Here is a 57671-nt window from a genome sequence, read left to right as displayed (position 1 = left end):
GCCGAGCGCGGTGTCGAAGAACCCGACGACGCGCTCGGCCCTGCCGCGCCTGCCCGACCGGTCGCGGGCGGCCGCGCCGAACTGGCCCTGGGCCGCGGCACCGGCCACCATCTCGGCCAGCGCCCCGGCGTCGTCGGCGCGGACCCCGCGCCGCCGCAGCGCGGCGGGGAGCGCCTCGACCTGATCACCGACCTCGGCGGCCGCGTCGTCGAGGTCCCGGCTGGGCACCGACACCGAACGTCCCGGCCCGGCGGGCAGTTCCGGCAGCGGCGAGATCGCCGCGCGCGGCAGCCCGGCCGCCGAAGCCGGGGAGAAGCTCAGGAAGTCGCCGTCCTTGATCGCCAGCACGGCCTCGTCGCCGTCGCGGTCCGCGGCGGCCAGCACCCGCACGCTGCGGCCCAGCCAGCTGCGGCCGTCGACCTCGCGGCCCGGATCGGCGATCACCCGCAGCATCCGTTCCAGCTCCGCGTCCACCCCGCCGCCGACCAGCCCGCGCCGCGACAGCGCGCGCCACGAGGAGTCGACGAGTTCGGCCCGCTCGGTGCGGGTGCGGCCGGGCGAGGGGACCTTGAGCACCAGCGGTACCTCGTCGATCCCGAGGTGCTCGGTGAGCACGTCGAATTCCAGCGCCGACAGGCTGATCCGCCGGTCGCCGGGCGCAGCGGTGATCATCGCCCGGGTTCGCCGCCGATCACCGGGCGCGACCCGGTCTGCGGCTCGCCGAAGAACCCGCCGTCGCCGAGCCGCTCGGTGACCTCGTGCTCGACCGGTTCCTCCCGGCGGGACCTGCCGCGCTTGCCCGTAGCCTTCGCCGCGTTCCCGGAAGGACGCGTCGCGGAGCGCGTGCCCCCGGCGGTGTTGCCCGGCGCAGGCCCGGAGGTCGAGGAGGTGGGCACGGCGGTCGGACCCCAGCTGATCGTCACCTTCGACGACCCGCCCGAGCCGCCGGAAGCATCCGCGGGCGCGTCCACCACGACCTGCGGCGGCGGGGCGAACGACGCCAGCGACGTCGTGTTGGCCTGCGTGGAGGCCTCGTAGGTGCGCATCACGTCGAAAGCCCGCTGCTCGGCGGCGTGCTGCGCGGCCTCCTGGATCTCGTAGTCGGTCTGCCCGCCGAACAGGTGCGTCAGCGCCGACACCGCCGCACCCGGTTCCTCGCTGGTCACCGCCACCGGCGGTGGCATGTCGCGGCGGGCCTTGGCGATGAACTCCGCCTGCTGCTCGGCGCGCTCCCGCATCACCGCGCTGGCCTGCTGCGCCAGCTGCGCCCACTCGCCCAGCGGGCGCAGCCCCGAGTCGGCGCTGTCGGCGGCGTGACCCCGCCACCCGCTGCGGGCCGCGGCCGTCGCGGCCGCCAGACCGCCGTCGATCTCACCGAGCGCGCGGGTCAGCTCGCTCCAGCGGCGAATGCTGTCGGTCGATCCGTGCGCCCCCGGGCCCTCGTTGATCTGCGCGTACAGCTCGGCGTGCCGGTAGCCCTGCCAGCGGTGGTCGCCCATCGATCAGCAGCCCCCGCCCAGACCGGCCGCGCTGTCCTGGTCGATCCGCTCGTACTCGCGGCCCGCCTTCTGCAGCGACTCGGCCGCGGCCTGCAACTGGTCCCGGTACCCGCACAGCGCGGTCAGCGCGTCCTCACCTCCGCCCACCGAGCGCTCGTTGAACAGCTCGGCGGCGTCGGCGCTGACCGGGTCCCCGGCCCACGGGCGGATGCGGAGCTCGGTGATGGCGTGCTCGATCTGCAACCCGACCGCGTCCAGGGACTCCTGCAACGAGTTGACGAGACGCGGGATCGCGCTGGGCTCGACCTCCATCGAACCACCGGATCCCGCGCCGTACGGCTCGGTCAACGGCACCGTGTCCCCTCCCGCAGACCGGGGCCGCGACCTTCCTGCGCCCCCGGGTGAACGTCCGCCGGACACTGTATCCGCGATCCATCACCCTGTGGAGTCCGCCAAACGCGGGGAGTGTCACCCCGTCAGGGGGTGGATTCCTGCTGCACCGGGGCCCGGGAGTCCGACGTGGAGGCCGGTGGGTTCGCCAGCGTGCGCACCGCCTCCTCGGCGACCCGCTGCGCACCCGCGCAGAGCTGGTCGACCGGCGGCGGTGGCTGCCCGCCGTCGTCGCGGTAGAGCACGTCGAGGTGCTGGCCGTCGGCGACGTCGACCGCCACGTTGCAGGACAGGTCCAGGCCCGGGGTCTTGATCACCAGCGCGGGGAAGGCCGCCACCAGCACCGGGGAGGCCTCCACCTGCGCGGTGTCGTCGGTCCACACCCCCATGCCCTCGGTGGTGATCAGCGCCAGCCGGGCGCCGACCTTCGCGGTGGTGTTGCGGTAGCTGCAGGTGGCCGCGTTGCCGAAGCCGGCGTCGGAGTCCGGCAGCGGTTCGCGGTCGAAGCCGAGCTGGTTGCGCTGGTCGGCGGTGAGCAGGACGCACGGGTCGACGCCGTCGAGCGCCAGGTCGAACGGCCGCGGCGGCAGCGACGGCGGGGCGCTCGTCGTCGGAGCGGGAGGGGGTGGCGGGGGCGGCGCGGTGCCGGCCGTGGGGGCCGACTGCCACATGCCGCACCCGGTGAGCGTGAGCGCGCCGAGGCCGAGCAACGCTCCGAGTCGTCGCGCCCCGGAGAACCGCGAGCTGTGCATGGCCCTCACCGTAACGAAACGTGGTCGCCGGTGACGGCAGGTCGTCATCGACGGCGCCAGGTGAACCAGATGATCGCCACGATCGGGATCAGCAGCAGCACGCCGATCTGCCGCGCCACCAACACCAGCGCGATGCCGGCGGCGATCGCGCCGACGGTCAGCGCGACCGCGCCCGCCGACGGGCCGGGGCGTGTCGGGACGCCGTTGCGCGCGGGGGAGGTCTCGACCGGGCGGGGGCCGGGCAGGTCGTCGAAGAGGACGTCGAGCTCGGAACCGAAGCGCGCGGCCGACGCCTGCCTGCACCGCTCGTCGTACTCGGCGAGCTCCAGGCGCCCGGCGGAGAAGTGCTCGCCGAGCAGCCGCATGGCCCGCTCGCGCTCGGGGTCACCGATGCGCAGGTCTTTTCCCGACCGGCCGCTGTCCACGCGCCCATCCTACGGATCGGGCGTCCCTCGAAGGAGTGCCGCGGCCCGGTGCGGTGGCGCACCGGGCCGCGCAGCGGGTCAGACCGTCGCCGGTTCGCGGCTCTCCAGCAGCGGCGGGGCGCTGGGCGCGGCCAGCACCTCGTCGTCGAGGACGTTCTCGCTGCGGGCCACCACGACCGGCACGACGACCTGGCCCGCGACGTTGGTGGCGGTGCGCATCATGTCCATGATCGGGTCGACCGCGTAGGCGATCGCGATGCCGGTGGCCACCACCTCGGGCGGGAAGCCCAGCGCGCCGACGGTCAGGGTCAGCATGGTGAACCAGCCGGTCACGCCCGCGGTGGCGATGGAGCCGAACACCGCGACGGCGATGATCGTCAGGTACTGCACCGGGCCGAGGTGGATGCCGAAGAGGTTCGCGATGAACATCGAGCCCACGGCCGGGTAGATCGCCGCGCAACCGTCCATCTTGGTCGTGCTGGCCAGCGGCACCGCGAAGTTGGCGTAGGACGACGGCACGCCGAGGTTCTGCGCGGCCTGCCGGGTCATCGGCAGCGTCGCGCCCGAGGAGCGGGAGACGAACGCGAACTGCAGGACCGTCCACGCCTTGGCGAAGAAGCGCACCGGGCTGACCCGGGCCACCAGCGCCAGCAGCAGCGGGTACACCGCGAACAGCACCAGCAGGCAGGCCACGTAGGTCGAGCCGATCAGCTTCACCAGCGGCACGAAGAACTCGTTGCCGTAGGTGGCCACCGCGTTGCCGATGAGACCGAGGGTGCCGATCGGGGCGAGCCGGATGATCCAGCCCAGCACGCGCTGGATGACCTCGAAGGCGGCCTTGTTGAAGTCGACGAACGGCTTGGCCTTGTCGCCGAGGCTGTAGGTGGCGGCGCCGATGATCAGCGACACGAACACGACCTGCAGCGTCTCGCCGTCGGCGAAGGCGCTGATCAGGTTCTCCGGGACCAGGCCGTTGAGCAGGTCGAGCCAGGAGCCGTGCGTCTTCTCGCCGATGGCCTGCAGCTTGGCCGGATCGGGTTCGATGACCAGGCCGCGGCCGGGCTGGAACAGGCCGCCGACGACCAGGCCGATCACCACCGCGATCAGCGAGGTGATGGCGAACCACAGCGCCGTCTTGCCGCCCAGCCGGGCGGCGGTGCGGCCACCGCCGAGCCCGCGGAGGCTGTTGATGCCCACCACGATCGCGGTGAAGATCAGCGGCAGGACGGTGAAGCTGAGCAGCTTGGTGAACGTCGATCCGATCGTGTCCAGCGTCGTGACCAGCCACTCCGCGCCGGTCTGCTTGGCGATCCAGCCGAGCAGCGCACCGAGCACCAGCGAAGCGAGCACGGCGACGGCGAACAGCTTCGGGTTGAAGCGCAGGCGCGTCCGCGCAGCGGTAGAGGACACAGGGGTCTCCTGAAGACGTGAAGGGTTGATGCGGAGGGCGCGGGTAGGCGCCGGGGAGCGGCGGATGGCCGCGGGTGATCGGCGGAGCCGCCCCGGGATGAGCGGCGGGGGCGTCAGCTCCGGCCGGAGGAGGTCAGCGACAGACGCAGCTGGCCTGCCGTCGAAGATCGACGTGCAGGCGGGAGGTCAGCATCAACGGTCGCAGGGCACCCATAACGACAGTAGATAACCACTCGATCGAGCGATTAAGTCCCGATCAGGGGGTAAATGTGCCCACGTTCACCCCGATGTCGGCGCCGCGTGGGGTTGAACGTGCGAGCCGAACGCCGCCTTGCGCGTCGTCGGTGGTCACCAGTGGACAGTTTTAGTCATAATTGTCCGGGCAAAACGGACATTGATCATGGGTGATTATGGCTAAAACTGTCCCCTGGTGACGCAGCGAACTCAACGGGTCAAGCGCTCGGCGGCGTCCAGAAGGACGTGATGGAGAGGTCGAGGCGGGCGAGGAGCTTCCGGGTGAGGGGGAGGCTGATGCCCAGGACGCTGGAGGGATCGCCGTCGACGCCCTCGATGAACCAGCCCCCGAAGCCCTCCAGGGTGAACCCGCCCGCGACGTGCAGCGGCTCCCCGGTGGCGACGTACGCCTCGATCTCCGCCTCGCTCGGCGTCCCGAACCGCACCGTCGTGCTCAGGTGACCGGAGGCGCGGTCGACGACCTCGCCGTCGCGCACCCGCAGGATCGCGTGCCCGGTCAGCAGCTCGGCCTCGGTGCCGGAGTTCTGCGCCCAGCGCTTCGCGGCGACCTCGGGCGTGCCGGGCTTGCCGACGATCTCGCCGTCGGCCTTGAGCAGCATCGAGTCGCACCCGACGATCACCGCCTCGGCCACCGGCGACTCCGCGGCGACCGCCTCGGCCTTGGCCTGCGCCAGGGCGGTGACCAGCTCGGCCGGCGCGGGGTCGGTCAGCGACGCGGTCACCGCGTCCTCGTCCACCCCCGACACCTTCACCAGCGGGTCGATCCCCGCCGACCGGAGCACGGACAGGCGGGCGGGCGAGGCGGAAGCGAGCACGAAACGCACGGGCCCGATGCTAGAACCCGATCCGGCGAGCCCGGCGCCTAGGCTGAGCGGGTGAGCGATGAGGTTCTGCTGGACGGTGATCTGCTGAGGCGGCGACTGGTCGACGACGGCCCGTACGCCGCCCTGGACGTGGTGGCCGTGACCGGCTCCACCAACTCCGACCTGTCCGAGGCCGCCGCCCGCAGCGCCGCCGACCGGACGGTGCTGATCGCCGAGGAGCAGAGCGCCGGGCGCGGCAGGCTGCAGCGGCAATGGCTCTCTCCGCGCGGCTCCGGGCTGTTCGTCAGCGTGCTGCTGCGCCCCGGCGTCCCGCCGTCGGCGGTGGCGTGGATGCCGCTGATCGCCGGCGTCGCCCTCGCCGAGACCGTCGAGCGCACCAGTGGCGTCCCGGCCGGTCTGAAGTGGCCCAACGACCTGCTGCTGGGCTCCGGCGAGGAATGGCTCAAGGGCGCCGGGATCCTCTCCGAGGCGGTCGCCGGTCCCGACGGCATCGCGATCGTGCTGGGCATGGGCGTCAACCTCGCGCAGCGGCGCGACCAGCTGCCCACCGGCGCGGGCGGTCTGCCCGCCACCTCGCTGGCCGCCGAGGGCGCCGAGGTGGATCGCGCGGAGTTCGCGATCGCCCTGCTCGACGCGCTCGCCGAGGTCGAGGGCCGGTGGCGGGACGCCGGCGGCGACGTCGTGGCCACCGGGCTGCTCACCCGCTACCGGCGGCTCTGCCGGACCCTCGGGCAACGCGTCCGGGTGGAGCTCGGCGAGGAGGACCTGATCGGCGAGGCCGTCGACGTCGACGACAGCGGCAGGCTCGTGGTCCGCGCCGACACCGGCCGGACCACCGCGGTGTCGGCGGGCGACGTGGTGCACGTCCGCCGGAGCTGAAGGCTCTCCGCGTTCAGATCGGGCCGGTAACGTGAATTCCCAGACCCGAAACGAGGAAGGGGAACCGTGTCCTACCCGGACGGCCTGCTGGGCGACGACGAGAACGTCGTGGTGCACAAGCACCCGCACTGGAAGATGCTGCTCGGCCCGGTGCTGGTGCTGTTCGTCGTGGTCGGAGGCGCTTCCTACCTCGCCGCGCTGGTGGCGACGACCGACTGGCGGCTGCCGGTCTGGAGCGCGCTCGGCGTGGTCGGTCTGCTGCTGATCGTCTGGTTCACCCTGGCCCCGCTGCTGCGCTGGCGGACCACCCACTTCGTGATCACCACGCACCGGTTGATGGTCCGCGAGGGCGTGTTCACCCGTTCCGGGATCGACATCCCGATGTGGCGGATCAACTCGGTGCGCTGCCGCCGCGGTCTGGTGGATCGGCTGTTCGGCTGCGGCACGCTGGTGGTGGAGTCGGCCTCGGACGAGCCGCTGGAATTCGACGACATCCCCCAGGTCGAGCAGGTGCAGACGCTGCTCTACGGCGAGGTGGGGGACGGGGCGCAACACCGGCCGCAGGAGGGCTGAATGGGATCACGTGAACTGGGCTTGCCGATGCCGGTCGCCGCGCCGGAACCGGCGTCGCTGCCCGCCGAGGTGACGATCTGGGAGGTCGGCGCCCGCGACGGCCTGCAGAACGAGAAGGAGATCGTCCCGCTCGAGGTGAAGCTGGAGTTCCTGCGGCGGCTGGCCGACGCCGGTCTCGTCGTGCTGGAGGCGACCAGCTTCGTCCACCCGAAGTGGGTCCCGCAGCTGGCCGACGCCACCGAACTGATCGCCGAGCTCGACCCGGCCCCCGGCGCCCGCTACCCCGTGCTGGTGCCCAACGAGCGCGGGCTGGACCGCGCGCTGGAGGCGCAGGTGCGCGACATCGCGATCTTCGCCTCGGCCACCGAGACGTTCGCGCAGCGCAACCTCAACAGCGATCTGGACGGCCAGTTCGGCATGTTCGAGCCGGTGGTGTCCCGCGCGGTCGGCGAGGGCATCGCGGTGCGCGGCTACCTGTCGATGTGCTTCGGCGACCCGTGGGAGGGGCCGGTCCCGGTCGAGCAGGTCGTGGCCGCGGGCAAGCGGCTGCTGGAGATGGGCTGCTTCCAGCTCTCCCTCGGCGACACGATCGGCGTGGCCACGCCCGGCCACGTGGAGGCGCTGCTGCGCGCGTTCGTCGCGGCCGGCGTCGGCGTCGACCGGCTGGCGGTGCACTTCCACGACACCTACGGCCAGGCCCTGGCCAACACCCACACCGCGCTCCGCCACGGAGTGTCCACCGTGGACTCGTCGGCGGGCGGGCTCGGCGGCTGCCCCTACGCCAAGTCCGCGACCGGCAACCTCGCCACCGAGGACCTGGTTTGGATGCTCGAAGGTCTCGGCATCGCTCACGGCGTCAACCTGGAGTCACTGGTGGATACCAGCCGCTGGATGGCCGAGAAGCTCGGCCGCCCAAGCCCTTCCGCAGTGGTGAAAGCGCTCGGCTGAGAACTGCTGCTGTGGTCTTGACCGCCGAGCGGCCGGACCACGAACCCTTCAGCTCTCCCGCGTTCCGAACATGCCGACGAAGCTGAAGCGGAGCACCCGGTCACCGTCGCGGTCGGCGGTGCCGGTGATCTCCACCAGGCCCAGGTTCGGCTTGCTGCGGGAGCGGCGCTGGCCGGTCACCTCCATGCCGAAGTGCAGCACGTCGCCCGGGAACACCGGCGCCAGCCAGGTCAGCTCGTTGCCGCCCGGCGAGCCCTGCGACGTCGAATCGCCCAGCACGTGGTCGACGTAGGCGCGCATCCACAGCGAGGCGGTGAACCAACCGGACGCGCACAGTCCGCCCAGCACCGAGTTGCGGCCGGCCTCCTCGTCGAGGTGGAACGGCTGCGGGTCGAAGCGGGCGTTGAACGCCAGCATCTCCTCGCGGTCGATCGCGGTCTTGCCCAGATCGAACACCCGCCCCGGCGTCAGGTCCTCGTACGCGATGGTGGCCATGCCGACATCGTCGCAGGTACCGGCCGCGCCCCGCGGTGAGAGGGTCCTCACAGGGGTCGGCGGTGACCGGCGATTCCCGGGGCGGATGCGCGCCAGGTTGGTGAAAACCGGGCCCTCGCGTGGAACCATCGAACACCTCGACCACCGCCGTCAGGGAGGTGAAGCGGTGCCGACCGACCACAGGGCTCGGGCCGAGGAGCTGATCGCCGACTACCGGCGCAGCCGCGAACGCCTCGACGACACCCGGCGCGACCTCGCCGCCGTCACCGCCACCGCCGCCAGCGCCGACGGCCGGGTGCGGGTCGTGGTCGGCCCGCAGGGCGCGCTGCGCGAACTCCTCCTCGCCGACGACGTCACTCAGCGGATGCGTCCCGCCGAGCTCGCCGCCACCGTCGTCCGGCTCAGCGCCGAAGCCGCCCGCACCGCCGCCCAGCGCACCGCCGCCGTGCTCACCGAGGTGCTGCCCGCCGGAACCGACCCGGAGCTGCTGCTCGGGCCCGCGCCGGAACCGGTGCCGCGCAACGAAACGCGCCCCGGCGGCGACGAACCCGAGGACGAGGACTTCTCGGACACCAGCTGGTTGCAGGGACGGACGGGACGATGAGCGGTTTCCGCAGCGACGTCGATCGGCTCGCTCAGTCCGGCGGCGAGTTCGACGACCTCGCCGGACGGGCGCGTCGCATCGCCGATGCCCTCCGGCGGGCCGTCGACGACACCGGCGCCTGCTGGGGCGACGACGAGTTCGGGCAGCGCTTCGACGCCGCCCACCGGCCGCAGGCCGACGCCGCCCTGGCCGCCGCCGACGAACTGCCCCGCAGGCTCTCCGAGCTCGGTGGGAAGCTCACCGCCACCGCCGACACCACGCGCCGCACCGACGCCGACCAGGCCGACGCGCTGCGTCGCCTCGCCGGGGAGGGGTGAGCCGTGGGACTCGAACTGCCCGCCGAGCTCCGCGACGTCGCCGCCCGCGCCGGCGTCCGCTGGCCCGCCGCCGACGAGGACCGGATGCGCGAGGCCGCGACCGCCTGGCGCGACGCCGCCCGCTCCCTGGACGCGCTCGCCCGCGACGCCGACACCACCGCGCAGGGCGCGCTGCGCTCCTTCGACGGCGAGGCCGCGCAGGCCGCGCGCCGCGAGTGGGACGGCCTCGCCGCCGACGACGGCCTCCTGCCGTCGACCTCGCGGAAGTGCCGGGACAACGCCGACCGCCTGCAGCGGGCCGCCGAGCACGTCGGCGCCGCCAAGGCCGAGCTGGTGCGCGAACTCGTCGCGCTGGCCAAGCAGACCGACGCCGCCGAGCAGGCGGCCGCCGCGGGTCATCCGCACGCCCTGGCCGGGCTCGACACCGCGGTCAGCGGGGCCGCGGCCGGTGTCGCGAAGGTGCACGAGAACCTCGCCGCGGCGCTGGAGGCCGAGTCCTCCGGTGCTCTGGCGGACGCGAGCCCCGGCGCAGGCCATAGGCTGGACACCGGAACCGGGACCGTCGAGTCCACAGTGGACGAAGCGGTGCCCGGTGCTGTCGGTGGTCCGGTCGAGGAAGCGGAACGTGCTGTGGACGCAGTCGGGGGAGCGCAGGAGACGCTGCGCGAGCAGATCCCGGAAGGCGGGTTCGGTGGCCCCGCGGCTCCGGGGTGGGAACCCCGGCTCGCCGACGCCGGAACCGGGCCGATCCCGGTGACCGGCGGCCACGACCCGGCGCCCAGCACCGCCCCGCAGACCTCGCACACCGCGTGGGCCGGGCAGCAGCCCGGACAGCAACCCCCGCCGCCACCGGCCGCGCCGGCCCCGCCGCCGCAGCAGCCTCAGCAGCCGGGCGGGTACGCCGTCGCACCCGGACACCCCCAGCCCGCTCCCGCGCAGGGGCCCGGCCCGGCGCGACCGCCCCAGCCCGGTCGCGGCCCCGCCGTCTACGGCCACGCCGGGCCGCCGCAGGGGCAGAACCGGCCCGCGCACCGTCCGTCGGCGCCCGCGCCGAACGTCCAGCGCGGGGCGCTGCGGCCGCTTCCGCCGCAGGCCCAACCGGGACCGGCGGCACCGGAACCACCGCAGCGACCGCTGCGCCACGGGCCCCGCAACGCCGACGTGGTCGCCTTCGTGCTGCACCAGTTCCCGATCGGCTACATGCCGGTGGCCGCCGACCAGGCCACCCGCCAGTTGCCCGCCCGCGAACCCGACGACACCCGCGACGGGCTGAACTTCCCGCCGCAGGACCACCCGCGCTCCGACCTCGTCGACGACACCGACGCGCTGCGCCGCGCCCGCTCCACCGCCGTCTACGAGGACGCCCGCCGCGACCGCGCCGAACGAGCCGAGCGCGCCGGGCTCCCCGCCGACCTGCTCACCGGGCACGACCCGCTCGGCGAGCTCAGCGAACTGGAGTGGGAGCACCGCTACGGCGAGGGCGACCGCTGGCCGCAGGAGCACCCGGAGGGCGGGTTCGAGCCCGGCGAGCCCGTGGTGCTCGAACCCGACACCGTCCTCGACCTCCTCGGGACCGGCGACGGGCGGCTGTTCTGCGCCGTCGCGACGCCGTTCGCGCACCGCTCGCTGCCGCCCGGCCACGCCGAGCGCGACTACCGGCGATACCGGCTGATGCGACCGCTGCCCGTGTGGCGGTCGGTGGCCGCGCCGTGGTTCGAGCAGTCCGGCGGCGGTGTCCGCTACCGCGCCACCTACTCGGCCGCCGACCTCGTCGGCCTCGGCTACCTGGTGGAGCTGACCCGGACCCGCGAGCTGGCGGAGGCCTCGACGCTGCGCCTGGTGCTCACCGGCAGCACCGAGGAGCCCCCGGAAGAAGGACAGCCGGAAGAAGGACCGGACGAACGGCAACAGGAGAGCACGCGGTGAACAGCGAATCGGTACTCGGCTGGCTGATCGCGATGGGCGTCCCGGAAGAGCTCGTCTCCGTCGGCGCCGAGGCCGACGACTCGTGGTGCCTGATCCGGGTGGAGACCGACGCGGGCCCGGCCTGGGAGGTCTTCTGGCGCGAGCAGGGCAACCGCTACGACTGGGCGAGCTTCAGCAACGAGCAGGTCGCCTGCTTCTACCTCTTCGGCAGGCTCACCTGGACCCAAGCCCTCCGAGGCGTCGTCGGCCCCGTCGACGTCACCACCACCCCACCCCAAGGCACCCCCCTCCCCAAATAACCCGTCCCGCGGTCAAAAACCGCAGGTTTCGTCGGGTCAAAAACCGCGGTATTCGACCGGTCAAAAACTGCGGTATTCGACCCGACGAATACCGCAGGTTTTGACCGCGGGGTGGATCTGAGTAGTGCTACCGATGCCTTTCGGGTGAGGGGCGTGGAGCATGTCCGCATGTCGCATCCGCAGCAGGGGGACGCTCTTCAGTTGGTCGCCGGTGAGTTGGCGGCGATCGGGCAGCGGCTGTCGTACCTGGGCAGCGTGTTGCAGAGCGAGGCCGTGAACCGGCCTCAGCAGGTGGCGGCTCCGTCGGGGGAGCCCGGCACGGCTGAACGGACCGGCTCGGCGGGGCACGCCGCCTCGGCCGGGTCGAGCGGCTCGGCCGAGCAGGCCGGTTCGGTTGGGCAGGGCGGTTCGGTTCTGGGAGCCTCCGGTGCTCAGCAGGCTGCGTCCTCGCAGCAGGCCGCCGTGCCGTCGTACCCGTCTCGGGTCGTGGCCGAGCCTCGGCGGTGGTTGCGGGCCGATCTCGAGCCGAGCCGGGTGCTGGCCTGGGTCGGTGGCGGGGTGACGCTGCTCGGCGTGGTGTTCCTGCTGGTCCTGGCCGTCCAGCAGGACTGGGTCGGGCCGGGCGCGCGGGTCGCCGGAGGAGCCGTGCTGGCAGGGCTGCTGATCGCGGCGGGCTGGTGGGTGCACCGGACGGCCGCCGAGCAGCGGGTGGCCTCGATCGCGCTGGCCACCACGGGTTTCGCCGCGCTGTTCCTCGACGTCGTCGCCGCGACCGCGCTCTACGACTTCCTGCCCGTCCCGGCCGGTCTCGGCGCCGGGCTGCTCGTCGCCGTCGGCGGCCTGGTGCTCGCCGACCGCTGGCAGGCGCAGCCGCTGGCCGTCGGCGTCGTGCTCGCCTCGGCGATCTGCGCGCCGATGATCACCGGTCGCTCCGACGCGCTGCTGATCGGCTTCGTGGTGCTGCTGCAGGTCGCCGCGGCCCCGGTGCAGGTGCGGCGCGGCTGGGGCGGGCTCGCGCTCGCCGCCGGTGTCCCGACCGTGCTGGCCGCGTTCACCGGAGCCGTCTGGGGCCTGTTCGCCCCGAACCCGGTGCTGGTGCCCGCGATCCTCGCCGCGGCCGTGATCGGCGTGGTCGTCGCCGCCATCACCGCCGGGTTCCGGCCCGCCGCCGAGCGCACCGCGATCGGCCTGCTCGTCGCCGCACCCACCCCGGCCTTCCTGGCCGGGCCGATGCTGCTGGAGCGCGCCGAGGCGACCGCGACCGGTGCCGGGATGGCGCTGCTGCTGGCCGCGATCTGGGCCGTCGGCCGCTACCTGCCCGCGTTCGCCGACTGGCTGCCGAGCCGCTTCCTCGCGGCCGCCGGCGCGATGGCCGCGATCGCCACCGGCCAGGCCACCATCACCGCGCTGGACGTGTCCAGCTGGGCGACCGGCCTGCTCTGCGAGGCGCTGCTGCTGACCGCCGCCGGACACCTGCTGCGGCGCCGCGGGATCCTGCTCGGCGCCGCCTGCTACGCGGTGTTCGGGTTCTTCATGACCCTGGGCAACGAGCTGCCGATCTCCGCGCTGCTCACCTTCGACGAGCCCGCCGGGGTGGCGGGGCTGGTCGCGGGCCTGCTCATCACCGCCGTCGCGGTCGCGCTGCCCACCGCCGGGGTGCGGCTCGGCGCGATCGGCAGCCTCCCGAAGTCGTTGCCGCTGTGGGCGTCGGCCGCGATCGCGCTGCTCTACGGCACCGCCGGCGCCACCATGGCCGCCTGCCTGCTGGTCAGCGACTCGCGCGGCGCGTTCCTGACCGGGCACATCCTGATCACCCTGTGCTGGGTGGTGTTCGCGATCGCCCTGCTGCTGCGCGGGGTGCGCGTCCGGCACCTGCGCATCGGCGGCCTGGTGCTCACGGCCGTGTCGCTGGCGAAGCTGCTGCTGTTCGACCTCGGCACCCTCGACGGCTTCGCCCGCGTCATCGCCTTCCTCTGCGCGGGCCTCATCCTGCTCACCGCGGGTGTCGGCTACACCAAACTCCTGACCAGGCAGGCCGAATAGCCGAACGGCGGGGGCTCAGCGCTGCAGCAGGCGCAGCGCCTCGTCGTGCAGGTGCCCGTTGGTCGACAGGGCGTTGCCGCCGTCGTAGCGGGCCTCGCCGGAGAGGTCGGTGAACCTGCCGCCGGCCTCCTCGACCAGGACCTGCGCGGCGGCCACGTCCCACGGGTTCACGATCGGCTCGGCGGCGATGTCGATCGCGCCCTCGGCGACCAGGCAGTGCTGCCAGAAGTCGCCGAACGCCCGGTTCTCCCAGCACGCGTCGACCAACCGCAGGTAGGACTCCCGCGAGTGGTGCTCCACCCACGTGCCCAGGTGCGTGGTCGAGACGTAGGCGTCGGCGGTGTCGCGCACCCCCGACACCGAGATCCGCTCCGGCTCGCCCCGCCCGGTCCGGGACCACGCGCCCGCACCGGAGGCCGCCCACCAGCGCTTGCCGAGCGCCGGAGCGCTGATCACCCCGACCACCGGGCGCTGCTCGTCGACCAGCGCGATCAACGTCGCCCACGCCGGGACACCGCGCAGGAAGTTCTTCGTGCCGTCGATCGGGTCGAGCACCCACGCGCGACCGTCCCCGGCCGTGCCACCGCGCTCCTCACCGGCGACGACGTCGCCGGGCCGCTGCTCGGCCAGCACCTCGCGCACCGCGTCCTCCACCGCCAGGTCGGCGTCGGTCACCGGCGTGCGGTCGGGTTTGCGGTCGACGCCGAGATCGCGGGCGCGGAACCGGGCCGTGGTGATCGCATCGGCCACGTCGGCCAGCTGCAGGGCGAGGTCGAGATCGCTGGTCACGACCCGGAACCCTAACGCCTCGCGCCCGGCGACCCCGCCCAGGGCGGTAGCAGCACCGGTCGTGAGCGCGCCCAACGGCCCACGCGGCGGACGAGATCGCGCGGGCCAACTAGTCTGGGGCACGTGAGCGTGGTGTTGCTGGCAGAAGACGATCCGGCCATCGCTGTGCCGCTGTCCCGGGCGCTGCAGCGCGAGGGCTACACGGTGAAGGTCATCGAGGACGGTCCCTCGACGCTGCGCACCGCCGCCGAAGGTGGCGTTGACCTGCTGGTTCTCGATCTCGGCCTGCCGGAGATGGACGGGCTGGAGGTGTGCCGCAGGCTGCGCGCGCAAGGCCGCGGGCTGCCGGTGCTGATGCTCACCGCGCGCACCGACGAGGTCGACTTCGTGGTGGGACTCGACGCCGGCGCCGACGACTACGTCGCCAAGCCGTTCCGGCTCGCCGAGCTCATGGCCCGCATCCGGGCGCTGCTGCGCCGCGGCGCGCCGGAAACCCTCGAGCACTCCGGCGTGCGCCTGGACCTCACCGCGCGGCGCGTCCTCGTCGACGAGCACGAGGTGCAGCTGGCGAACAAGGAGTACGAGCTGCTGCGGGTGCTCATGCAGCACGCCGGGCAGGTCGTGACCCGCGAGGAGATCCTCGAGGAGGTCTGGCCGGAGTCCGACCGCAAGGGCAGCAAGACCCTCGACATGCACATCTCGTGGCTGCGCAGGAAGCTCAGCGACACCAACGGCCGTCTCGACGAGACCCGCATCGCCACCGTGCGCGGCGTCGGGTTCCGCTTCAACTCGGACTAGTCGCGGATGCGCCGCCGGATTCTGCAGGCCACGCTGCTCGCGGTGGCCGTCACCACCGTCGTGCTGGGGCTCCCGCTGGGCTTCACCGCCCTCAAGCTCGTCCAGGACCTCACCGGCGCGGACCTGTCGACCCGCGCCCAGCAGATCGCCACGCTGCTCGACGAGCAGGTCGCCAACCAGCACCCGATCGACCTCAACGCGGTGCGGCTGGCCGTCCCGCGCGGCGCCCGGCTCGTCGTGCGCACCCAGGCCCACGACTACGTCTACGGCCCCGACCCGGGCGAGGACCCGCTGGTCCAGATGGTGCCGATGGTGCAGAGCGGCACGGTCACCATCGCCGCCCCCAGCACCCCGGTGCGCGCCCAGCAGCTCCAGGTCGCGGGCCTGGTGCTGATGCTGGTGGTCCTGTCGGCGGGCACCGGCATGATCGTCGCCTCGGTGACGGCGCGGCGGCTCGCCGACCCGCTGCGCCACGTCGCCTCCCGCGCCGCCCGGCTCGGCGCAGGCGACTTCCGCCCGGACCCGCAGCGGCACGAGGTGCCCGAGCTGGACCGGGTCGCCGACGCGCTGGACGCCTCCGGCGCGGCGCTGTCGCAGCTCGTCCAGCGGGAACGCGAACTCGTCGGCGACGTCTCGCACCAGCTCCGCAGCCGCCTGACCGCCCTGCACCTGCGGCTGGAGGCGCTGGCCGCCGTCGAGGACGCCGACGTCGCCGAGGAGGCGCGGGCCGCGCTGGAGCAGGCCGAACGGCTCTCCGCGGTCCTCGACGACCTGCTGGCCGCCGCGACCGCCGCGCGCGCCCGCGACGCCGAACCCCTCGACGTCACCAGCCTGCTCACCCAGGTCGCCGACGAGTGGCGGGAACCGCTGCGCGCCCAGGGCCGGGCCCTGCGGTTCAAGGTCGCCGACGAGCTGCTGGCCCGCGCCACCCCCGCCCGGCTGCGGGAAGCGATCGGGGTGCTGCTGGACAACGCCCTGCGGCACGGCGAAGGACCGGTCACGCTCACCGCCCGGCACGGCGGCGGCACCGTGGTCATCGAGGTCTCCGACGCCGGATCGGGCGTGCCGGACGCGCTGGTGCCGCACGTCTTCGAGCGCGGCTTCTCCGGCCACGGCTCCACGGGCGTTGGACTGGCGCTGGCCAGGGCGCTGGTGGAGGCCGACGGCGGGCGGCTGGAGCTCAGCCAGGCGCGACCGGCGATGTTCGAGGTGTTCCTGCGCGTGGCCCGCGCCGACGACGTGCTGGGCCTGCCGTGGAAGCCGGAACCGACACCGCGCTGATCTCAGCGCGCCAGGGCGTTCTCGCGCTGGTCGTCGTCCTCGTGATCGGTGGGGAACACCCACTTGCGGAACGCCCACCAGCGGAACGCCATGCCCAGCAGCAGCCCGACGACCTGACCGGCGGTGAAGTCGGCGATCTCCTCGACGAGCCTGCTGGTGAACGGCGTCTGCAGGTGCAGCATGTAGCGCGACACCCACAGCGGCGCCGAGTACAGGCCCACCCCGATGCCGCTGATGATGAAGTACAGCGTCGCCTCGTGGTGCCTGCGGCGACCGCCGCGCGTGCGGAACGACCAGTCCCGGTTGAGCACGTAGGACACCAGCGTCGCCACCAGCACCGCGATGACCTTCGAGGTCACCGGCTTCGGCGAGAGGATCGTCAGCTTGAGCGCGTAGAAGATGCCCGTGTCGATGAAGAACGTGATCGCCCCGACGACACCGAACTTGAGCAGCTCCCGGTGCCGCACAGCGAGCGCTCGGTACGCCTGCGGGACCCGCGTGAGCACCGAATCTGCAACGGACACGTCCCCGAGTCTACGGAGTGGTCTCGACCCATCACCCCACGACCGCAGTAGCCCACGTCACTCCTGCCGTCGCGCTCGCCGAAAACCCCGGCATTCATCGCGACGAAAACCCCGGTTTTCGTCGCGTGAAAACCGGGGTTTTCGACAGAACCGGACGGACCGGTCAGGATCCGGAGCTCGTGGTGGTCGACGACGTCGTCGGCTCGGTCGTGGTGGTCGGCGGGGGCGTCGACGACGACGTGGACGACGGGGGAGGCGTCGAGCTCGGGGTCGAGCTGGGCGTCGGGCTCGTCGTGGACGTCGGCGGCGGCTCGGTCGTCGTCGTGGGTGCCGGTGGGGGCGTCGTCGGTGAGGGCTGCGGCGGGGGCAGCGGGCGCTCGTGCGACGGCGGTCCGCAGTGGTCCCACGGCCGGTCGTGCCCGTTGCCGTGCCCGTTGCCGTGACCGTGACCGCTGCCGGGTTCCGGCCACGGCGGCTCGCCGGAGTGCCCCGGCGGCCACCACGGCGGGCAGTCGGGCCGGGTCGTCGTGGTCGTCGTCGTGCTCGTGGTCGGCGGTGTCGTGGGCGGGGTCGTCGGCGGAGCCGGGGGCTTCGGCGGCCACCACGGGAACCACAGGCGCAGCGGGACGGCCTGCCGATCGCTCGCCTCGCCGAGCCGCGCGGTGATCGGCACCCACACGTCGTGCTGGCGGCGGCCGTCGACGGTCACCGCGTCCGGGTCCTGCGTCGGCCACCACGGCCAGCCCGGGTGGTCGTGCTCGCGGGAGACCCACAGCTCCCGGTAGAAGCCCTCCTGCGGGCGCAGATCGTCATCGACGCAGGTCACGGTGTTGCCGGAGGTGCTGCAGCCGTTCGGCACGAAGTCGGCCTCGACGCCCTCGGGCAGCGTGGCCACGGCCTCCGCGCGACCGGTGCTGGTGCCGGTGTTGCGCACGCCGATCGCGATCCGGCTGACGTCCAGCCACGGCTGGTCCCACGCCCAGGCGTGGAGATCGACGTCGTCGACCGGCTTCGGCGGCTTCGGCGGTTCGGGCGCGGGCGGCGGCTGCACGATCACCGGCACGGCCGGGAGCCGCAGGTCGATCTGGCCACCGGCGCTGATGTTCACGGTGATCTCGCCGCCGGTCGCGGACTCGTCGGCCTGCACCAGGTAGTCGAACACCATCGACTCGCCGGGGTTCAGGCCCCGGTCGGTGGTGCAGGTGACGGTCCCGGAACTCCCGCTGCAGGAGATCGCCGGACTCCCGGCGGCCTGCGTGCGCAGCGACCTCGGCGAGGCCGACGCCGGCGAGGTGCTCGCCGGGACCGAAGCGGACTGCGGGGTGGTCGCGGCCGGTGCGGACGCGGTGCCCGGCGGCTGCGCGGTGACGCCCGGCGGCAGCGCCATCGTCGAGGTGACCGGCACCGACGGCCCGGAGCCGCTGTTGGTCACCCGGATCGGCACCGACACCGGAGCACCCCCGGCGACCAGCTGCAGCGGCTGCGACGGCCCGGCGGCGTTCAACGACGGAGCCAGCGCGGTCGGCGGCGCGGCGGGCGCCGGGGCCGGAGCCGGGGCGGGCGCGGGAGCCGGCGGTGGCGCGGGCGCGGGCGCGGCCGGAGGCGCGGGAGCCGGTGCCGCAGGAGGAGCGGGCGGCGGAGCCGGTGCGGCGGGCGGCGGTGGCGCGGCGGGGGCTTGGGCGACCGGGATGGACTGGTCGGTCCCCGAGGTCATGGCCACCGCGATCGCCGCGGCCAGCACGGCCGTGGCCACACCCGCGGTCACCGCCTGGCGGGGACCCGAGCTCGCCGCGTCCCCGGCGGCACCGGCCGCCCCGGCACCTCCGGCGGCGCCACCCGCGACCACGGCACCGGCGGCCGTGCCCGACGAGGCCGCCGCCAGGTAGCCGGTGGCGGTGACGCCCAGGACCAGCGGCGCGATGATGACGCGCAGCGCACCGTTGACGTCGGCGAGTTCGGCGGCCAGCGCCCGGCACCGGTCGCAGGTGTCCAGGTGCGTCTCGACCTGCGCGGTCTCCCGCTTGGACAGTCCGCCGCGGGTCCACGCGCCCAGCCGGTCCACCGCGGCCCGGCACTGCTCCACACCGGACCCGGCCGCCTCCAGCTGTCCCAGGTGGACCTGGAGGTAGGCCTGGCGGAGTCCTTCGCGCGCCCGGTAGGCCAGCGCGGACACGCCGTTGGGCGTCAGCCCCAGCAGCGGCGCGACGTCGGCGGGCGTCTGCCCCTCGATCTCGATGTGCCAGAGCACCGTCTGCCAGCGCTCCGGGAGCCGGGAGAAGGCCTGCGCGGCGAGCGTGCGCTCTAACCCCGCGACGGCGGTGTCGGTGAACGGCACGCTGACGTCGGCACCCGAGACCTCGGCGACGTCGTCGGCCAGCTGCACCTTCTTCTCGCGGCGCGTCCGGTCGTAGGCGGTGTGCCGCAGGGCCGTGAGCAGGTAGGCGCGGAACGCGGTGGTCGGGCCGCGGCCCTCGCGCAGCGTGTCGAGGACCTTCGCGAACGCCTCCGACACGAGGTCGTCGGCCTCGGCCGCGGACTTGGCGACCTGGCGGGCCATGTTGTAGGCCGCGGCCACGTGGCGCTCGTAGAGCTCGGCGTACGCCTGGGACGAACCGCCGCGCACTTCCTCCAGCAGTTCGCCGTCGCTGGGTCCTTGCACTTCTGCCGGGACAGTAGCCACGCCGCACCTTCCTCCCCAGAGGGGGCATGTCCTCGTCGGTCCTACCTGGGAGCTCCGGTCGGCGAAAACCACCGGATGTGGAATTCGCCGAACATTGTGATCCGAATCGTATGGGCAAAGCCAGCGACTCCACCGTCATGGGCGACCGCTTGCTTCGTCTCGCTCACGAGAAGGCTCATCGGGGAGGGACGGAGAGCATGCGGGACTGGCCACTGAGGTGCGACACGTCGACAGCGCGCGGTCTGCAGCGAGCGATGCGTTTGCGCTGGCGAACGGCGAGCCTAGCAGCGGGGTGGCCGTTTCCCAGCGATTGGGAGGTGCCCGCCGTGGACGCGGTGTGCGCGGCCGTCGTCGCGGGAGACGATCTCAGCGACCCGCTCGCCGAGCTCGGCGCTTCCCGCGCCGAGGCCGGTGTCGGCCTGTCCGGCACCCTGCAGGACCTCGCCGCGCTGCACGCGGTCTCCGGCGACGACACCGACGGGCTGGTCTCGGCCGACCCGGACGCGGTGCCGTCCTCGCTGCTGCGCACCACGGCGCTCGGCTGGGCCGACGCGGTCAGCGGCATGGCCGTCGGCCGCGAGGTCGAGGACCCGCTGACCGGCCTGAACACCACCGGCTACCTGCGCACCCGGCTGCACGAGGTCTACCGGGAGGCGCACGCGCGCGGCTCCACCGCCGACGAGGACTTCGCGCTGATCACCGTGATGCTGGGGGTGTCCACCGACGGCTACCCGCGGATGGTGGCGATGGTGCTCATCGCCGACGCGCTGCGCACCGTCTTCGACGCGGGCGAGACGACCGCGCTGATCCGCCCGGCCACCGCCGCGGTCCTCGCGCCCCGCACACCCCAGCTGCGGCATCGGTGCGTCCAGGCGCGCTGGATGATCGAGAACCGGCTGGCCGCCGATCCGGCGCTGCGCGACTGCGGCCAGATCCGGCTCCAGGAGGAGACGCTGCCCGGCGATCACGCCGCGGTGTGCCGGTTGCTGGCGTCGCTGTGACCGCTTGTGAAGCAGGTCGCGTTGGCCCGTCCCGGTGCCGGTGCGAGGGGCGCGTCACCTTAGGCTGAACGCGTGGACCAGCGCACCGGAACCCCAGTCGTCGGCATGATCGGCGGTGGCCAGCTCGCCCGGATGACCCACCAGGCGGCCATCCCGCTCGGCCAGTCGCTGAAGGTGCTGGCGAACTCCGCCGACGAGTCCGCTGCCCTGGTGGCCTCGAACGTCGAGTTCGGGCACCACACCGACCTCGACGCGCTGAAGAAGTTCGCCGAGGGCTGCGACGTGGTCACCTTCGACCACGAGCACGTGCCCGGCGAGCACCTGCGCGCTCTGCAGGCCGCCGGCGTGTCGGTCCAGCCCAACCCGGACGCCCTGCTGCACGCCCAGGACAAGCTGGTGATGCGCCGCGAGCTCGCCGAGCTGGGCCTGCCGGTGCCGCCGTTCGCCGAGATCACCTCGGTCGACGACGTGCTGGCCTTCGGCGCCGAGCACGGATTCCCGTGCGTGCTCAAGACCGCGCGCGGCGGCTACGACGGCCGCGGCGTGTGGATGCTCGACGACGCCGCCGAAGCCGAGCGCACCGTCACCGAGCTGCTCGACGGCGGCGCTCCGCTGCTGGCCGAGCAGCGGGTCCCGCTGCGCCGCGAGCTGGCCGCGCTGGTCGCGCGCTCGCCGTTCGGGCAGGGCGCGGTGTGGCCGCTGGTGGAGACGGTGCAGGAGGACGGCATCTGCGTGCAGGTGCTGGCCCCGGCCCCCGACGCCTCCCCGGAGCTCATCGAGCGCGCCCAGGACATCGCGCTGACCGTCGCCGAATCGCTGGGCGTGACGGGCGTTCTGGCGGTCGAGCTGTTCGAGACCGCCGACGGCCTGGTCATCAACGAGCTGGCGATGCGCCCGCACAACTCCGGGCACTGGACCATCGAGGGTTCCCGCACCTCCCAGTTCGAGCAGCACCTGCGCTCGGTGCTGGACTACCCGCTGGGCAGCACCGAGCAGACCGCGCCCGCGGTGGTGATGGCGAACCTGCTGGGCGCCGAGACCGAGCCCGCAATGGGCGTCGACGAGCGGCTGCACCACCTGTTCGCCCGCTACCCGCACGCCAAGGTCCACCTGTACGGCAAGAGCGAGCGCCCGGGCCGCAAGCTGGGGCACATCACGGTTCTCGGCGACGACATGGCCGAGGTCCGCGAGCAGGCGCGGCTGGCCGCGCACTGGCTGTCGGCGGGCGAGTGGCTCGACGGCCACGAGATTCACTGACTTCCAGCAGGTTTCGACTTCTCCGGGAGGTTCTCCGCGTGACTGAGCAGCCGCTCGTCGGTGTGATCATGGGCAGCGACTCCGACTGGCCGGTGATGCGCGCCGCCGGTGACGCTCTCACCGAGTTCGGAGTGCCGTACGAGGTCGGCGTCTACTCGGCGCACCGCACCCCGCAGCGCATGCTGGACTACGCCCGCGAAGCCGCCGACCGCGGCATCCGCGTGATCATCGCCGGCGCGGGCGGCGCAGCCCACCTGCCGGGCATGGTGGCCTCGGCGACGGTCCTGCCGGTCATCGGCGTCCCGGTCCCGCTCAAGCACCTCGACGGCATGGACTCGCTGCTGTCCATCGTCCAGATGCCCGCAGGAGTCCCGGTCGCCACGGTCTCCGTCGGCGGCGCCCGCAACGCGGGCCTGCTCGCGGTCCGCACACTCGCGGCCGACTCCGGCGACCTCGGCACCCGCCTCCGCACCCAGATGGCCGACTTCCAAGCGGACCTGGAGAAGATGGTCCACGACAAGCACGAAGCCCTCCAACACAAAGCCACCGAATCCTGACCCGAGTGACTTTCCCGGGGAGGCGTCGTCCGTGCCAGGACGGCGCCTCCTCTGCCTTTCCACGACGCCCCGGCCCGGGTCCACTCCCGCCCCAACACACCCGGAGCGACCTCCCGGCAGTCGAAAACCGCAACATTCATGGGGTCGAAAACCGGGGTTTTTGACCGGTCGAAAACCCCGGTCTTTGACCGATGAATGTTGCGGTTTTCGACCGGGGGTCAGCCGAGTTGGTTGACCATGACTGTTTCTTGGGCTGTGCCGAGGGGGCCTTCGGTGTCGTAGAGGCGGGCGTGGGCCGTGCCGATGCCGGTGAGCTGGACGTCTCGCTGCATCTCGAGACCCAGCCACTCGCCCCGCATCTCGCGGTGCAGGTGGATCGAGACGTCGGTGTTGATCCACGGGCCGAACAGGGTGCCCACCGGGCTGGCGGCGCTGATGGCGTCGGCGAGGATCGCGACGTGCGACAGGGGGCTGAGGGGTTCGCCCGGGAGCAGCGGCAGCGGCATCCGCATCCACGCGCGGCTGGTGCCGGTGGCCGACTGGTCGGCGATCCAGCGGACCTGCATCACGTCGTGCACGCCCCAGCGCAGGCCGAGCTCCGGCGGCAGCAGCGTGCGGTCCTCGATGCCCTCGGGGCCGGCGAACGGGACGGTGGTCTCGGGTTCCGGGCCGTCCAGGTCGGAGCGTCGCAGCAGGTGAGCGGTGGCGTTCGTGCAGAGCGTGCCGTTCTGGGTGAGCGTCGCCCGCACCACCTGGAGCCGCTTGCCGGTGCGCAGCGGGTGCACCTCGATCGACAGGGGTGCGCGCGGGACCGGCCGCATCAGGTCCACGGTGAGGCGGGCGACGAACAGGTCCGGGTCGTCGTTGGCGGCCTCGATGGCGCGGGCGATCAGGCCCGCGACCGGTCCACCGCCGGTCAGCTCGCCCCAGGGGTTCCCCGACGCCTCGTTGGGCACGAGGAACCCGTCCTCCACGCGGAACAGGGACTCGGCATCACGCATGCACCGATGTTACCCGCGAGTAGTTTGGCGGTAGGGGCGGTTTGTGAGGGTCCTCTCAGAGCCCGAGCTCGACCGTGGTGCGCTCGTCGGCGCGCCGCTTGTCCAGCCGGGAGGCGTCCGGGTTGGTGCAGTGCACCAGCGCCGCCTCGGCGGCCAGCACCGACAGCAACCCGTCCACGACGCCGTCCGGCAACGTCCAGTCCAGGGCGGACAGGACCCGGTCGTCGCGGCCGATGCCCAGCTCGCCCGCCCGGCGCCGGGCCCGCTCGACGACCTCGTCCACCGACATCTCCAGCAGCGCGGGCGCGTCGCCCGGCACCGGGGAGATCGGGTGGAAGTCGTCGCCGTGCACCCGGATGTCCGAGACGTAGTCCGCGACGCCGGACGGCAGGTCCCGCACCGGCGCGCCCAGCGGGTCCAGGCCCACCGCGGCCACGGTCCGCGCTCCCTCGCCGCGCGCCAGGTCCGACGCGGGCACGAACGCGACCTCCGCGCCCTCGGCCCGGTCGGTCACGTGCGCGCCTGCCCACCAGGCGCCCAGCAGCACGCCGACCGTCTGCCAGTGCGCGGGCAGCGACACCAGCACCGGCGTCTCCGGTTCCAGGTCGATCTCGTCCACCAGCCAGTTCGCCGTCTTGGCCGCCCAGTTCGCGGTGGTGGCGCGGGAGAGCTCGATGCGCGCGCCCGTGGCGTCGTCGTAGTGCGTGATCAGCGGCTTGGGTGCGCCGGTGGTCAGCAGCGGGCCGAGGAGGGACTGGGTGATGCTCATTCCCGGCAGGCTAGTTCACGCAGGGAACGTCGCCGTCGGAGGTGATGGGTTCGCGCCGCGCGCTGCCGTCGAGGCGCAGCGCGGGCTTGGGCGCCATGCCCGGTGGATCGGCCACCAGCCCGGCGAAGAACCGCTGCACCGCGTCCCGGTCGATCGACACGATGCTCTGCCCGCGCTCGTCCCGGGCCCCGGCGCTGAGCACCGGCATCGTCACGAAGCCGACGCTGCCCGCGGCGATCTGCTGCATCTGCTGCACGAAACCCAGCGCGTCCCAGGCCTCGTCGAGCTCCACCGTGCGCTGGGTGGCGGCGACCAGGTCGTTGACCATCGCCGGATCGGTGAGCGTGCCGGTCGACAGGACCTTGTTGGCCAGGCCCGCCATGAACACCTGCTGGCGCACGATGCGGTCCAGGTCGCCGCGCGGCAGCCCGTGCCGCTGGCGGACGAACGACAGCGCATCGCCACCGGTCACCGTCTGCCGACCGGCGCTGAAGTCGGCGCCGGAGTCCTTGTCGCTGGTCGCGTTGTTCAAGCACACCTCGACACCGCCGACGGCGTCGGTGAGCTCGTAGAACCCGAGCAGGTTGATCTCGGCGTAGTGGTCGACGCGCATGCCGGTCAGCGTCTGCACGGTCTGCACGAGCGCGCGCTGCCCGGCGACCTTCGAGCGCTGCTCGACCTCCGATGCGGGGAGGTTCTGGCCCTCCAGCTCGTCGGAGGTGGCCCGCTTGGTCAGCCCGTACACCGAGTTGATCTTGTCGGGACGGCCGGACGGCGTCTCGGTGTAGGTGTCGCGCGGGATGGACACCGCCGTCGGCCGCGCGCCGCTGTGCGGGATGCGGATGAGCACCAGGCTGTCGGTGTTCAACCCGCTGGTCGCCTCGGTGCGCAGCCGCTTGAGCACCCGCAGCGGCAACGGGTTGCCCTGCGCGTCGGTCCGGCTGTCGCTGCCCACCAGCAGCACGTCGGTCGCCCCGTCGTCCGGCGGCGGGGCCTGCGGCACCTCGGTGAGCACCTTCGCGGAGCTGACCTCGCTGAGCCGGTCGGTGACGAACCAGCCGACCGCGCTCAGCCCCAGCACGGCGACCGAGGCGAGCGCGATCGCGGTGCGCACGGCGATCCGCGCCGCGGACCGGCGCCGGACGGGAGCCTCCCCGGTGTCGTCCGGGTCGGGGAGCCGCTGCTCCTGCTCCTGGTCCGGTTCGTCCACCACGCCTCCCCCGAGTTGTGCGCCGGGGTTCACAGTAACCGCCGGAGTTGATCTCCGAAGGTCGAGGAGGGGAACCCTTCTCCCACTCGTGACACGACGGAGCCCGCACCGGAATCGGCGCGGGCCCCGTCGTGTCGTGCGGGTGGTGTCAGGTCAGAACAGCACGCCCTGAGCCGAGGGCTGCAGCGTGCCGACCTGGAGGCCCTTGAGCGGGATCTCGGTGACCGGCTCGTTGTTCGGGCCGTTGACCGGCGCGTTGACCGACCCGCTCATGTCCGCCGGAGTCGCGACGAAACCGCTGGCCACGTAGGTGTTCGGGTCGCCCTTGTCACCCAGCTCGGCGTGCACGCCGGCGAAGGCGGTCCGACCCGGCTCCAGCGTGATGTCGGCGGGCCCGCCGGGCTTCTCGACGTTGACGCCCCGCACCTGCTCGATCGGCTCGTTGGCCATGTTGGTCGGCGTGAGGTTCACCCAGCCGCCGAGCTCGCAGGCCTTGTCCGAGGTGTTGGTCATGGTCAGCAGGTACTGGCTCGGGTCGGGCTGCGCCTGCAGCTTGATCTCGAAGTCGGTGGCCGAGCAGTTCGAGCCCGACACGTCGGACGCCGAGACGTCGGACGCCGAAGCACCGGTCGCGGTGACGGCCTGGGTCGCGGCCCCGCCGCACGCGCTGAGCAGCAGGGTGCCGCCGAGCAGAGCGGTCGCGGCGCCGATGGTCCGAAGTCGCTTCGACATGAGTGAGTCCTTCCCCCAGGGGTTGTGCGTCGCGGGTGCGTTCACCCGCTTCTACCCGTAAGACGCCTCGGGACCGAAGTGGTTGCCCGGCGTCCGGAAAGAAACTCGCCCATCGCCCTGACGTGGGTGAGGGAACCTTCCTGTCATCACGGAAGAAGGGAACTTTCCTGCCACGGGGAGGAAGGGAACTTTCCTGTCACAGGGGTGAGGGGAACTTTCCTGCCATCGCGGAGGAAGGGAACTTTGCTGTCACTGCGGCGAGGGGAACGGACGTGCCGTGCGGGTGAAGGGAACTTTCCTGTCACCCGAGAGCAAGGGAGCCTTCCTGCCAGCGCGGTGACAGGAAGGCTCCCTCGTGCTCGTCAGTCGATGCAGGGCACGCCGTCGGCGGTGATCGGGTCGTTGCCCGTGTCCGCCTGGGTGCGTAGCGGGGCGGCCTTGTTCAGGCCGTCGAGGCGGAGGGAGGGGGCGCCGGTGAAGTTCTGCTTGCCGGGGCCCTTGTAGTCCTTGCCGATGTAGACCTCGACGCTGCCCGCGGTGAGGTTGGGGCTGGGCTCGGTGGCCATGCCGCCGAGCGATTCGGCGACCATCTTGCCCGCGTCCTCCTCGCCGTTGGCGTAGTAGACGACCGAGGAGCTGCGGGTGTCGGCGTTGGCGCTGCTGCCCTCCTGGAAGCCCTGGTCGGTCAGCTCCTCCAGCACGTTGGCGGCCAGGCCGCTGATGCCGGAGGCGTTGTAGACGCTGGTGGTGATCTTGGTGGGGGACTTCAGCGTCGCCAGCTTCTGGGCGCGCTGCTGCGGCGGCAGCAGCAGGTCGGCCGCGAACTGCTTGCTCTCGGCGAGGTTGAGCGTCACGTCCTCCTGGCCGGACTCGCCGACCAGGTGCACCGGGGCGCTGTAGAACTGGACGTCACCGCCGGCGACGCCCTGCATCTGCTCGGCGAAGCCGAGGATGTCGTTGGCCAGCGCCGGGTCGAGGGTGACGGACTTGTTGATCGCGTCGATCAGCGAGCTGAGCTTGCTCGGGTTGGCCAGCGTGCCGGAGGACAGGATGCGGCGGGCCAGCGCCGACATGAACACCTGCTGGCGCTTGCCCCGGGAGAGCTCGTTGAGCAGGCCGTGCCGCTGCCGGACGAAGGCGAGCGCGTCGGCGCCCTGGATCGTCTGCACGCCCTTCTTGAAGTCCGCGCCGGAGTAGCTGTCCTTGGTGGCCTCGTTGAGGCAGACCTCGACGCCGCCGACGGCCTTGGTGATCTCGTAGAAGCCGAGCAGGTTGACCTCGGCGTAGTGGTCGATGGTGACGCCGGTGAGCTTCTCGATGGTCTCCAGCAGCGCCTGCTTGCCCGCCAGCCGCGACTTGTCGTCGAGCTCCTTGGGGTCGGTGACGCCCTCTTCCTTGAGCTTGGCGCGCTCGGCGTCCTTGCCGCGGTTCATCGTCTCGGTGAGCTTGTGCTTGCCGTCGCCGAAACCGCTGTCGACCATCGTGTCGCGGGGGAAGGACATCGCGGCGGCGCTCTTGCCGCCGTTGGGGATGCGCACCAGGATCATCGCGTCGGTGAGGTCGCCGCCCTCCTGGGTGGTGCGCAGCTCCTGCAGGATCTGCTTGGGCAGCGGGTTGCCCTGCGCGTCGGTGCGGCTGTCGTTGCCGATCAGCAGGATGTCGGTGGCGCCGTCGGGGGCGGAGAAGCCGCCGCCGATGACGTCGGCGGTGCCGGTGCCGCCCGCTCCCGGGCGGAACATCGCCCAGGCGAACCCGGTCACGCACAGCACGATCACCGACAGCAGGGCGGTGATGGTGCGGGCCGAGTTGCGGGTGGCCTTGCGCTGCCAGAAACCGCCTCGGCTCCACACGTCGTCGGGCGAGATGTCTTCACCGGATCGAGCGGATTTCGGCGACGGGGCCTTACTCTGAGCAGCTAAGGGAGCGCTCTTCGCGGCGCCGGTGGCACCGGCCTTCGCGGCACTGGGGGTACCGGTGCGGCGGGCGCCCTGCGGCCGTCCGGCCGCTGCGCCGGAACGAGCCGATCCGCCACCCGATCCACGGGGCGGAACACCTCGGCCGGGCCGCCCATCAGGGCTCCCGGGCCGCCTCGGCCGGTCGTCCACGCGATTCCTCCTCGGGGGCTGCGGGGGCGAGCGTTACACCTTCAGGAGTGATGTTGCCCGACTTCTTGATGAAGGCTAACGGTGATCCAACGGGGCCGTGACGGGTCCCTCGGAATCTGGTGACCTCACTCATATGGGCGAAGTCGTGCCGTAACCGTACGTAACTTGGGAGTCAAAGAGGCCGGGCATCGGCGCATGTCAGACTGCCCATCGCGGGCCGTGCGCCTACTGCCCGCGCAGGACGAGGAAGAGGCGGAATGCGGATTCTGGTCACCGGTGGCGCCGGCTTCATCGGCTCCCACTACGTCAGGCGGCTGCTCGGCGGGGCCTACCCCGCCTTCGGCGACGCCGAAGTGGTCGTGCTCGACAAGCTGACCTACGCGGGCAACGAGGCCAACCTGGCCGAGGTCGCCGACGACCCGCGACTGCGGTTCGTGCGCGGCGACATCTGCGATCGAGACCTGCTCGCGGACGTGATGACCAGCGTCGACGTCGTCGTGCACTTCGCCGCCGAGACCCACGTGGACCGCTCCATCACCGGCTCCGACGCGTTCGTGATGACCAACGTGGTGGGCACCAACGCGCTGCTGCAGGCCGCGCTCGACGCCGGCGTCGGCCGGTTCGTCCACGTCTCCACCGACGAGGTCTACGGGACGATCGATACCGGTTCGTGGCCAGAAGATCATCTTCTCGAGCCGAACTCGCCATATTCCGCCGCCAAAGCGGGCTCCGACCTCCTCGCGCGCGCCTACCAGCGCACCCACGGGCTGCCGGTGTGCATCACGCGGTGCTCGAACAACTACGGCCCGTACCAGTTCCCGGAGAAGGTCCTGCCGCTGTTCATCACCAACCTGATGGACGGGCGCAAGGTTCCCCTCTACGGCGACGGGCTCAACGTCCGCGACTGGCTGCACGTCGACGACCACTGCCGCGGCATCCAGCTGGTCGCCGAATCCGGAACCCCCGGCGAGATCTACAACATCGGCGGCGGCACCGAGCTGACCAACCGCGAGCTCACCGAGCGGCTGCTGGCCGAGTTCGGGCTCGACTTCTCCGTGGTCGAGCAGGTTCCCGACCGCAAGGGTCACGACCGCCGCTACTCGGTCGACCACACCAAGATCACCGAGGAGCTCGGCTACGCCCCGCAGGTCGACTTCGAGACCGGGCTGCGCGACACCATCGCCTGGTACCGGAACAACCGCGCCTGGTGGGAACCGCTCAAGGAGCGCGCGGCGGTGGCCCGGTGAGCCGCCTGGCCGTGCTCGTCCCCGGCGGGAAGGGGCAGGTCGGCTCCGAGCTGTCGGCGATCCTCGCCGCCCGGCACGACGGCCTCGTGCACGCACCGGGCTCGGCGGAGCTCGACATCACCGACCGCGAGGAGGTGCGCGACGCCGTCGAGGCCTTCGCCGAAGCCGCCCGCGACGCCGACCTGAGCCCGGTGGTGATCAACACCGCCGCCTACACCGCCGTCGACGCCGCCGAAACCGACCCCAACAGCGCCCGCCAGGTCAACGTCGCGGGACCGGCCGCGCTGGCCGAGGCCTGCCGGGACGGCGACCTGCCGCTGCTGCACGTCTCCACCGACTACGTCTTCCCCGGCGACGCCGACCGGCCCTACGAGCCCACCGACGACACCGGGCCGCGCACCGTCTACGGACGCACCAAGCTCGACGGCGAGCAGGCGGTGCTGGACTCCGGTGCGCGCGCCTGGATCGTGCGCACCGCCTGGGTGTACGGCGCGCACGGCGGCAACTTCGTCAAGACGATGGCCCGGCTCGCCGCCCAGCGCGACCGGCTGACCGTCGTCGACGACCAGATCGGCTCGCCCACCTGGGCCGCCGACCTGGCCGCGGGACTGCTGGAACTCGCCGAACCCGTCGCCGCCGGTCGCGGACCGGCGCAGCGGGTGCTGCACTGCACCAACAGCGGCAGCACCAGCTGGTTCGAGTTCGCCCGCGCGATCTTCACCGAACTCGGCCTCGACCCGCAGCGGGTGGACCCCTGCACCACCGCGGACTACCCGACCAAGACCCCTCGGCCCGCCTACTCGGTGCTGTCCGGCAACGCCTGGCGCGACGCGGACCTCACCCCGCTGCGTCCCTGGCACGACGCCCTGCGAGAGGCCCTCACGAGCAACCCCGAGGCCTTCCGACCCCGGTAGGCGCAGTTTTCATGAAAACTTCCCCCACCACCGAGACGCCCGCGGGCAACGTCATGGGAGAGGGAAGTTTTCATGAAAACCTCCCGACGACGAACAAGAGGTCCTCACCCGACAACGGTGATGACCTGGGATTCCATCGGTGACGGACTTCCGAGCGGGTCTCCTCGGGTGGGGACAGTTTTCATGAAAACTGTCCCCACCCAAGGTCGTGAGGTGTCGGGGGTGGGGAGGTTTTCATGAAAACTGCGGTGATCGGGGGGAGGGGAAGTTTTCATGAAAACTGTCTCGATCGGGGTGGACGTGGGGTCGGATGATCCGAGGGGTTCCCTCATGCATGGGCGCGGAGGTAGGCGGCTTGGGTTTGGTCGGCGCAGCGTTGCCAGGTGAAGGATTGGGCGTGGGTGCGTCCCGGCTCCGGGGCCGGGGGAGAGGTGAGGGCGCGGTGCAGGGCTTCGCGCAGGGCGAGCGGGTCGCCGACTGGGGTGTGGATCGCGTGGCCTGCCGAGACCTCCCGGAGCGCGGGCAGGTCTGAGCAGACCACCGGAACATCGCAGGCCAGGGCCTCCAGCACCGGCAGGCCGAAACCCTCGTCGCGGGACGGCAGCACCAGGGCGCTCGCCCCGGCGACCAGCGACCGCAGCCGCTCGTCGGAGACGTAGCCGGTGCGGATCACCCCGTCGACCTCGCCCGCCGCGCCCGGACCAGCGATGACCAGCGGCGGAAGCTCCGGTGAGAGCGCCGCGCGCAGCACGTCGAGACCCTTGCGCGGCCCGTCCGCGCCCACGAACAGCAGATATTCCCCCGGAATCCGCCCGTCGGGAACCGGTGCCGCCGAGAACCACTCGGGGTCCACGCCCAGCGGTGTCACCGCCAGCTTCTCCCGCGCGACGTCCAGGCGCTCGGCGACCTGATCGGCCACCGCCTCCGTCGGCGTGCACACCACCCGGGCGCGCTGCGCCGAAAGCCGCACCAGCGCGGGCAGATCCGCCTCCGCCAGCGACGGATCGTCCAGGAACGCCAGGTCGTGGATCGTCACCACACCGGCCGCCCGCGCCGGCGGCGGCAGCACGAAGTTCGTCCCGTGCACCACGTCCACCGGTCCGGACAGGACCTCGACCGGCGGAAACCGCCCGCCGCGCCACAACATCCGCAACGCCCGCGCCGGAACCGGCGGTCCCACCACGCGAGTCCCCGCAGGCGCCTCGTCCCGCAGCCGCCGCCAGCCGCGCGCGCTGAACCCGATCAACCGAGCGTCCACATCGGACACCAGCGCGTCCACCAGCGAGGCCGTGTAGCGGCCGATCCCGGTGCGCGGACCCAGCAGCGGCGTGGCGTCGAACAGGACGCGCAGGTCAGCGGCCACGAAGCCGTTCCCCGGCGAGACGCCGCAACCGCCCCGTCGCCCGCTTCGCGACCTCCGCGGGACCGCCCGCGTCCAGATATTCCCGCAGCAGCGCCAGATCCCGTCGCACCGACTCCACCCGGCCCGGCTGCGCCGTGCGCACCAGCGGCGAGGCCGCGCTGAGCCGGTCGGCCGCCGGGCGCGGGTCGCGGCAGAACGCCGTCAGCGGCGCCAGCACCGACTCCCACGTGAACCGCTCCCGCACCGGCTCGATCCGGCGACGGCACTCCGCGGCGAACTCGTCGTCGTAGAGGACCTTCTCCAACGCGTCCGCCAGCGCCTCCGGATCCTCCGGCGGCACGACCACGCCGATGCCCTCGGCACGCACCAGGTCGGCGAACGAATCCCCGTCGGTGGTGATCACCGGCAGCCCCGACCACAGGTAGTCCAGCACCCGGGTGCGGAACGCGAACGTGGTCTCCACGTGCTCGAAGTGGGTGGTGACACCGCAATCGGCGTCCAGCAGGAAGTTCTGCCGCTCCTGGTACGGAACCCACGTCTCGTTGAAGAACACGAACTTGTCGGTCAACCCGAGCCGCTGCGCCAGCGCCCGCGTCTGCCCGGCCATCCCCATCTCCGGCACGTCCGGGTTCGGGTGCTTCATGCCCAGGAAGAACAACCGCACGTCGCTGCGCCGCTGCGCGAGCCGGTCGATCGCGCGCAGCAGCGTCAGCGGATCGAACCAGCTGTAGACGCCACCCGCCCACAGCACGACCTTGTCGTCGGCCGAGATGCCCGGACGGGCACCCTTGATCGCCGGGGCGGTGCGTCGCGGCGCCGCCGACGGCAACCCGAACGGCACCACCGACAGCAGCGAGCGCACCGTCGGATCGGTGTCGTAGAGCCCGGGCGTCAACCGCCCCAGCGAAGCCAGGTGACCCAGCCAGAAGTGCCGCTGCCGCTCCGAGGCGCACAGGAAGAAATCGCCCCGCTCCAGCTGCGCGTTGAGCACGTCGGTGACACCGGCGAGGTCCTTCGCGCGGCGCTCGTCGTCGGTGTCGCGGCCCTGCTCCAGCAGCTCCAGGTGCATCGGGTCGTAGACGTCGCAGACCACGACCTTGGTGGAGTCGACGCGCTTGAGCGCGGGCACCATCTCCAGCACGTGGCCCTGCAGCACCACGACGTCGGCCCACTCGACGTGCCCGGCCAGCTCGCGCGGCTTGGCCGCCACCACCTCGAAGTCCGACTCCGGCGGATCGACCCGCGCGTTGACGCTGACCAGCCGCACCGAGTGCTCGGCCGCCAGCACCTCGGCCATGTGCCAGGCGCGGATCGCCGGGCCCGCCATCCGCTCGCTCACCGCGTCACCGGTGATCACCACGATCTTGCGGGGCCTGCCGAACACCTCGTCCAGCTCGAAGGCCTCCACCAGCGCGTCGTGCGCGGCCAGGTAGCGGGGCAGCGGGTAGGCGGGCTCCATCGCCTTGCGCATCAGCGGCAGCAGATCGGTGTCGGTGCGCACCCGGGCCCGCTGCTCCTGCTCGCGCGAGACCTTCAGCGACGGCAGCAGTTCCACGAACTGGTCGATCGCCAGCATCCCGGCCAGCGCGGAGCGGTCGATCGGCACCGGCGAGTCGTCCTCGGACTCGCCGCGCCGGGTGATCTCCAGCTGCGTCGGGTCGATCTCGCCGCGCGCGGTCGCCCGGCGCACCGCCAGCGCCATCGCCGCGGGCAGCGCCTTCGCCAGCGTCTCCTCGGAGACGTTCTTGTACAGGGCGGCCAGCGCGTTGCGCTCCAGCAGGTAGTGCTCGCGCGACGAGGACACCTCGGCCATCGAGGCGTGGTGGCGGTGGAAGGTCAGCGACCTCGGTTCGTAGCGCACCCGCCAGCCGCGCAGGTTCAGCCGCCACCCCAGGTCCACGTCCTCGTAGAACATGAAGAAGCGCTCGTCGAAACCGTCCAGCGCGGTGAACAGCTCGGCCCGCACGAACAGCGCCGAGCCGGTGCCGAACAGCACGTCGCGGGCCGCGTCGTGCGACCCGTCGTCGAGCTCACCCGCGTGCCGCTTGTACCCCATGCCGAACCAGGTGAGCCCGCCGTCGACGAAGTCGATGCGGCGACCGTCCCAGTCCAGGACCTTGCTGGCCACGGCGCCCACGGTCGGTTCCGCCCGCAGCACCTCCACGGCGGAGCGCACCCAGCCGCGGTCGGGGCGGGCGTCGTTGTTGAGGAACGCCAGGACCTGCCCGGACGCCTCGGATGCGGCCAGGTTGCAGCCGCCGGCGAAACCGGAGTTGGTCGGCGACTCGATCAGTCGCGCCTCCGGCACCGCCTCGCGGATGCGCCGCGCCGAGTCGTCACCGGAGGCGTTGTCGACGCACAGCACCTCCAGCTTGTCGGCCGGGTAGTCCAGCTCGTCGCGCACCGCGCGCAGGCAGGTGATGGTGTCGTCGGCGCCGCGGTAGTTGACGACGATCACGGAGACGACGGGCAGGTTCGCTTCGACCACGCCCCAAGCCTGCACCATCGCCCACCCGAGCCGCCCGGGTGTTCGGTCAATTCGGTCGCCGCGCACCGTCCCCGGCTCGGGTGCGCGGCTCACCAGAGGACAGTTTTTCCTCGAACTGTCCGGACGAAACCGACATCAACCCCTGGTGATTCGGGCAAAAATCACCCCAGCCCCTCGGCGAGCAGCTCCCGCAACCGAGGCGTGTACAGCGCCGTGATGTCGGTGGCCCCCGCGAACGCGTCGAAGTAGATCGACGTCAACTCCTCGTCCCGCTGGATCGCTCGCAGCAGCGCCATCCGGTGCTCGTTCGGCGGCACCATCCGCGCCACCGACAACGTCGCCTCGTACCCCGGCCGCAGCGCGCCGTCCCGCTCGGCGGCGAAACCACCCAGCGCCGCGTCCAGCCGCGACGGCGAATCCAGCTCGCCGCTGATGTGCCGGGCCAGCGACTCGGCCTGGCCGAACGCGTCGCTGATGCCGCGCGCGGTGATCGAATCCTTGTGATGCCCCGCATCACCCACCAGCACCCAGCCCGGCCCCGTCGCCTCCCGGAAGAAGTTCTGCTGATCCCCGGAGCCGCGCAACCGCTCCACCTGCTCCCCGCCCTGAAGCCGCTCGAACAGCTCCGGCGCGGTGTCGCGCACCCGCTGCAAGTGCGCCCGCCGGGCGTCCGCGCGCACCGCGCGGAACCGCGACTGCGGGAAGTAGGTCAGCACCAGCGTCGCGTGCCCGTGCGTCGGCGTCGCCGCCACCCAGCTGCCCGGCTCCTCGTAGATCTCCAGGTCAGCCGGAACCCCCGTCCAGTACGAGTAGTACGCGCAGCTCAACCGCTCGTCCCAGGTCGTGAACGCCGCGCCGGCGTGCGCCGCCACCGACGAGCGCATCCCGTCCGCGCCGACCACCAGCGCCGCCCGCTCGGTGAACTCCACGCCCCGGTGCTCGCCGCGCACCCCCACGACCCGGCCGTCCTCGTCCCGCACAAGCCCGGTGACCCGGCACTTCTCCCGCAACTCGGCGCCCGCGGCCACCGCCGCCCGCGCCAGCAGGTCGTCGAGCACGAACCGGCGCGGCGCGTACCCGGCCCGCTGCCCGGCCACGCCCCGGCCGCAGCCGGCCAGCCGCACGTCCCCGACCTGGTAGCGGGCGTGCCGCAGCGGCGGGCACCCGGTGGCGCGCAACTGCTCCAGCAGCCCCCACCGGGCCAGCGCCGCCACCCCCGGCTGGTGGATGACGTGGGTGGAGATCGTGTCGGACGGGAACTCACCCCGATCCAGCAGCAGCACCCGGTGCCCCGCCCGAGCCAGCAGCATCGCGGTCGGCGACCCCGCGCAGCGCGCGCCCACGACGATCGCGTCGAAACCCATCGCTCACCCCTCCAGTTCGGTGCGCAACGCCCGGCGGTCCAACTTGCCGTTGGCGTTGAGCGGAAGTCGGTCCAGCACCGTGATCCGGCGCGGCAGCATGTACGGCGGGAGCCGGTCGCGCAGACCCGCGTGCAGCACCTCCGGCTCGCAGTCGCCGCCCACCGCGGCCGCCAGCTCCGGCTCGCCGTCGGTCGGCACCGCCAGCACGATCGCGTCCGCCACCCCCGGCAGCGAGCGCAGAGCGGACTCGATCTCGCCCAGCTCGATGCGATGGCCGCGGACCTTCACCTGCTGGTCCGTGCGGCCCAGGTGCAGCAGCAACCCGTCCTCCACCGCCACCAGATCCCCGGTCCGGTACCAGCCGCCCGGGACGAAACGTCCCGCGTCGTCCGCCGCGTCCAGATACCCGGCGAACCGCTGCGGACCCCGCACGCACAACTCGCCCCGCCGCGCGGGCCTGCCCCCGGGATCCAGCAGCCGGAACTCCAGCGAGCCGAAGCACTCGCCGATCGGCGCCACCCCGTTCGGCGTCACCGGCCACGCCGACTCCTCCGCCGGGAACCGGTAGCCCGTGCAGGCCACCGTCAGCTCCGTCGGCCCGTACAGGACCTCGATGTCGGCCTGCGGAGCGGCGCGCTTCCAGCCGCGCAGCGCCTCCACCGGCACCGCCTCACCACCGAAGATCGCGCACCGCAACGACGGCATCGCCCCCGGCCGCAGCGTCCCGAGCCGCTCGGCGAAGGAGATCAGCGACGGCACCGAGAACCAGTGCGTCAACCCCAGCGCGTTGACCGTCCGCACCGGTGACAGCAAGGCTCCCGCCGTCGGCACCACCAGCGTCCCGCCCTGGCCGAGGGTGACGAACAGGTCGTGCACCGACCCGTCGAAGGTGAGATCGAAGTTCCCCGACACCCGGCTGCCCGGCCCGATCCCGTACCGCGCGGCGACCTCCGTCAGGTACGCCTGCACGTTGCCGTGCGAGATCGGCACCGCCTTCGGCGTCCCCGTCGACCCCGACGTGCAGATCACGTAGGCGACGTCGTCCGGCGCCACCGGCACCTCCGGCGCCCTCCCGAAGGGCTCGTCCCGGCCGGCGCGGAGCATGGGAACTTTCCACTCATCCGCCCGCTGCGACTCCTCCGCCAGCAGCAGCTCGACCCCGGTCCGGGCGACCAGCTCGCGGATCCGCTCCGGCGGGTGCTGCGGGTTGAGGGGAACCACCGTCGCACCGGCCCGCAGCACCGCCAGGTACCCGGCGTAGGCCAGCACCGAGCGGTTGGCCAGCAGACCGACCCGTCGCGGCGCGCCCGCCGCGTGCAGCCGCGCCGCCAGCCGCTCGACGAGCTCGCGCAGCTCCGCGTAGCTGAGCGCGACGCCCTCGACCTCCAGCGCGGGCCGGTCCGCGAACTGCCGCGCGGCCCGCTCGAACCAGGTGTGGACGTTCATCGGGACACCTCCGTCAGCTGCCTCGCCCAGCGGCACAGGTCGCGCACGGTGCGCAGCGCCGCCAGCTCCTCCGGGTCCACCTCGCGGCCGGTGCGCTGCTGCACCTCGACCATCAGCTGCAACTTCGCCAGCGAGTCGATGCCGATGTCGGCCAGCGTCGAGTCCTGGTCGAAGCCGGTGCGCGCGTGCTTGCCCAGCAACCACTCCGCCGGGTCGTCGCCCTCCGGTTCGTCGCCGGGCCAGTAGCGGCGCGTCTGCCACGGGTAGGTCGGCAGCGGCGCGTGCACCCCGGGCCCGAACAGCCCCTCGCGATCCACCGACTCGGCGCCCAGGAACCGGTCCAGCTCGGAGGTGCTGCCGGTGCGCAGCGCCTCGATCAGCTCCTGGTGCGTCGCGCCGATGACCACGGTGCGGTGCTCGAAGCGGGTGCGGCGCAGCGCGGCGCTGCGGCACAGGTCCCGCACCGGGAACGCCGCGCCCGGCCCGGCCAGGTGCTCCGCGCACGCGCGGGTCAACTCCGCCAGGGCCTCCGGCGTGCGGGCCGAGAGCACCAGCGGCCAGCGCGTCCCGTCGTCACCCTCGCGCCGCGCGGGCTCGGCGCTGCGCAGCACCACGTGCGCGTTCAGCGACGACGACCCCTGCGCCGAGACGCCCGCCACCGCCCGCTGCGGGATGTCGGTGATCTCCTGCGGGATCGACAACCCCGACCAGTCCACGTCGGAACGCGGCAGCTCGGCGTGCAGGCTCGGCGGGACCTGCCGGTGCTCCAAGCACAACGCGGCCTTGATCAACCCGACCAGTCCGCCCGCTGCCTCGGCGTGACCGAGGTTGGACTTCACCGACCCGACCAGCAGCGGCCGTCGCGATGAGCGGAAAGTTCCCATGCACCGGCCCAGCGCCGTGAGCTCCAGCGGATCCAGCAGCGGCGAACCCGCCCCGTGCGCCTCCACGAAGTCCACCTCGGACGGTGCGATCCGCGCGTCCTCGTGCGCCCACCGCAGCACGTCCAGCTGGCCCTCCAGCGATGGGTTGAGCACCGAGGAGCTGCTGGCGCCGTCGTTGCCGACCGCGCTGCCCGCGATCACCGCCCGCACCCGGTCGCCGTCGGCCAGCGCGGCCTCCAGGGGTTTGAGGACGACCACGGCCACCGCGTCGGCCGGAGCGTGACCGTCGGCGTCGGCGCTGCCGAAACGACTGCGACCGTCCGGAGACAGGGCGCCCGCGTGCGACATCATCACGCCCTCGTCGGGCCGCAGCGGCAGGTTCACCCCCGCCACCAGCGCGACCGGCACCTCACCGGACCGGATGCTCCCCACCGCCTGGTGCACCGCGGTCAGCGCCGACGAGCACGCGGTGTCGATCACCGCGCTCGGCCCCCGCAGGTCCAGCACGTGCGACAGCCGCGCGGCCAGCAGCGAGCGAACATTTCCCAGCTGCGTCGCCGTCGCCGAGGAAAGCCCCTGTTGAAGTGCGGTTTCGAGGAAGTCCGCGCGAGAGTTGCCCACGAACACGCCGGTTCGGGTGCCGCGCAGCGCCTCCGGGACGATGCCGGCGTCCTCGAGGGACTCCCACGCGCACATCAGCAGCAGCCGCTGCTGCGGGTCGAGCGCGGTCGCCTCGGCCGCGGACATGCCGAAGAACTCGGCGTCGAAATCGGCGACGCCCTCCACGAATCCGCCCCGCGAGGCGGGCCCACCGGTCCCGGTGGACAGCGACGCCGCCGAGTCGTCGCGCTCCGCGGGGGTTTCGGAGGTCGCGTCGACACCGGCGCGCAACAGCTCCCACAAGTGGTCGGGACTGGCCGCACCGGGGAGCCGGCAGGACATCCCCACGATCGCGACCGAACGCTGATGATCTCCACTCGTAGTCATGCCCACGAAGTGTGTGCAGGTCGCTTACAACCCCCTTGCACCGCGCTGAACCCGGCGTCAGCGCCCCGCCCAGGTTGCCCACACCGCGCGGCGGGAAACCCTCGCCGACCTCCCGATCCGCCACCGCGCCCGCAACGCCGAAGGCAGCAGGAAGGCGACCTTCATCAGCACCCGCACCCGCACCCCGGCCCGCAGGTTCGGCGGCGGATCGGGCAGGCGCCGCCACGGCAGCAGCACCGTGATGGCCGCGAACCGCGCGAGCTCCCGCAGCGCCACCCCGGCCGGCGCGCAGCGCAGCAGGGTGAGCAGACGGTTCCCCTCGTTCCAGCGGTGGAACAGCACCGAACCGGGCCGGGTGCTGGCCCCGTGCAGGTGCGCGGCCGTCGCCTCGGTGCGCACCACGTCGAACCCGGCCAGCCGCAGCCGCCACGCGGTGTCGGTGTCCTCGTAGTAGCAGAAGAACTCGGCCGGAACACCGCCCGCGTCGCGCAGCACGTCGGTGCGCAGCAGCGCGGCACCACCGCAGAACCCGAACACCTCGCCGCGACCGGTGGAGTCAGCCCCGTGCCCGTCGGCGGTCAACCGCACTCCCGTCGACTGCACCCGGCCGTCCGGGGTCAGCAGCACGGAGGAGGCCGCCGCAGCGCGGGTCGTGGCAGAAAGGTTCCCTTCCACCACCTCCAGCCAGTCCGGCGCTGGGGCGGCGTCGTCGTTGAGCCACGCGGTGAAGGTCGTGTCCACCCGGGGCAGCGCGGCGGCCAGGCCGCCCGCGTAGCCGAGGTTGCGGGGGAGGCGCAGCACCTCGATGCCGTCGCGGGCGGCGAGCAGGCCGGCGGTGCCGTCGTCGGAGGCGTTGTCCACCACCAGCGTCCGATGTGGACGGGTCTGCGCGGCCAGCGCGTCCAGGCAGGCGTCGATGTGGTCTCGCCCGCGCCACGTGATCACGATGACCGTGGTGCGGACTCCGTCGGATGTCACCGGGGAAACTTAGCGTCACGCGCCCGCGATGTCCGGTCGCGTGCGAAGCTGAGGCCGTGCCCGAGCTGGTTGCCCTCGCCGAACAGCTGCTGGCCCCGGTTCCCGGCGGCACCGGCCGCTACACCCGGGAACTGCTGCGCGCCCTCGCCGCCACCACCCCCGAAGGCTGGACGCTGACCAGCGCGATCAGCCGCAGCGGCGATCCGGAGCAGGCCAGGGTTGCGGGAGTGGCGGGACCGCGCGTGCTGCCGCTGCCGCGCCGGGCGCTGATCGCGGCGTGGGAACGGGGCGTCCCGCTGTGGCCGGGCGGCGACAGCGTGCACGCGATGACCCCGCTGGCCCCACCCCGCAAGCGCGGGCGCGGCCTGGTCGTCACGGTGCACGACACCGTCCCCTGGACCCACCCCGACACCCTCACTCCGCGCGGAGTCGCCTGGCACCGGCGCATGATCACCCGCGCGGCCCGGCAGGCCGACGCCCTGGTCGTGCCCACCCGCGCCGTCGCCGACGACCTGGCAGGTCGAGTTCCGCTCACCAACCCGCCCCACGTGCTGGCGGAGGGCGTGAGCCCGGGCCTGCTCGCCGAACCCGCACCGGTGACGCGCCTCGACCTGCCGGAGCGGTACCTGCTGGCCGTCGGCACCGTCGAACCCCGCAAGGGCTACCAGCACCTCGTCCGCGCCCTCGCCGAACCGAACGCCCCCGACCTCCCGCTGCTCATCGTCGGCCGCCCCGGGTGGGGCGACCTCGACCTGCCGGCTCTCGCCGACCGGCACGGCTACCGCGGGCTCCGGATCCTCCACGACGTCAGCGACGCCGAACTCGCCACCGTCCTGCGCGGCGCGACGGCCCTGATCGTCCCGAGCCTCGCGGAAGGCTTCGGCCTCCCGCTCCTGGAGGGGATGGCCCTCGGAGTCCCGGTCGTCCACACCGACGCCCCCGCCCTGTCGGAGGTCGCGGGCGGCGCGGGCGTCGAAGTCCCCCGAGCCGACCCACCGGCCCTGGCCACCGCGCTCCGCCGCCTCGCCGACGACCCCGACCACCGCTCCCACCTCGCCGAAGCCGGCCGCCGCAGAGCCGCGACCTTCACCTGGGAAGAAACCGCCCACCGGATCTGGAACCTCCACCAAAACCTCACCGGCTGACAGGAAGGTTCCCTTGCACACGTCAGAGAGCGACGGGCACGTGACTGAGATCGACAAGCGCCGGCGTGAGTTCGGCGACCGTTTGCGTCTCCTGCGGGAGCGCGCCGAACTCACCGGTCACGAGCTCGCAGAACGTGCCGGGTGGAAGCAGCCGAAGATCTCGAAGCTGGAGACCGGCAAGCAGACGCCGACGGACTCGGATGTGCTCGCCTGGTGCGAAGCGACAGGTGCGACCGAGTCGGCGACCGAGCAGTTGCGAGACGATCTGCGCGAGTTGAAGGTCACCTACGACTCGTGGCGCCGCACGCAGCACGAAGGCTCCCGCGCCCGGCAGCAGGAGAGCGTCGGCCTGTCCAGCTCGGCTGCGGTGATCAGAGCGGTGGAGGTCGGTGTGGTCCCGGGCCTGGTGCAGGTCCCCGACTACGCCCGCGAGGTGTTTCGGCTCTACTCCGCGCTCAACGGGACCAAGGCCGATGTCGAGGAATCGGTTGCCGCGCGGATGCAGCGGCAGTCCGTTCTCTACGACACGAGCAAGCGGATCGAGATCCTCGTCGCCGAAGCGGCCCTCCGCTACCCGATCTGCCCGCCCGAGATCATGGCGGCGCAGCTCGATCGGCTCGGGGCGCTGGTCGGCATGGCCACGGTCCGGTTCGGTGTTCTCCCGCTGGATCGGCGGGTGCCCTACATGCCGCTGCACGGGTACACGCTGTTCGACGGTCTCGCGCTGGTCGAGAACGTCACCGGCGAGATGCGCATCCGAGACGAGGACGAAGTCGCCACCTACCACGCGCTGACCGATCAGCTGTGGAACGCAGCAGCAGAGGGCGAGGAAGCTCGCAGCGTCCTGGCCGCGCTGCGCTCAGAGCTCTGACGTGACCGGGAAACGGTGATGAGCGGCGAGGTGTCGATGGAAGAGCGCCGGTGGAAGCGGCAGTTGCGGTCGGGGCACGCTCCGCGGCAGGAGCAGAGCCGGCAGGCCGAACGGGACGCATCGGTGATCCGCGTCTTCGAATTGGTCGTCGTTCCGGGAATCGTGCAGACGGCCGAGTACGCCCGGTACGTGTTCACGGCCAGTTCCGAGCTGCACCGGAGTCCGCGCGACACCAGCGCCGCCGTGCAGGCGCGGATGCAGCGGCAGGAAGTCCTCTACGACGAGGGCAAGACGATCGAGCTGCTCATCGCCGAATCCGCTCTGCGCTACCCCGTGTGCCCGGCGCCGGTGATGGCCGCGCAGGTCGACCGGATCATGGCGCTCGCGGGGCTTCCCTCGCTCCGCCTGGGAATCGTCCCGCTCGGTGCCGTCCTCCCCGCGATCCCGATGCACGGGTTCTGGCTCGTCGACGATCAGGTCCGGGTCGAGACCGTCGACAGCGAAATGCACAGCCGCGATCCCGACAAGCACGCCCTCTACACCCGTCTGCTCGACGCGCTGTGGGATTCGGCCGTCGAAGGGGAAGCGGCTCGCGCCGTCCTGGCGGAGGTCGCCCGGGACTGGGCTTCCTCGGGGTGTTCGGGTTGACAGGAAGGTTCCCTTGCTCGCGTCGGGGGGACGAAAGCGGCGTCGGGGACGAAAGTACCCGAACGTTTTTCCCGTACTGGTCACGAGCGCGGGTGGCTTCGCCGTACTCTCTTCTGGTGCGCAGAGGCGAACCGGCTGTTCTGATCGACGCGACCGCGGTGCCCGCGGACCGCGGCGGCGTCGGACGGTACGTCGATTCCCTGCTCGCCGCCCTCGATTCCGACGGGGCCCGGGTCAGCGTCGCGTGCCAGCCGCGTGACGCCGCGCTGTACGCGACCCTCGCGCCCGGGGCGCGGATCGTTCCCGCCGCCGAAGCCGTGGCGACCCGGACCGCGCGGCTGACGTGGGAGCAGACGACGCTGCCGCTGCTGGTCAAGCGGCTCGGCGTGAACGTGCTGCACTCGCCGCACTACACGACACCGCTGGCCAACCCGGCCGCGTCCGTGGTCACCCTGCACGACGCCACGTTCTTCACCAACCGGCGCGTGCACTCGCCGGTCAAGGCCCGCTTCTTCCGGGCCTGGACGCGGGCAGCGCTGCGCCGGGCCGAGATCTGCCTGGTGCCCAGCCAGGCCACCGCCGCCGAGCTCGCCCGCACCGTCGGAGCCGACCGCAACCGGATGGCCGTCAGCTACCACGGCGTCGACCCCGACCGCTTCCACCCGCCGACCCCGGAGGAGATCCGGGTCGTCCGCGACCGGCTCGGCCTCTTCGACCAGCCCTACGTCGCGTTCCTCGGGGCGCTGGAACCGCGCAAGAACGTGCCCGCGCTCATCCGCGGCTTCACCCAGGCCTGCCAGGAACGCGGCGCGGACGCGCCCGCGCTGGTCCTGGCCGGTCAGCCCGGCTGGGACACGCGGGTCGAGCGGGCGCTGGAGTCGGTGCCGCACCGGATCCGGGTGATCCGGGCCGGATACCTGCCGTTCGACCAGCTCGCCGGATTCCTCGGCGGGGCGCGGCTGGTCGCCTACCCCAGCCTCGGCGAGGGGTTCGGACTGCCCGTGCTGGAGGCGATGGCCTGCGGCGCGCCGGTGCTGACCACCCGCCGGTTGAGCCTGCCCGAGGTCGGCGGCGACGCCGTCGCCTACTGCGGCGTGCGGCCCACCGACATCGCCGCCGGGCTGCGGGACCTCCTCGACGACCCGGCTCGCCGGGCCGCGCTGGCCAACGCCGCCCAACTGCGGGCCAAGGAGTTCACCTGGGAAGCCTGCGCGACCCAGCACCGCGAGGCCTACGCGCGCGCCCACCACGCCCGCACCCGCTGACCCCACCGCGACCGCGTTGCAGCAGAATGTGACGGCGTGACCAACCCGCGCACCTACGGCGATCAGCTCGCCGTCGTCACCGTGACCTACTCGCCCGGCGAGACGCTGGAGCGCTTCATCGACACCCTCGACAAGGCCACGCAGCGCCCGGTCCGGGTGGTCCTCGCCGACAACGGTTCGCAGGACGGTGCGCCGCAGCGGGCGGCCGAGCAGCACGAGCACGTCGACTTCGTGCCCACCGGCGGCAACCTCGGCTACGGCGGCGGCGCCAACCGCGGCGTCGCCTCCCTCGGGTCCGAGTACGGGTGGATCGTCATCGCCAACCCCGACCTGGAGTGGGGTTCGGGCAGCCTCGACGAGCTGATCGCGGCGGCCGGTCGCTGGCCGCGCGGCGGTGCGTTCGGCCCGCTGATCACCGAGCCGACCGGTGAGGTCTACCCGTCCGCGCGGCTGCTGCCGTCGATCGGACGCGGTGTGGGGCACGCCCTGTTCGTCAAGATCTGGCCCGGTAATCCCTGGTCGCGAGCCTACCGGCAGTCCGAGTCGGGCCGCAGCGAGCGCACCGCCGGATGGCTGTCGGGATCCTGCCTGCTGATGCGCCGCGAGGCCTTCGACTCCGTCGACGGCTTCGACCCGCGCTACTTCATGTACTTCGAGGACGTCGACCTCGGCGACCGGCTGGGCCGCGCCGGCTGGCTCAACGTCTACGTGCCCAGCGCCGAGATCATGCACATCGGCGGCGCCTCCACCTCGAAGGTCTCCAAGCGGATGCTCACCGAGCACCACCGCTCCGCCTACCGCTACCTCGCCGACCGCTACCAGGGCCTGAAGTGGGCGCCGCTGCGCCTCGCCCTCAAGCTCGGCCTCACCGCGCGCGCCAAGATCCAGGCGCGCTGAGACGGGCGGACCCGGCTGCCGGGTTCCGCCACCGCTGAGCGGGGTGAACGGGAAATTCCCGGTCAGTACTGCTGCGGGTACTGCTGCATGGGCTGCGAGCCGAGCGGCCCGAACTCGTTCGGGTTCCGCTGCGCCTGGTACGGGTTCGGCGGCAGCGGGTGCTGCCCGTAGTCCTCGGTCGGCCACCCGGTGTGCGGGTCGCTGGTGGGGAACTGCGGCTGCTGGTTCGGGGGAGGCATCGGCTGCCCCGCCGTCGGCAGCATGTTGGTGTCCGTGTCGCTGTCGACCGCGCTGTTGACGATGTCGCGCGGGATGCGCACGGTGTTCGCCGCGTCCATCGGCGACGTGGCGTTGTCCGGTGTGACGACGAACGCGCCGCGTGCCCGCGCGCGAGCAAGTGCTTCGTCGGCTCGGAGGCGCGGGTCCATGTGGATGCCCTCTCAGTCGTTCGCAGTCGGTGGTGCCGTACCCGGGAAAAATCCGGGTGTGGTGTTGAACCGGGCACGGCCATCGGGCACGGGCCCAGTGTCATTATGCCGGTGCCACTGCCAGAGTATTCCCCCCAATGGGTTTTCGTCATCGATCTAGGTCAGGTAGAGGAGGACGACGCCGATGTCCGCGGATGCGCAGACCCCGGCCGAGCCGCGCCCGAAGGCGGAAGCGGTCGTGCTGGTGGGCGGGCGAGGGGTCCGGCTCCGGCCTCTGACCCTGTCCGCACCGAAGCCGATGTTGCCGACCGCCGGAGTCCCGTTCCTGGCGCACCTGCTCTCGCGCATCCGCGCCCTCGGCGTCGAGCACGTGGTGCTCGGCACCTCCTACAAGGCGGAGGTCTTCGAGGAGCACTTCGGTGACGGCGCCGACCTCGGCCTGCACATCGAGTACGTGGTGGAATCCGAGCCGCTGGACACCGCGGGCGCCATCCGCAACGTCGCCGACCGGCTCAGCGCCGACGACGTGCTGGTGTTCAACGGCGACATCCTCTCCGGCGTCGACCTCGGCGAACTCCTCGACACCCACCGCGAGACCTCGGCCGACGTCACCCTGCACCTGGTGAAGGTCGACGATCCGCGCCGCTTCGGCTGCGTGCCCACCGACGGCGACGGGCGGGTCACCGACTTCCTGGAGAAGACCGACGATCCGCCGGTCGACCAGATCAACGCGGGCTGCTACGTGTTCCGAAGAGAGGTGATCGAGAGGATCCCCTCCGGTCGTCCCGTCTCGGTCGAGCGCGAAACGTTCCCCGGACTGCTCGCCGAGGGCGCCCGCGTGCAGGGCTACATCGACGCCTCGTACTGGCTGGACATGGGAACCCCCGCCGCGTTCGTGCGCGGCAGCGCGGACCTCGTCCAGGGCCACGCCCCGTCCGCCGCGCTGCCCGGCCCGACCGGGAAGGCGCTGGTCCTGCCCGGCGCGATCGTCGCCGAGGACGCGGTGATCGACGGCGGCAGCACGGTGGGCGCGCGGTGCGAGATCGGTTCCCGCGCTCAGGTCAGCGGCTCGGTGCTCTTCGAGGACGTGACCGTCGAGCCCGGCGCGATCGTCGAGCGCTGCGTGGTCGGCACCGGCGCCCGGATCGGGTCCGGGGCGGTGCTGCGGGACGCCGTCATCGGCGACGGCGCGGTCATCGGGACCGGGTGCGAGCTGGTGGAGGGCATCCGGATCTGGCCGGGCGTCGAGCTCCCGCCGAACGGAGTACGGTTCTCGGCGGATTGAGCAGCATGAACGAACCCCTCACCCGTGACTGGCACCACGACTACCCGCTCGACCTGGTGCGGGTCCTGTCGCCGCTGCGACGCGGCAACGGCGACCCGACGACCCGCGTCGAGCCGGACGCGCTGTGGTGGGCCAGCACCACCTCCGCCGGCCCGGCGACGCTGCGGCTGCGGCGGGCGAGCAGGGGAACCGTTCGCGCATCCGCCTGGGGCCCGGGGGCCGAAGCCGTGCTGGCGGGCGTGCCCGACCTGCTCGGCGCCTCCGACGACGCCAGCGGCTTCGCACCCGCCCACGACGTCGTGACGCGCGGGGTGAAGGCCGCCAACGGCCTGCGGCTGTGCGCCTCGGGCCGGGTGTGGGACGTGCTCGTCGCAGCGATCCTGGAGCAGAAGGTCACCAACCGGGAGGCCTGGCGTTCGTGGCGGGAGCTGTGCCGCCGCTTCGGACACCCCGCGCCGGGCCCGGTGGAGGAGCTGTGGACCGCGCCCGACCCGCGGCAGGTCCGGCAGATCCGTGACTGGGAGTGGCACCGCGCCGGCATCGATGGAGCCCGCCGCCGCACCCTGCTCGCCGCGGCCTCGTCGGCGTGCAGCCTGGAGAAGGCCGTCGCGCTCCGCGGCGCCGAAGGCCGCGCGTTCCTGCAGAAGATCCCCGGCATCGGCCCGTGGACGGCGGCCGAGGTCGCGCAGCGCGCCTGGGGCGACCCCGACGCGGTCAGCGTCGGCGACTTCCACCTGCCCACGATCGTCGGCACCGCCCTGGTCGGCCACCCCCTCGACGACGAGGGCATGCTCGAAGCCCTCAGCCCCTACGAGGGCCACCGCCACCGCGCCGTCCGCTACCTCGCCGCAGCAGGCGTCAACCGGCCTCGCTACGCCCCGCGCCTCCCGGTCCGCGACTACCGCGCGTTCTGATCACGCAAAGTGATCATGTCCGGTTCGGTCCCGCTTCGGTGGCGGTCCGGACCATCATGCCGAGCGAATCGAAGCCGGATTCACGTGGCGAGGCCATGCTTCGTGTTCTGCTCTGGTCGTGCGTGAGATTGGTTGGACCGAACGGTCCGAGGACCGCATCGCTCGGCATGGCGTCCACCCGAGCGAAGCCGAGGAAGTGATCGGCCGCAGGCCGCTGTGGGCGGCGCGCGGACCAGGCCACACGACCATGCTCTTCGGTCGCACCCGTTCCGGCAGGCACCTGCTGGTCGTGATGGCAGGGGGCGTGGACGGACCTCGGTACGTCGCGGCCGCGCGCGAGATGACGCTCAGAGAACGCCGAACCTTCCGGCGTGCGGGAAGGGACATCACATGACGAAGCTGGACAAGATCGCCGAGTACTACGACACCCACGACATGTCGGAGGTGATGGAGTCGGGCCACTGGGTGGAAGAGCCCCCGGAGCCCGACCCGGTGATCACCACGTCGTTGCGGCTGCCGAAATCGCTGCTCGATCGGGTCCGCGACCGGGCCGCGGCCGACGACGTGACGACGACGGCCTGGATCAGGGGACTGATCGAGGCCGAGCTGGAGCGCACCGAGCCCCACGGCGTCGAAGCGCGGCTGCAGCGCCTCGAGGACGCTGTCTTCACCCGGTCAGCCTGACATCGCCGCGGTGAGCAGCGGTCCCAGATCCGTGTTCTCCGGCGGGGTCGTCAGCGGCCACCAGCGCAGGTCGAGGGACTCGTCGCTGCGGGTGGGCTCCGCACCGGCCGGGGCGCGGACGACGTAGCGGACGTCGAAGTGCCGCGTCGGCTTGCCCAGCGAGCAGGTGATCGGGTGCACGTCGAGGTGCACCGGCTCCGGATCCACCACCAGGCCCGTCATCCCGGACTCCTCGGTGGCCTCCCGCAGCGCCGCGCCCGCGAGGGTCTCGTCCTCGGGTTCGCAGTGCCCGCCCAGCTGCAGCCACCGGCCCACCCGCGGGTGCAGGGTGAGCAGCACGTTGTCGCCCGCCGAGTCCAGCAGCACCGCCGAGGCCGTGACGTGGCCGGGCTCGCAGGCGCGCAGGCACGCGTCCTCGCGGGCGTCGAGCAACGTCAGGAACGCCTGGCGCAACGCCTCCTGCTGCGGATCGGCCGGGCGCCAGTCACCCAGCACCCGGTTCGCGTCGGCGTGCGGTCCGCTCACAGCTCCACCAATCCGTCGTCGAGGTCGCGCGGGGGTCGCGGGCCCTCGACCGGGGTGGCCGGGTGGCCGACGGCGACCGCGCCGAGAGGTTCCCAGTTCACCGGCAGGTCCAGCGCCGATCGGACCACGTCCGGGCAGAACAGCGTCGAGGACACCCAGCACGAGCCGAGCTCCTCGGCCGCCAGCGACACCAACAGCCCCTGCACCGCGGCACCCCCGGCCACGGTGAACATCTGCCGCTCGGCGTCGGTGCGCGCCTCGTCCGGGTAGTCGTGGGCGCCGTCGCGCACCAGGAACGGCAGCACCACCTCCGGGGCGGCGTAGAGCAGGTTGCCGCGGGTCACGCGGCGCTGCGCGGCCTGCTCGGACAGGCCGTCGGCGCGCAGGTCCTCCAGCCACGCGGTGCGCATCGCGTCCAGCAGCTTGATCCGCAGCGCGCGGTCGCGCAGCCACACGAACCGCACCGGGCGCGTGTGGTGCGGGGCCGGTGCGGTCAGCGCCGCGCCGACCGCCCGCCGCACCGCGTCCTCGTCCACCGGGGTGTCGGCGAACTCGCGGATCGACCGGCGCACCAGCACCGCCTCGCGGCGGCCCTGCGCGATGGCCTCGGCCGTGCCCAGGTGGAACAGGTCCTCCTCGACCGGCCGGGCCAGGTCCCGCGCCGTCGACGAATCGTCCACAGTGGTCAGACCGCGCAGCACGGCGACCGGGACGCCGCCGAGCTTGCCCTTGACCAGGTCCGCGGCAGCGGCGATCTCGTCGGCGATCGCGACCTCGGTGACCGCGAGCTCGTTGCCCTGCGAATCCGTGCTGCCCGCGTAGCGGTGCAGCACCGCCAGCCCCGACGAGCCGATGGCCGCGTCGGTCTGCCCGACCCGCCACGCCCGGCCCATCGTGTCGGTCACCACGACCGCCACCCGCACGCCCAGCCGCTCGGCGATGCCGTCCCGCAGCCGCCGCGCGGACGCGTCCGGATCCTCCGGCAGCAGCGCGATCTGGTCCTGCGCGACGTTCGAGGCGTCCACCCCGGACGCCGCCTGCACGATGCCGAGCTTGTTCTGCGTGATCAGCGTCCGGCCCTTGCGGGCCAGCACCGCGGTCGCCTCCGACAGCACCAGCTCCCGGCGCAACGCGTCCCGCTCCTCCGGGTCCGCGGGCGCGGTGACCATCCGGCCTTCGGCCTTGGACACGATCTTGCTGGTCACCACCAGCACGTCACCGTCGCTCAACCACGGAGCGGCCGCCGCGATCGACGCCGCCAGATCGTCCCCCTCGACGAACTCCGGCAGCCCCGGCACCGCGAACAGCCGCAGACCCGCAACAGCGGCGTGATCCTGCATCACTTCTCCGAAGCCAGGTCGAACGCCGCCTGCGCCATCGCGGCCGTGGCGTCCACATCGGACATCAGCAGCGGCACCGAGCGCACCTTCACGCCGGGCACCTCGGCGGTGTCGGTGCTGTGCACCAGCCAGCCGTCCAGGATCCCCTCGGCGTCACCGCGCGCCCCGTAGTGCCTGCCGACCGCCTCCGCGGAGGTCTCCACGCCGATCGCGCTCAAGCACGCGTCGGCCATCCCGCGCAGCGGCTTGTCACCGATGATCGGCGACAAGCCGATCACCGGGGCCTTCGTCTCGCGCAGCGCCGAGCGGAAACCCGGCACCGCCAGCAGCGTCCCGATGCTCACCACCGGGTTCGACGGCGCCAGCAGCACCACGTCGGCCTGCGCGATCGCGTCCAGCACCTCGGCCGTCGGCTTCGCCTCGTCGGCGCCGACCGGCACGATCGCGCGCGCCTCCGGCTCCGCGCGGTAGCGCACCCACCACTCCTGGAAGTGCACCGCGCGGCTCTCACCGGAGTCCGGGTCGTCGATCGCCACGTGCGTCTCGACGCGGTCGTCGGTCACCGGCAGCAGCCGCACCCCCGGGCGCCAGCGGTCGCACAGCGCCTCGGTCACCGCCGACAGCGAGTAGCCGGCGCGCAGCATCCGGGACCGCACCAGGTGGGTGGCGATGTCGCGGTCGCCCAGGCCGAACCAGGTCGGCTCGGCGCCGTAGGCCGCGAGCTCCTCCTTGACCGACCAGGTCTCGTCGACCCGGCCCCAGCCCTTCTCGGTGTCGATCCCGTCGGCCAGCGTGTACATGCAGGTGTCGAGGTCGGGGCAGACGCGCAACCCGTGCATCCACACGTCGTCGCCCACGTTGACCACCGCGGTGACCTCGTGCTCGGAACTCCCCGCCTCGCCGATCGCGGGCAGCCCGAGCGCAGCCTTGACTCCGAGCAGGAAACGGGCGCCACCGACGCCGCCGACCAGAACTACGACCTTCACGCCACCGATCCTCGCACGCCCGCACGACGCGGAAGGTGTGAACCCGGACGCTCCCGCTCCGCGGACTCACAGACCGCCGAAGACGCTCCGGAACAGGCTCTGGCCGAGCGAGGTCATCGCCGCGTCGCCGCCGACCACGTCGAACACGAAGTAGGCGAGCTCGAAGAACCACCGGCCCACCATCGGCACCCCGATCAGCAGCAGGAACAGCACCAGCGGCGCCCACGGCCGGGCCTTCTCGCCGAACCGCCGCGCGGGTGCCGACAACCACGGCTCGATCGCGCCGTACCCGTCGAGGCCGGGCACCGGCAGGATGTTGAGCACGAACGCGATCACCTGCAGGAACGCCAGGTAGGACAGTCCCGCGTCCAGACCGAGCGGCATCGGCACCAGCGCCACGACCAGCGCCAGGATCAACCCCAGCACCAGGTTCGTCAGCGGTCCCGCCAGCGAGACCATCGACTCCACGCGACGTCCCCGCAGCGCCCCGTGGTTGATCCACACCGCGCCGCCGGGCAGCGGGATGCCGCCGATCGCCACGAAGATCAGCGGCAGGATGATGCTCAGCACTGGATCGGTGTAGCGGCGCGGGTCCAGCGTCAGGTAGCCCTTCGAGCGCACCGACCAGTCACCGCCCCGGTAGGCCGTCGCCGCGTGCCCGAACTCGTGCAGGCACAGCGACGCCGCCCAGCCGCCCAGGACCAGCAGGATGATCCCGCCGGTCAGGGCCGCGGTGTTGGTGAACGTCGTCAGCACGCCACCGACCGCGGTGACCGCGAGGATGCCGAGGAACAGCGGGCTGACCCGCACGGCGGAAGTAGTCACGACCCAAGTCTCCCCGACTCGCCGCTGGCGTGTTGATCGGATTCAGCGCGCGCTGATCGTCGACCGGTGATATTAATGATCTTGGCGCAGCGCGATGCGCCAGAAGGAGCACACGACCTGTGCTGAACGCGCTGGACGGATTGGCGCGGCCGGACCTGGGATTCCGAAGATCCGGATATCCCCCTACGGAAGGTCCCGGCTTGACCGCAAGGAGCTACACGGGTGTAATCACAGCAGTGTCATTCGCTGCTGAAACCGAACGCCTCGCTGCGGCAGGTGGTCGCGGCGGCGGTCGGCCGGGTGCGGGAGAACCCGGCCGGACACCAGGTCGATCGGCACTTCGTCGGCAGTGAGAGGGCGACGGGGTGAGCGATCGGCGACGGCACCGCCGTCGATGCCTCCGGTCCCGCCTGCGGGACCGGAAAACCTGCGAGCAGGAGTGCGTCCTGTTCCGGTCCTGGGGAGGACCGGTGGGATAACGGGGAGAAATCGGGGGAGTCATGTGGGAATCAGGAGATAGCCGTCTCGCGGAGCGCGGAGAGGCCACGGCCACCGCCACCGCCACGGTCGCGGAGTTCGACGCGCTCGCCGAACTCTTCGAGATGGAAGAAGAGCAGGAGTGGCAGGAGCGCGCGCTGTGCGCGCAAACCGATCCAGAAGCCTTCTTCCCGGAGAAGGGCGGATCCACGCGGGAGGCCAAGCGCATCTGCTCCGGGTGCGAAGTCCGTTCGGAATGCCTGGAATACGCGCTGCAGCACGACGAGCGCTTCGGCATCTGGGGCGGGCTCTCGGAACGCGAGCGCCGCAAGCTCAAGCGCCGCGCGGTCTGAGGCGCTCCGCGTCCTCGCCGCCGGGTGCTCCGCGTGCACTACCGTTCGGGCCGTAGTGGTTCGGACGAGCGGGAGGACCAGCGCGGGTGGACGAGCCGTCGAAGCCGCGGTTGCAGGGCTTGAAGTCGTTGCGCCGCCTCGCCTTTCAGCGAAGCGGGCCGACCGGACAGCCGACACCGGCACCACGTGAGGCCGAAGAGGAGCCACCGGCGCCGGAACCGGGCGAGACCTCGCCGGGTTCCCGGATCGTCGCCGCTCTGCGCTCACCGGGGACCGCGATGGTCGCCGTGCTGGCCGTTTTCGCACTCGTCACCGCGCTCGTCACCGGCCGCCTCGGCGGCGCGCTCGTCGGCGGACGGCTGCTGCCGACCGCGGACCTGGGCACCACCTGGGGCGACTACCTCGACGCCTGGCACGCCGTCGGCGGCGGAACCGGGGCGCCCGCCTCGCCTTCGCTGGCCGTGCTGGCGCTGCTCGGATCCGTCCTAGGTGGACCGTCGGTGGTGGTGTCGGCGCTGCTGCTGTTCGGCGTCCCACTCGCCGGGCTCAGCGCCTACCTCGCGACCCGGCGCCTGGCGACACCGCTGCGCCGCGCCCTGGTCTCGGGCGGCTACGCGCTGCTGCCGGCCGCCGCGATCTCGGCGGGTCAGGGACGTCTCGACGTCGTCGTCGCGCACGTGCTCGTGCCGCCGCTGCTGGCCGGGATCGCCGCGGTGATCCGCCGCTCCGACGGGCAGTGGCTCGGCACCGCCTGCCTCACCGCGCTCGGCCTCGCTGTCCTCGGCGCCTTCGCGCCGCTGGTGCACCTGTCGCTGATCGTGCTCGCGTTGCTCGCGCACGTCCTCGTCCCCGGCAACGGCCTGCGCGGGCGTCGCCGGGCGGCCGGGCTCGTCGCGCTCGTCCTGCTGTCGATCGCCTGCCTGCTGCCGTGGCCCGCGGTGCTGCTCGGGCACCCGGAGATCCTGCTGCACGGCCTCGGCGCGCGCGTCGTCGAGCAGCCCGCGTCGGTGCTGATGGCCGTGCTCAGCCCGGACGCCTCGTTCGCCGGGATCCTCGGCGCGCTGCTGGTGCTGGCCGCGATCCTGGCCCTGGCGGTCTGCTTCGAGGTCCGGATGCTCGCCGGTGTCGGCGTCGCGCTGCTCGGCTGGCTGGTGGCCGTGGTCGTCGGCACCGCGTCCGCCGAACCGCTCGTCGGCGGTGTCGCGAGTCCCGGCTGGACCGGAGGGCCGCTGGTGCTGGTCGCCGCGGGCTGCGCCTGGATCGTGCTGGTCGCCAGGGTTCCGGCGCTGAGCTGGAAGGTCACCGCCCCGGTGCTGGCCGCCGGACTGCTGGTGCTGGGCGCGGGTTCGGCGATCGGCACGGCGTCCGGCCCGCTGCGGATTTACCAGGCCGCGTCCGAGACCGGGACCCGGCTGGTGCTGGACCCCGGGCCGCAGCCCGCCCGACTGGTCACCGGGGCAGGACCGGGCTTCGGCGACGACGACCTTGCTCCGGCGGGCGCCGCCGCCGACTGGCTGCGCCAGGTCGAGCAGGACCTGCTCAGCGACGACAGCGCGCGGGTGCGCGGGGCGCTGGCGGAGGTCGCGGCCAGGGGAGCCGACCACGTGGTCGTCCCGGCCGGTTCGCGGCTGCCGGAGCTCGCCTACGACATGGTCGTCGACGACGGCCGGGTCACCGGGACGAACCGCGAGCTGCGGCTGCTGGTCCCGGCGACCCCGGTCAAGCTCGTCGGCCCGGACCTCGCCCGCCGGGCCCAGACCGAGCCCGGCCCGGCGCCGGAAGCCCGGCCGCTGCCGGTCGACGCCCGGCTTCCCTCGTTCACCGTGCGGATCTCCGAGGGCGGCCACGGGCGCGCCCTGGTGCTCGCCGCGGAGAACGAGCCGGGCTGGTACGCCACGGTCGACGGGAAGCGGCTGCCGCTGGCCACGGCGTGGGGCCACCAGGTCGCGGTACCGCTGCCCGAGCAGGCCGCCGAGGTCCAGGTCGGCTACACCGAACTCCCCCGCACCACCCTCCTGGTGGTGCAGGCCGCGGTGGTCCTGTTCACGATCATCGCCGCAATCCCAGGCCGCCGACGCAAGACCAAGACAGCAACCAACCGATAAGCAAAAACACCACCGTCAGGCAAGCGACGCAGTCGCTTTCTCAGTACCCCAAGCAAGCAACTGGCACCGCCGCGGGTTCTGAGCGCCTTCGTGGCGAGTACGCCGTGACGCCGCGTATTGGCATACATAAGGAGCGGCGCACGGAGACCACGAAGGCGCTCAGGTTCCGCTACTGGCACCGCCCAGCAAAAAGACCACGGAACAGAGCTATTGCCCCTCGATGACGTCCGGGTCTAGGCCTAGGTAGGTGGCCACCTGCTCGACCAGCACGTCGTGCAGCAGGTCGGCCATGTCCGTGCCGTCGCGGGCGCGGGCCTCGAGGGGCCTGCGGTAGAGCACGATGCGCGCGCGGGTGGGCAGGCCGCGCCGGTCCACGCCGGCCGGGACGAGCCGGGCCAGCGGGACGTTGGCGTCGACCACGACGTCGTCGTCCCAGGCCACCTTCTCCGGAGCGGTGTCGTTGATCTCCGGGACCTCGTCGACGGCGACGTCGAGCTGGGTCAGTTCGGCGTGCCAGCGCTGCTCGATCGGTTCCAGCGCCTCCAGCACCAGCGCGTCGAAGCGTTGCGAACGGCTGCGCGAGACCGGGACCGACGACGGGTACAGCGGTCCGCGCAGGCCACGACCGCGCCGATCCCGCCGGTAGCGGGTTCGACGCCGAGATCCACGTGCGGTCACCACGCGCTGAGGGTACGCCCTCGGCGGGCCCGGCCGGGACAGCCGCCACGGGGATTTCAGGTGGTGATCGAGTGCACCTGTTCGCCGGAAGCGGACACCCGATCGAGTCGGCGGGAGGCAGGGTGGAAACTGGTGTTCGGCGTGGCTCGTGAAAGAGATTCCGCGTGCCTGCGCCGCGAGGTGGACAGGAGGCGCTATCGTGCGTGTCGTGCGGAGCGTGAGGCGGTGCTCGCGGACCGGGTGTGTCAACCCGGCCGTCGCCACGCTCACTTATGCCTATGCGGACTCGACCGCGGTCGTGGGCCCGCTCGCCACCTATGCCGAACCGCACAGCTACGACCTGTGCGAGGCGCACGCGCTGCGGCTGACCGTCCCCAACGGCTGGGAGGTCGTCCGGCACGAGGGCGAGTTCGCGCCGCCGACCCCGTCGGACGACGACCTGACCGCGCTCGCCGAGGCGGTGCGCGAAGCGGGCAGACCGGACCGGCCGGTGGAGCCGCAGGTCAGCGCCCCGGGACCGGGGCGTCGCGGGCATCTGCGGGCCTTGCCCGATCCGGTGGACGAGTGAACAGATCGTGACGAACAGCTCTGGTCAAACCGGATGCTGCCACCGACCCGCCGATCGCCGGTAGGCTGCCAACCACGTTGGTCGGGAACGGGGAGGATGCAGCGTGCGGGACCTGTCGGGGATCGTCAAGGCTTACGACATCCGCGGAGTGGTCGGCGACGGCTTGGACGCCGACGTGGTGCGGGAGATCGGAGCGGCGTTCACCAGACTGGTCGGTGGACCGGCCGTGGTGATCGGTCACGACATGCGCGACTCCTCGCCGGGGCTGGCGCAGGCGTTCGCCGACGGTGTCACCGGGCAGGGCGTCGACGTGATCAACATCGGGCTGGCCAGCACCGACATGCTCTACTTCGCCTCCGGCAAGCTGGAACTGCCGGGTGCGATGTTCACCGCCAGCCACAACCCCGCGAAGTACAACGGCATCAAGCTCTGCCGCGCGGGCGCCGCCCCGGTCGGCCAGGACAGCGGCCTGTCGGAGATCCAGGAGCTGGTGGCCCACGGCGTGCCGGAGTTCCTGGGAGCCAAGGGCGCGACCAGCGAGCGCGACATGGTCGCCGAGTACTCGGCCTACCTGCTCGACCTGGTGCGGCTGCGCGACATCCGCCCGCTGAAGATCGTCGTCGACGCGGGCAACGGCATGGGCGGGCACACCGTGCCCACCGTGTTCGCCGACCTGCCGGTCGAACTCGTGCCGATGTACTTCGAGCTGGACGGTTCGTTCCCGAACCACGAGGCCAACCCGCTGGACCCGGCCAACATCGTCGACCTGCAGGCCAAGGTCCGCGAGGTCGGCGCCGACGCGGGCCTGGCCTTCGACGGTGACGCCGACCGCTGCTTCGTCGTCGACGAGCGCGCCGAACCGGTCACCCCGAGCGCCATCACCGCGCTGGTCGCCTCCCGCGAGCTGGCCAAGGAGCCCGGCGGCACGATCATCCACAACCTGATCACCTCCAAGGCCGTGCCCGAGATCGTCACCGAGCTCGGCGGCAAGCCCGTGCGCACCCGCGTCGGCCACTCCTTCATCAAGCAGACGATGGCCGAGACCGGCGCGATCTTCGGCGGCGAGCACTCCGCGCACTACTACTTCCGCGACTTCTGGCGCGCCGACTCCGGGATGCTGGCCGCGCTGCACGTGCTGGCCGCCCTCGGCGAGCAGGACAAGCCGCTGTCGGAGCTCATGGCCGACTACTCCCGCTACGCCGCCAGCGGCGAGATCAACTCCACCGTCGACGACCAGCAGGGCCGGATGCGGGCCGTCGCCGACGCCTTCGGTGACCGGAACGGTGCTTCTGTCGACGAGCTCGACGGGCTTACCGTGGAGCTGTCGGACGGATCGTGGTTCAACCTGCGCCCGTCCAACACCGAACCGCTGCTCCGGCTCAACGTCGAGGCGAGGGACACTGAGGCCGTGACCGCGCTGCGCGACGAGGTGCTCGCGGTCATCCGCGGATGAACCGCCTGACCGAGACGAGGGACACTCGCCGAGCGCGCGAGTTGGGGAGGAAGACGTGGCCGTTGACCTGGAAGCGCAGTTGCTGGAAATCCTGGCATGCCCGTGCGAGCAGCACGGGTCGCTGCGGCCCGGCCTCGCCGACGACGCGCAGGCCGACTACCTGACCTGCACCTCCTGCGGCCGCGGGTACCCGGTGCGCGACGGCATCCC

57 protein-coding genes (2 of these 57 cut by a window edge) are annotated in these 57671 nt (G+C 72.5%); 28 read left to right on the top strand and 29 right to left on the bottom strand.

What is annotated here, in order from left to right:
- From BM424_RS04430 to BM424_RS04400, 8 genes are all read right to left on the bottom strand, one after another.
- Window positions 1-672, bottom strand: the 5' portion of a protein-coding gene (locus tag BM424_RS04430; RefSeq protein WP_093413851.1) for an ESX secretion-associated protein EspG. It extends 123 nt beyond the left edge of the window; the window shows 672 of its 795 coding nt (coding positions 1-672); the start codon lies at window positions 670-672; its stop codon lies off the left edge, out of view.
- Window positions 669-1499, bottom strand: coding sequence for a PPE domain-containing protein (locus tag BM424_RS04425; protein ID WP_093413849.1), 831 nt, complete (start codon window positions 1497-1499; stop codon window positions 669-671). The genes BM424_RS04430 and BM424_RS04425 overlap by 4 nt, the downstream gene beginning before the upstream one ends.
- Window positions 1500-1502: 3 nt before the next feature.
- Entirely contained in the window at window positions 1503-1853 is a 351-nt protein-coding gene (locus BM424_RS04420; protein ID WP_093413847.1) for a hypothetical protein, read from the bottom strand.
- 122 nt (window positions 1854-1975) lie between these two features.
- Window positions 1976-2641 (bottom strand): DUF3558 domain-containing protein, encoded by a 666-nt coding sequence (locus BM424_RS04415; RefSeq protein ID WP_093413846.1) that lies wholly within the window; start codon window positions 2639-2641, stop codon window positions 1976-1978.
- Between the two features lie 44 nt (window positions 2642-2685).
- Window positions 2686-3066 carry a DUF1707 SHOCT-like domain-containing protein gene (locus BM424_RS04410; RefSeq protein ID WP_245775596.1) on the bottom strand — a complete coding sequence of 127 codons (381 nt, stop codon included), beginning with the start codon at window positions 3064-3066 and terminating at the stop codon, window positions 2686-2688.
- A gap of 78 nt (window positions 3067-3144) precedes the next feature.
- Window positions 3145-4476, bottom strand: a complete 1332-nt coding sequence (locus tag BM424_RS04405; protein WP_093413844.1) for a dicarboxylate/amino acid:cation symporter — start codon at window positions 4474-4476, stop codon at window positions 3145-3147.
- Window positions 4477-4609: 133 nt separating this feature from the next.
- Window positions 4610-4690 (bottom strand): putative leader peptide, encoded by an 81-nt coding sequence (locus BM424_RS29860; protein WP_425441976.1) that lies wholly within the window; start codon window positions 4688-4690, stop codon window positions 4610-4612.
- Window positions 4691-4928: 238 nt separating this feature from the next.
- Window positions 4929-5555, bottom strand: a complete 627-nt coding sequence (locus BM424_RS04400; RefSeq protein WP_093413843.1) for a nucleoside triphosphate pyrophosphatase — start codon at window positions 5553-5555, stop codon at window positions 4929-4931.
- A 51-nt stretch (window positions 5556-5606) separates the two neighbouring features.
- On the opposite strand from BM424_RS04400, the gene BM424_RS04395 reads away from it, so the two are divergent.
- From BM424_RS04395 to BM424_RS04385, 3 genes are all read left to right on the top strand, one after another.
- On the top strand, window positions 5607-6434 hold the full coding sequence (locus BM424_RS04395) for a biotin--[acetyl-CoA-carboxylase] ligase (protein WP_093413841.1): 828 nt from the start codon (window positions 5607-5609) through the stop codon (window positions 6432-6434).
- Window positions 6435-6500: 66 nt separating this feature from the next.
- Window positions 6501-7007, top strand: coding sequence for a PH domain-containing protein (locus BM424_RS04390; protein WP_093413840.1), 507 nt, complete (start codon window positions 6501-6503; stop codon window positions 7005-7007).
- A complete protein-coding gene (locus BM424_RS04385) occupies window positions 7008-7955 on the top strand; it encodes a hydroxymethylglutaryl-CoA lyase (RefSeq protein ID WP_093413838.1) in 948 nt (315 codons plus the stop codon).
- Window positions 7956-8003: 48 nt separating this feature from the next.
- On the opposite strand, the gene BM424_RS04380 is transcribed toward BM424_RS04385, so the two are convergent.
- On the bottom strand, window positions 8004-8450 hold the full coding sequence (locus tag BM424_RS04380; protein ID WP_093413837.1) for a MaoC family dehydratase: 447 nt from the start codon (window positions 8448-8450) through the stop codon (window positions 8004-8006).
- A gap of 166 nt (window positions 8451-8616) precedes the next feature.
- Here BM424_RS04380 and BM424_RS04375 point away from each other — a divergent pair, with 166 nt between their 5' ends.
- The 5 genes from BM424_RS04375 (at window position 8617) to BM424_RS04355 (ending at window position 13639) form a co-directional block, all read left to right on the top strand.
- Complete coding sequence (locus BM424_RS04375; protein WP_093413835.1) at window positions 8617-9054, top strand: YbaB/EbfC family nucleoid-associated protein; 438 nt, start codon at window positions 8617-8619, stop codon at window positions 9052-9054.
- Window positions 9051-9371: a hypothetical protein gene (locus tag BM424_RS04370; RefSeq protein ID WP_093413834.1), complete on the top strand. Its 321-nt coding sequence runs from the start codon at window positions 9051-9053 to the stop codon at window positions 9369-9371. Before BM424_RS04375 ends, BM424_RS04370 begins: the two co-directional genes overlap by 4 nt.
- Before the next feature lie 3 nt (window positions 9372-9374).
- Entirely contained in the window at window positions 9375-11297 is a 1923-nt protein-coding gene (locus BM424_RS04365) for a glycohydrolase toxin TNT-related protein (RefSeq protein WP_093413832.1), read from the top strand.
- On the top strand, window positions 11294-11596 hold the full coding sequence (locus tag BM424_RS04360; protein WP_093413831.1) for a hypothetical protein: 303 nt from the start codon (window positions 11294-11296) through the stop codon (window positions 11594-11596). Before BM424_RS04365 ends, BM424_RS04360 begins: the two co-directional genes overlap by 4 nt.
- A 168-nt stretch (window positions 11597-11764) precedes the next feature.
- On the top strand, window positions 11765-13639 hold the full coding sequence (locus BM424_RS04355) for a DUF2339 domain-containing protein (RefSeq protein ID WP_093413829.1): 1875 nt from the start codon (window positions 11765-11767) through the stop codon (window positions 13637-13639).
- 15 nt (window positions 13640-13654) lie between these two features.
- Here the strand turns inward: BM424_RS04355 and hisN are convergent, their stop codons facing one another.
- Entirely contained in the window at window positions 13655-14428 is a 774-nt protein-coding gene (hisN, locus tag BM424_RS04350) for a histidinol-phosphatase (protein WP_093413828.1), read from the bottom strand.
- A gap of 123 nt (window positions 14429-14551) precedes the next feature.
- Here hisN and BM424_RS04345 point away from each other — a divergent pair, with 123 nt between their 5' ends.
- Both BM424_RS04345 and BM424_RS04340 read left to right on the top strand, forming a co-directional pair.
- Window positions 14552-15226, top strand: a complete 675-nt coding sequence (locus tag BM424_RS04345; protein ID WP_093413826.1) for a response regulator transcription factor — start codon at window positions 14552-14554, stop codon at window positions 15224-15226.
- A gap of 6 nt (window positions 15227-15232) precedes the next feature.
- Entirely contained in the window at window positions 15233-16507 is a 1275-nt protein-coding gene (locus BM424_RS04340) for an ATP-binding protein (protein WP_093413825.1), read from the top strand.
- Window positions 16508-16509: 2 nt separating this feature from the next.
- Here the strand turns inward: BM424_RS04340 and BM424_RS04335 are convergent, their stop codons facing one another.
- Window positions 16510-17031, bottom strand: a complete 522-nt coding sequence (locus tag BM424_RS04335; protein ID WP_093413823.1) for a GtrA family protein — start codon at window positions 17029-17031, stop codon at window positions 16510-16512.
- 163 nt (window positions 17032-17194) lie between these two features.
- A complete protein-coding gene (locus BM424_RS04330) occupies window positions 17195-19711 on the bottom strand; it encodes a sigma-70 family RNA polymerase sigma factor (protein WP_093413822.1) in 2517 nt (838 codons plus the stop codon).
- Between the two features lie 326 nt (window positions 19712-20037).
- Between BM424_RS04330 and BM424_RS04325 the strand changes: the two genes are divergently transcribed.
- The 3 genes from BM424_RS04325 (at window position 20038) to purE (ending at window position 22526) form a co-directional block, all read left to right on the top strand.
- Window positions 20038-20712, top strand: a complete 675-nt coding sequence (locus BM424_RS04325; protein ID WP_245775595.1) for a hypothetical protein — start codon at window positions 20038-20040, stop codon at window positions 20710-20712.
- 72 nt (window positions 20713-20784) lie between these two features.
- On the top strand, window positions 20785-21969 hold the full coding sequence (locus tag BM424_RS04320; protein ID WP_093413819.1) for a 5-(carboxyamino)imidazole ribonucleotide synthase: 1185 nt from the start codon (window positions 20785-20787) through the stop codon (window positions 21967-21969).
- 68 nt (window positions 21970-22037) lie between these two features.
- Window positions 22038-22526 carry a 5-(carboxyamino)imidazole ribonucleotide mutase gene (gene purE, locus BM424_RS04315; protein ID WP_093414653.1) on the top strand — a complete coding sequence of 163 codons (489 nt, stop codon included), beginning with the start codon at window positions 22038-22040 and terminating at the stop codon, window positions 22524-22526.
- A gap of 218 nt (window positions 22527-22744) precedes the next feature.
- Here purE and BM424_RS04310 read toward each other — a convergent pair whose 3' ends face one another.
- From BM424_RS04310 to BM424_RS04290, 5 genes are all read right to left on the bottom strand, one after another.
- Window positions 22745-23527: a thioesterase family protein gene (locus BM424_RS04310; protein ID WP_093413817.1), complete on the bottom strand. Its 783-nt coding sequence runs from the start codon at window positions 23525-23527 to the stop codon at window positions 22745-22747.
- 55 nt (window positions 23528-23582) lie between these two features.
- A complete protein-coding gene (locus BM424_RS04305; RefSeq protein ID WP_093413816.1) occupies window positions 23583-24296 on the bottom strand; it encodes a TIGR03089 family protein in 714 nt (237 codons plus the stop codon).
- Window positions 24297-24306: 10 nt separating this feature from the next.
- Window positions 24307-25506: an LCP family protein gene (locus tag BM424_RS04300; RefSeq protein WP_245775594.1), complete on the bottom strand. Its 1200-nt coding sequence runs from the start codon at window positions 25504-25506 to the stop codon at window positions 24307-24309.
- Window positions 25507-25659: 153 nt separating this feature from the next.
- The gene (locus BM424_RS04295) at window positions 25660-26238 is read right to left on the bottom strand and encodes a DUF4232 domain-containing protein (RefSeq protein WP_093413813.1); all 579 of its coding nucleotides are present in this window, start codon (window positions 26236-26238) and stop codon (window positions 25660-25662) included.
- A gap of 362 nt (window positions 26239-26600) precedes the next feature.
- Window positions 26601-28088, bottom strand: a complete 1488-nt coding sequence (locus tag BM424_RS04290) for an LCP family protein (protein WP_245775593.1) — start codon at window positions 28086-28088, stop codon at window positions 26601-26603.
- A gap of 512 nt (window positions 28089-28600) precedes the next feature.
- On the opposite strand from BM424_RS04290, the gene rfbB reads away from it, so the two are divergent.
- Window positions 28601-29590, top strand: coding sequence for a dTDP-glucose 4,6-dehydratase (rfbB, locus tag BM424_RS04285; protein WP_093413811.1), 990 nt, complete (start codon window positions 28601-28603; stop codon window positions 29588-29590).
- A complete protein-coding gene (gene rfbD / locus BM424_RS04280) occupies window positions 29587-30504 on the top strand; it encodes a dTDP-4-dehydrorhamnose reductase (protein ID WP_093413810.1) in 918 nt (305 codons plus the stop codon). Before rfbB ends, rfbD begins: the two co-directional genes overlap by 4 nt.
- A gap of 328 nt (window positions 30505-30832) precedes the next feature.
- Here rfbD and BM424_RS04275 read toward each other — a convergent pair whose 3' ends face one another.
- From BM424_RS04275 to BM424_RS04250, 6 genes are all read right to left on the bottom strand, one after another.
- The gene (locus BM424_RS04275) at window positions 30833-31867 is read right to left on the bottom strand and encodes a glycosyltransferase family 4 protein (RefSeq protein ID WP_093413808.1); all 1035 of its coding nucleotides are present in this window, start codon (window positions 31865-31867) and stop codon (window positions 30833-30835) included.
- Window positions 31857-34373: a glycosyltransferase gene (locus BM424_RS04270; protein WP_093413807.1), complete on the bottom strand. Its 2517-nt coding sequence runs from the start codon at window positions 34371-34373 to the stop codon at window positions 31857-31859. Before BM424_RS04270 ends, BM424_RS04275 begins: the two co-directional genes overlap by 11 nt.
- Window positions 34374-34516: 143 nt before the next feature.
- A complete protein-coding gene (locus BM424_RS04265; RefSeq protein WP_093413805.1) occupies window positions 34517-35719 on the bottom strand; it encodes an FAD-dependent oxidoreductase in 1203 nt (400 codons plus the stop codon).
- A gap of 3 nt (window positions 35720-35722) precedes the next feature.
- The gene (locus BM424_RS04260; protein WP_093414650.1) at window positions 35723-37165 is read right to left on the bottom strand and encodes an AMP-binding protein; all 1443 of its coding nucleotides are present in this window, start codon (window positions 37163-37165) and stop codon (window positions 35723-35725) included.
- Entirely contained in the window at window positions 37162-39036 is a 1875-nt protein-coding gene (locus BM424_RS04255) for a beta-ketoacyl synthase N-terminal-like domain-containing protein (RefSeq protein ID WP_093413804.1), read from the bottom strand. Before BM424_RS04255 ends, BM424_RS04260 begins: the two co-directional genes overlap by 4 nt.
- A 57-nt stretch (window positions 39037-39093) precedes the next feature.
- Complete coding sequence (locus tag BM424_RS04250; RefSeq protein WP_093413802.1) at window positions 39094-40014, bottom strand: glycosyltransferase family 2 protein; 921 nt, start codon at window positions 40012-40014, stop codon at window positions 39094-39096.
- A 56-nt stretch (window positions 40015-40070) separates the two neighbouring features.
- Between BM424_RS04250 and BM424_RS04245 the strand changes: the two genes are divergently transcribed.
- From BM424_RS04245 to BM424_RS04225, 5 genes are all read left to right on the top strand, one after another.
- On the top strand, window positions 40071-41159 hold the full coding sequence (locus BM424_RS04245) for a glycosyltransferase family 4 protein (protein WP_217649618.1): 1089 nt from the start codon (window positions 40071-40073) through the stop codon (window positions 41157-41159).
- 40 nt (window positions 41160-41199) lie between these two features.
- Window positions 41200-42030 carry a helix-turn-helix domain-containing protein gene (locus tag BM424_RS04240; protein WP_093413799.1) on the top strand — a complete coding sequence of 277 codons (831 nt, stop codon included), beginning with the start codon at window positions 41200-41202 and terminating at the stop codon, window positions 42028-42030.
- 18 nt (window positions 42031-42048) lie between these two features.
- Window positions 42049-42678 (top strand): DUF5753 domain-containing protein, encoded by a 630-nt coding sequence (locus BM424_RS04235; protein WP_093413797.1) that lies wholly within the window; start codon window positions 42049-42051, stop codon window positions 42676-42678.
- A 116-nt stretch (window positions 42679-42794) separates the two neighbouring features.
- Window positions 42795-43943, top strand: coding sequence for a glycosyltransferase family 4 protein (locus tag BM424_RS04230; protein ID WP_093413795.1), 1149 nt, complete (start codon window positions 42795-42797; stop codon window positions 43941-43943).
- A 36-nt stretch (window positions 43944-43979) separates the two neighbouring features.
- Window positions 43980-44840, top strand: a complete 861-nt coding sequence (locus BM424_RS04225) for a glycosyltransferase family 2 protein (RefSeq protein WP_093413793.1) — start codon at window positions 43980-43982, stop codon at window positions 44838-44840.
- A 62-nt stretch (window positions 44841-44902) separates the two neighbouring features.
- Here the strand turns inward: BM424_RS04225 and BM424_RS04220 are convergent, their stop codons facing one another.
- A complete protein-coding gene (locus BM424_RS04220; protein ID WP_093413791.1) occupies window positions 44903-45268 on the bottom strand; it encodes a hypothetical protein in 366 nt (121 codons plus the stop codon).
- A 184-nt stretch (window positions 45269-45452) separates the two neighbouring features.
- Between BM424_RS04220 and manB the strand changes: the two genes are divergently transcribed.
- From manB to BM424_RS04205, 3 genes are all read left to right on the top strand, one after another.
- On the top strand, window positions 45453-46553 hold the full coding sequence (gene manB, locus BM424_RS04215; RefSeq protein ID WP_093413790.1) for a mannose-1-phosphate guanylyltransferase: 1101 nt from the start codon (window positions 45453-45455) through the stop codon (window positions 46551-46553).
- Between the two features lie 5 nt (window positions 46554-46558).
- Entirely contained in the window at window positions 46559-47467 is a 909-nt protein-coding gene (locus BM424_RS04210; RefSeq protein ID WP_093413788.1) for a DNA-3-methyladenine glycosylase family protein, read from the top strand.
- A 390-nt stretch (window positions 47468-47857) separates the two neighbouring features.
- Window positions 47858-48151 carry a hypothetical protein gene (locus BM424_RS04205; protein ID WP_093413787.1) on the top strand — a complete coding sequence of 98 codons (294 nt, stop codon included), beginning with the start codon at window positions 47858-47860 and terminating at the stop codon, window positions 48149-48151.
- Here the strand turns inward: BM424_RS04205 and BM424_RS04200 are convergent.
- The 4 genes from BM424_RS04200 to BM424_RS04185 all read right to left on the bottom strand — a co-directional run bounded on the left by BM424_RS04200 (window position 48143) and on the right by BM424_RS04185 (window position 51827).
- Window positions 48143-48676, bottom strand: a complete 534-nt coding sequence (locus BM424_RS04200; RefSeq protein ID WP_093413785.1) for an NUDIX hydrolase — start codon at window positions 48674-48676, stop codon at window positions 48143-48145. The genes BM424_RS04205 and BM424_RS04200 overlap by 9 nt on opposite strands.
- Window positions 48673-50016, bottom strand: a complete 1344-nt coding sequence (locus tag BM424_RS04195; protein WP_093413784.1) for a coenzyme F420-0:L-glutamate ligase — start codon at window positions 50014-50016, stop codon at window positions 48673-48675. The genes BM424_RS04200 and BM424_RS04195 overlap by 4 nt, the downstream gene beginning before the upstream one ends.
- Complete coding sequence (gene cofD, locus BM424_RS04190; protein ID WP_093413783.1) at window positions 50016-51002, bottom strand: 2-phospho-L-lactate transferase; 987 nt, start codon at window positions 51000-51002, stop codon at window positions 50016-50018. The genes BM424_RS04195 and cofD overlap by 1 nt, the downstream gene beginning before the upstream one ends.
- Before the next feature lie 66 nt (window positions 51003-51068).
- Entirely contained in the window at window positions 51069-51827 is a 759-nt protein-coding gene (locus BM424_RS04185) for a site-2 protease family protein (RefSeq protein ID WP_093413781.1), read from the bottom strand.
- 602 nt (window positions 51828-52429) lie between these two features.
- On the opposite strand from BM424_RS04185, the gene BM424_RS04180 reads away from it, so the two are divergent.
- Together BM424_RS04180 and BM424_RS04175 are read left to right on the top strand one after the other, a co-directional pair.
- Complete coding sequence (locus BM424_RS04180; protein WP_093414649.1) at window positions 52430-52657, top strand: WhiB family transcriptional regulator; 228 nt, start codon at window positions 52430-52432, stop codon at window positions 52655-52657.
- A gap of 86 nt (window positions 52658-52743) precedes the next feature.
- On the top strand, window positions 52744-54762 hold the full coding sequence (locus tag BM424_RS04175) for a hypothetical protein (protein WP_139273996.1): 2019 nt from the start codon (window positions 52744-52746) through the stop codon (window positions 54760-54762).
- Window positions 54763-54969: 207 nt separating this feature from the next.
- On the opposite strand, the gene BM424_RS04170 is transcribed toward BM424_RS04175, so the two are convergent.
- Window positions 54970-55443, bottom strand: a complete 474-nt coding sequence (locus tag BM424_RS04170) for a metallopeptidase family protein (RefSeq protein WP_175547921.1) — start codon at window positions 55441-55443, stop codon at window positions 54970-54972.
- A gap of 205 nt (window positions 55444-55648) precedes the next feature.
- Here BM424_RS04170 and BM424_RS04165 point away from each other — a divergent pair, with 205 nt between their 5' ends.
- The 3 genes from BM424_RS04165 to BM424_RS04155 form a co-directional block, all read left to right on the top strand.
- Window positions 55649-56008, top strand: a complete 360-nt coding sequence (locus BM424_RS04165) for a DUF3499 domain-containing protein (protein ID WP_093414646.1) — start codon at window positions 55649-55651, stop codon at window positions 56006-56008.
- A gap of 103 nt (window positions 56009-56111) precedes the next feature.
- Window positions 56112-57461 carry a phosphomannomutase/phosphoglucomutase gene (locus BM424_RS04160; RefSeq protein ID WP_093413778.1) on the top strand — a complete coding sequence of 450 codons (1350 nt, stop codon included), beginning with the start codon at window positions 56112-56114 and terminating at the stop codon, window positions 57459-57461.
- A gap of 55 nt (window positions 57462-57516) precedes the next feature.
- A protein-coding gene (locus BM424_RS04155) for a Trm112 family protein (RefSeq protein WP_093413777.1) crosses the window boundary here: on the top strand, window positions 57517-57671 show its 5' portion. The gene runs 58 nt beyond the window's last position; only the first 155 of its 213 coding nucleotides appear in the window; its start codon is at window positions 57517-57519; the stop codon falls past the right edge of the window.

Source organism: Saccharopolyspora flava, from assembly GCF_900116135.1.
Lineage (GTDB): Bacteria > Actinomycetota > Actinomycetes > Mycobacteriales > Pseudonocardiaceae > Saccharopolyspora > Saccharopolyspora flava.
This window is presented reverse-complemented; position numbering and strand designations above follow the sequence as displayed.

Coding starts and splice junctions, on each gene's coding strand:
- BM424_RS04380 (WP_093413837.1), bottom strand. CDS start 8,450: ATGGCCACCATCGCGTACGAGGACCTGACGCCGGGGCGGGTGTTCGAT.
- BM424_RS04305 (WP_093413816.1), bottom strand. CDS start 24,296: ATGAGCATCACCCAGTCCCTCCTCGGCCCGCTGCTGACCACCGGCGCA.
- BM424_RS04295 (WP_093413813.1), bottom strand. CDS start 26,238: ATGTCGAAGCGACTTCGGACCATCGGCGCCGCGACCGCTCTGCTCGGC.
- BM424_RS04310 (WP_093413817.1), bottom strand. CDS start 23,527: ATGCGTGATGCCGAGTCCCTGTTCCGCGTGGAGGACGGGTTCCTCGTG.
- BM424_RS04220 (WP_093413791.1), bottom strand. CDS start 45,268: ATGGACCCGCGCCTCCGAGCCGACGAAGCACTTGCTCGCGCGCGGGCA.
- BM424_RS04235 (WP_093413797.1), top strand. CDS start 42,049: ATGAGCGGCGAGGTGTCGATGGAAGAGCGCCGGTGGAAGCGGCAGTTG.
- BM424_RS29860 (WP_425441976.1), bottom strand. CDS start 4,690: ATGGGTGCCCTGCGACCGTTGATGCTGACCTCCCGCCTGCACGTCGAT.
- BM424_RS04340 (WP_093413825.1), top strand. CDS start 15,233: ATGCGCCGCCGGATTCTGCAGGCCACGCTGCTCGCGGTGGCCGTCACC.
- BM424_RS04265 (WP_093413805.1), bottom strand. CDS start 35,719: ATGGGTTTCGACGCGATCGTCGTGGGCGCGCGCTGCGCGGGGTCGCCG.
- purE (WP_093414653.1), top strand. CDS start 22,038: ATGGGCAGCGACTCCGACTGGCCGGTGATGCGCGCCGCCGGTGACGCT.
- BM424_RS04205 (WP_093413787.1), top strand. CDS start 47,858: ATGACGAAGCTGGACAAGATCGCCGAGTACTACGACACCCACGACATG.
- BM424_RS04180 (WP_093414649.1), top strand. CDS start 52,430: ATGGAAGAAGAGCAGGAGTGGCAGGAGCGCGCGCTGTGCGCGCAAACC.
- BM424_RS04385 (WP_093413838.1), top strand. CDS start 7,008: ATGGGATCACGTGAACTGGGCTTGCCGATGCCGGTCGCCGCGCCGGAA.
- manB (WP_093413790.1), top strand. CDS start 45,453: ATGTCCGCGGATGCGCAGACCCCGGCCGAGCCGCGCCCGAAGGCGGAA.
- BM424_RS04370 (WP_093413834.1), top strand. CDS start 9,051: ATGAGCGGTTTCCGCAGCGACGTCGATCGGCTCGCTCAGTCCGGCGGC.
- BM424_RS04270 (WP_093413807.1), bottom strand. CDS start 34,373: ATGGTGCAGGCTTGGGGCGTGGTCGAAGCGAACCTGCCCGTCGTCTCC.
- BM424_RS04260 (WP_093414650.1), bottom strand. CDS start 37,165: ATGAACGTCCACACCTGGTTCGAGCGGGCCGCGCGGCAGTTCGCGGAC.
- BM424_RS04355 (WP_093413829.1), top strand. CDS start 11,765: ATGTCGCATCCGCAGCAGGGGGACGCTCTTCAGTTGGTCGCCGGTGAG.
- BM424_RS04255 (WP_093413804.1), bottom strand. CDS start 39,036: ATGACTACGAGTGGAGATCATCAGCGTTCGGTCGCGATCGTGGGGATG.
- rfbB (WP_093413811.1), top strand. CDS start 28,601: ATGCGGATTCTGGTCACCGGTGGCGCCGGCTTCATCGGCTCCCACTAC.
- BM424_RS04425 (WP_093413849.1), bottom strand. CDS start 1,499: ATGGGCGACCACCGCTGGCAGGGCTACCGGCACGCCGAGCTGTACGCG.
- BM424_RS04210 (WP_093413788.1), top strand. CDS start 46,559: ATGAACGAACCCCTCACCCGTGACTGGCACCACGACTACCCGCTCGAC.
- BM424_RS04415 (WP_093413846.1), bottom strand. CDS start 2,641: ATGCACAGCTCGCGGTTCTCCGGGGCGCGACGACTCGGAGCGTTGCTC.
- BM424_RS04195 (WP_093413784.1), bottom strand. CDS start 50,016: ATGCAGGATCACGCCGCTGTTGCGGGTCTGCGGCTGTTCGCGGTGCCG.